We start from the raw sequence: 56165 nt of genomic DNA, 5'->3' as shown, positions 1-56165 counted from the left end.
GAACTAAGAGCTCTGATCGCTAACACGACCTCCGACTACGACCGCGAAAAGCTCCAGGAACGTCTGGCTAAGCTCTCCGGTGGTGTCGCCGTCCTCTACGTCGGTGCTCCCAGCGAAGTCGAGATGAAGGAGAAGAAGGACCGCGTCGACGATGCCCTCAGCGCTACGCGTGCTGCCGTCGAAGAAGGTACCGTCCCTGGTGGTGGTACGGCGCTCCTGCGTGCTGTCCGCGCTCTTGACGGCTTCGTCGGGGAGAACGAAGACGAGACGACTGGTATCGAGATCATCCGCCGTGCTGTCGAAGAGCCCCTGCGTCAGATCGTCGCCAACGCTGGTAAGGAAGGTGCTGTCATCGTACAGCGCGTCAAGGATGGCGAAGGTGACTTCGGCTACAACGCTCGCCTTGATCAGTTCGAGAACCTCTATGCTTCGGGCGTCATCGACCCTGCAAAGGTCACGCGTGTAGCGCTGGAGAACGCCGCTTCGATCGCAGGTATGTTCCTCACGACCGAGTGCGTCATCGCCGACAAGAAGGAGGATGCTCCCGCTATGCCCGCCATGAACCCCGGTATGGGTGGTATGGGCGGCATGATGTAAGCCGTCCGCTTTAGGATTAAGAGAGCCCCCGCAGTGAAAGATTCTTTCGCTGCGGGGGCTCTCTTTTTTCCACACTTCACACAGGGGTCTGCCGAGAATAAGGAGAGACTTATACGTAATCTCTTGTCTGCACGTTCCAAAACAGATACCTTTGCTCTGATGCTAGCCTCTCATTCATTACCTCCCTAATACATCTTCCTATCTATGAGTCGCACCTGGATTTCATTCTTAGCATGGGTAAAAGACATGCACCAAGCGTGGTCAAAGCATATCATCCCCGTAGTCGTCGTAGCCGTGGCCTTCGGTATGCTCCAGAAGCCCCTCTTGGCACTACTAACCTTCATTGAGTCGCTTTGCTTAGCCCCTCTATCGCCAAATTGGTTCGGTGCATTCGTTTTCTTCTTTGCCTGCTACCTGTTTAAGCGGGAATGGGATTATAGGAAGATCTATGTGCCTCGCCCCGTCTCCTTATGGCTCATCCTCTTGCTTGGGATCTATCTTTACTATAGGTATCGGGAAGGCTCTTTCTCGTTTTGGGAGATCCCTTACTTAGGGAAGCTGGCTTGGTCGGATCTCTTGCTTATCCCTTGGGTCGGAGCTGTAGCTATTGCCCTTCGATCAAGGGAGAAGGAAGATCCTTTCTTTCATCGCTTAGTTCTGCTGGTTCTTTGTGTCGTTCTTTATTTCGTACCTCAAGCACATGGGAAGCCTTCCTTAGTGTGGGCTCTCTTGAGCCTTAGTGTGGCTGTAGCTGCTTGCCTATTGGGGTACTTTATCTTCCGGTGGAGCTACAGGGCACAGTCTAAGACTCAAGAGGAGGAGACAAAGAAGACGAAGATGGGGGCTATGTCTCTTGAAAGAGATGATGCCATAGAAGATGAGAAGGAGGACTGGTTGTGCTTCTCTGTGATGGCTAAGGTTGTACGCAAAAACCTGAAAGCACTAGACCTAAGTAAGGGGGCTTTGACGGTAGGAGTTATGGCTCCTTGGGGTAGGGGGAAGAGCTCGTTTATTAACCTCTTGAGGAAACGACTAGAGGGGGATGATGGGATCATTATTAGCTTTAACCCTCGTGGCTCAAAGTCAGTCTCCGCTATTCAAGAAGATTTCTTTGATGCTTTTTCGAAGGAGCTGTCCCAACACTATTTAGGCTTTGGACTCTTGCTCGCTCGCTATACCAAACATATAGGACTACTGAACCAATATGAATGGACTCGTCCTCTCGGTTCGCTCCTCACTCTACTTCTTCCAGGGAAAGAGCAAGAGGCGGTCAATCGTACCCTTAGAGAGCTCGGTAAGCAGGTGTATGTACTCCTGGATGATCTAGATCGCCTCTCGGCGGAAGAAATACTAGAAGTCCTTAAGCTTATTGACCGCAACGCCTCCTTTTCGAATACGGTCTTCATTACAGCTTATGACAAGGACTATGTAAACAACGTGTTGAAGAAGCACCTGGATCATGGGCTTAATCATTCCTTCATTGATAAGTATATCTCCTGGGAGATACCCTTGCCAGTGCCAGATAAGAAAATACTAAGGCAACTTATGAGGATAGAATTGCCGATGAAGGTGAAGGATGATTATTCTGAGGTATATGAAGAAATCCAAAGGGCCTGGGAGGAGGTTGGTAGTATAGTCGTAGAATCCTTGGACTCAGTGCGAGATCTCAAGCGTTATCTCAATCTGATGATTCCTCGCTATAACGTGATGAAAGGTGTGGTACATCCAGATGAATGCTTCTTACTCTATTTACTTTGCTATAAGGATCTCGGAGTTTATACCGCTTTGAATTCAGGGCGATTGTTGCAATTAGATGTTCATAGCCAAACCTATGTGCTTGCTCCTAATTATGAAGAAGAGTTGGGACTGCTCTCTCATTGGGACGGAACGAAAGGTATACTAGAAAGGTTGTTCCCTTCAAGGATAGGAGAGGGTAGCGAGAGTGTTGCTGCTTTTTCTCTATGCAAAAAGGCGTTGTTTGACATTTACTTCGGATATCTCAAGAGCGAGGAAAGTATGCCCTATGGAGATGTCGTGTCTAAAATTATACAGTGCCAATATGATCAAGCTCCCTGTGAAGCTATTGATAAAATGATGGAACGGCAGGGGGAGAATCGGGTTGTCTCAGCCTTCCTATATCTCATCCAGCTACCTTGTAGACAAGGTGAAGATAGATCGTTGACAATAGAGCTTATGGCATATATAGCCTTTAAGGATAACCTGCCAGAGGCAAGGAAGTCTGCTCTGCAATATGAGCTGGGGGAATTCTTTTCCCGGGATAGGTTTGAGGAGTATCAAGAGCTTAGGATTGCCTTTGCCCCTGATTCCTATAAACAGATCTTGAGCAAAACGCTTTCTTTTGTTGTCAATGCGCATCCTAAATGGATGTCAGACTTAATTGATGAGATTGCTCCGAAAGAGGAAGGCTCTTCCTCAACGTGTGTCTACTCAACTGAGGAGCTTGCTAAGATATTGCTGGAGTGTCAGAGGGTTTACTATGGACAGTGGAAGCCTACTGATGATGTCTCAGCTGTTCGAGGCTTCCTCTCTAAGGGGTATATGAATAGACATCCTTCATACACTAAGCAGGCCCTTCAGGCTCTAGTCTCCTTGATAAAGAAGTATCCGGATGCGTGTGTATGGGTGGTCTTATATCGGTCAAATAATAATGCTACCTCTAGTATACCCTATTTTGAGGATCCTGTTAATAAGCCTCAGTCTCTAGATAGAGGCTGGCTTGAGCTTTCCAAAGATAAGGCTCTGTTAGAGAGTCTAGAGAAGCAAGGGCTCTCCCTTGTTGCCTGGCTAGACTTGATAAAAGATCCAAGGATGCGATATATCTTGAGCTATGCATGGAGTACCCCTAGTACAGAGTCTTTTTTGCGCATTGCTCACTTGCCTGGTGAAAAGGCAGATTGGGATAGCATCGACTATATCTATCGAGCGGTCTTAGCCCAAAAGGAACGGGATCGTCAGCGGGCTAGCTCTGAGGGATAAGGCTATGGCGCTACGGCGAGGATGATGGGGCTCCCTCCTTCCACTTGCTCGAAAAAAAACACTACCGGCCAGCTCGCAGATGCGGGCTGGCCGGTAGTGTATATGGGAGGGGGCTTGTGCTTCTTACATCTTCACCATGCCGCTGAAGCCCATGAAGGCCATAGCAAGGATGCCGGCGGAGATGAGGGCGATGGGAATGCCCTTCATCGAGGCGGGGAGCTCGGTGCGAGAGAGTTGCTCACGGATGCCAGCGAAGACCACGAGGGCGAGCGTGAAGCCGATAGCGATGGAAATCGCGTAGACGACGCTCTCCAACAGCGTGTATTCCTTCTGGATGACGAGGATGGCGACCCCGAGGACGCAGCAGTTCGTCGTGATGAGCGGGAGGAAGACGCCGAGGGCTTGGTAGAGAGCAGGCGATACCTTCTTCAGGATGATCTCGACCATTTGCACGAGGGCGGCGATGACGAGGATGAAGGAGATGGTCTGCATATAGACCATGTCGAAGGGCTCGAGGACGAACTTCTGCAGGAGGAAGGTGCACATCGTCGAGAGCGCGAGGACGAAGGTCACGGCAGCGCCCATGCCGATAGCCGTGTCTACCTTCTTCGAGACGCCGAGGAAGGGACAGATACCGAGGAACTGCGAGAGGACGACATTGTTGACGAATACCGCCGCAACGAAGAGGAGGAGATAGTGAGTCATGAGATTTACTTCTTTGCGCTCAGCTTATTCTTCAGAGCAATGAGATAACCCAAGACGAGGAACGCCCCAGGAGCGAGGACGAAGAGCAGGGCGCCGTACTGCTTGGGCAGGACTTGGAGGGTGAAGATAGAGCCGCTACCGAGGAACTCACGGACGAAGCCCAGCAGCGTCAGCGAGAGGGTGAAGCCGAGGCCAATACCCACGCCGTCGAGTGCGCTGTGGAGTACGCCCTGCTTAGCAGCTACGGCTTCGGCACGCCCGAGGACGATACAGTTCACCACGATCAGCGGGATGAAGAGGCCAAGGGAAGCGTAGAGCGAGGGGACGAAGGCCTGCATAAGCATCTGCACGATGGTCACGAAGCCAGCGATGACGACGATGAAGCTCGGGATACGCACGGCGTCGGGGACGAGGTGCTTGATGAGCGAGATAGCGGTATTGGAGCAGATGAGCACGAACATCGTGGCCAGACCCATCGCCAGCCCGTTGAGCGCGGAGGTCGTGGTCGCCAGCGTGGGGCACATCCCCAGGAGGAGTACGAAGGTCGGGTTCTCCGTCGCGATCCCGTTGCGAATGATATCGAGTGGTTTCATAGGTGGGACTATTCTTGAGAGTTCGTAGCGGGTGCTGTGGCGGCGCCTTCGAGGGAGGAGAAGGTGCGCCAAGCGCGGTTCACGGCGTCGAGGAAGGCGCGGCTACTGATGGTGGCAGCGGTGATGGCATCTACCTTCCCGCCGTCCTTCGAGACGGTGAGCGGAGTCGAGGCCTTCATATCAAGGCCACGCACGTCACGTATACCACCCGTCTCGCTCTTCTCGTGGTACCACTCGGGGATACGTGAGCCGAGGCCTGGGCTCTCGGAGTGCTGGAGGACCGAGAAGTCTACGAGGCGTCCCTCGGCATCGAAGCCGACCATCACGCGGATGAGGCCGCTGAAGCCCTTCTGCGTGTAGCTCTCGATAGCGAAGCCGACGAGTGCGCTGCCCTTCTTAGCGGGGTAGACGGTGAGGCTGTCGGTCTCGCCTTCGGGCAGGACCATGAGCTTCTCAGCGAAGGGATTGTTGTCGAAGGCTGGTGCCACGGCACGTATTGCCTCGACCTTCGCCCGCATCTCTGCCTCGGCGATAGGTGCGGTCGTGACCTTGTTGACTACGGCGAGGATCCCAGAGACCAGGACGCAGATGCCCCCGAGCGAGAGGAGCATGTTGGGGAGTGTCGAACTGAGCTTCTTCATAGCATTAGCGCCCGCCGAAGTGCTTCGGACGGATATACATATTGATCAGAGGAGTGAAGCTATTCATGATGAGGATGGCGAAAGACATCCCCTCGGGATAGCTACCGAAGAGTCGGATGAGGATCGTCAGGAGCCCGATGAGCGCACCGTAGAGGAGCTGACCGCGGGCGCTCATGGGGCTGGTCACGTAGTCCGTAGCCATGAAGATCGCCCCGAGCATCATCCCCCCCGTGAGGAGCTGGAAGAGCGGTGCGGGGTAGAGAGCGGGGTTGACGAGGTGCATGATACCGCCGAAGACGAAGGCCGTAGCGAGGATTGATACGGGGATATGCCAAGTGATGACGCGGCGGTAGAGCAGGAAGCCGAGACCGAGGAGCAGTGCCAGCGCACTGACTTCGCCGAGGCTACCTCCGTGGATGCCGAAGAGCAGGTCAGAGGTCGCAGGTATCTGATCCCAGCTCATGCCAGGCGTGCCAGCCTGTATTCCCTTGGCGATGCCGAGGGGCGTGGCGCTTGTGACGGCGTCGGTATAGCTGAAGTACTGCCCAGCCTTGGGCCACAGCGTCATCTGTGCGGGATAGGCGATGAGGAGGAAGACACGGCCTACGAGTGCGGGGTTGAAGATGTTCCCACCGAGCCCACCGAAGCTCATCTTACCCACGCCGATAGCGACGATGGCACCGATGACGATGATCCACCAGGGGAGGCTCGAGGGGAGGTTCATCCCGAGGAGAAGCCCCGTGAGGATGGCCGAGCCGTCACCGATGGTGGAGGGCTGCTTGTAGAGGTACTTCGTGATGACCCATTCGGTGAGGACGCAGGCCAGCACGCTCACGGCGAGCACGATGAAGGCGCCGAGGCCGAAGGTCACCAGCGAGACGAGGCACGCTGGAGCAAGTGCGATGAGCACAGCGTACATGTTGCGCTCGACGCTGTCACCGCTGTGGATGTGGGGGGAAGGGGATATAATGAGGCGATCCATAGGGCAGTGTTAGCTTTTGCGTGCACGGATGAGGGCGGATACCTTCTGCTTGCCGGTACGGATGTAGTCGAGCAGGGGGCGGTTGGCAGGGCAGGTGTAGCTGCAGGATCCGCACTCGATACAGTCGACGATGTAGCCCTTCTCGGTAGCATCCCAGTCGGCATACTGGACGTCGCGCATGAGGAAGGCGGGGTTCAGCCCCATGGGACAAACGGTGACGCACTTAGCGCAGCGGATACAGTTGCGCATGGGGCGGCGGGTCGACTCCTCACGTGGGAGGATGAGGATGCCCGACGTGCCCTTGGTCACGGGGATGTCCGTGGAGAGAAGTGCCTTACCCATCATGGGACCACCACCGATGATCTTACCCGTGTCCTCGGGTAGGCCGCCTGAGGCGGTGATGAGGTGGCCAATAGGCGTACCGATACGGGCGCGGTAGTTCGAGGGGGTCTCGAGGTGCTTACCCGTGACGGTCGTGATACGCTCGACGAGGGGCTTATTCTTCTGTACAGCTTCGTAGACAGCGAAGACGGTACCTACATTCTGTACGACAGCGCCAGCGGAGATCGGTAGGGCACCGCTCTTGACCTGCTTGCGTAGGACAGCATCGATGAGCTGCTTCTCACCGCCCTGAGGGTACTGCACCTTGAGGGGCATTACCTCGGTGCCAGGGTAGTCTATGGCGATCTGCGAGAGGCGAAGGATGGCGTCCTTCTTATTGTTCTCCACACCGATGACGGCACGGCTCACGCCGAGGGCACGCTTGAGGATCTCGACGCCGATGAGGATCTCGTCGGACTTGCTCATCATCAGGGCGTGGTCGCTGGTGAGGTAAGGCTCACACTCGACGGCATTGATGATGAGGACCTCAGCCTTCGCCCCTGGGGGAGGGGAGAGCTTGACGTGCGTGGGGAAGGTCGCACCGCCGAGGCCTACGATACCTGCGGCGCTGATGCGGTCGATGATCTCCTTGGGCTCGAGGGTGCACTCCTTGACGAGGGTCGTGGAGCGGTCGATGCCCTCTTCCCACTGCTCCTCTTCACCCTGTGTGACGGCGATGACGATGGCGGGGCGCTTGTAGCCGCCCGCATCGAAGAAGCTATCGATCTTCGTGACCTTGCCTGTGACGGAGGAGTGGATGTTCGCCGATACGAAGCCAGACGTCTTGGCGATGACCGTACCTACCTTGACGAGGTCGCCCTTCTGTACGGTTGGGGTGGCAGGTGCGCCGATGTGCTGGCCGATGGGTATGATGACCTCACGAGGCAGTGGGAGCTCCTCGATGGGGCGCTTAGCTGAGAGCTTGTTTTCGGGTGGGTGGATCCCCCCGAGTCGGAATGTGCGAAGCATAAACGTGTATGGCTGAGGTCTACGATTGGGCGGGAGTGGGGGTCTCTGTAGGCGTAGGTGCTGCAGGCGCCGGAGTAGGTGTGGGGGCTTCGGCCTCCTTCTTGGGAGCCTCTTCCTTAGGCTTGGGAGGGGGGAAGCCGATCTCATGGATAGCGTTCGTCGGGCAGACGGAGACGCACTTACGGCAGAGGCGGCACTTGGTGTGGTCGATGTAGGAGAGGTTGTCGGCTATGGTGATAGCCTCGAACTTACACTCCTTGAAGCAGAGCGAGCAGCCGATACAGGCATTGCCGCAGGCCTTCTTAGCTACCCCACCCTTGTCCTTGTTGACGCAGCTGACGAAGATGCGACGGCTCTTGGGACCCTTCTTACGCAGCTCGATGATGTACTTCGGACAAGCCTTGACGCAGGCACCACAGGCTACGCACTTGTCCTCGAGGATGACCGGCAGGCGCGTCTCGGGGTCCATGTACATAGCGTCGAAGTTACACGAGTGGACGCAGTCCGCCAGTCCCAGACAACCCCAGCTACAGTCGGTGTCGCCCTTGTAGAGCGCGGCGGCGATGGTACAGCTGCTAGCACCGTCATAGATGTTCGTACGTGGGCGCGCGTCGCAGGTACCATTACAGCGCACGACAGCGACCAGCGGATCCTGCTTCTGGGCGGCGACACCGAGGATGCCTCCGACCTTCTCCATGACGGGTGTACCTCCGACGGGGCAGAAGAGCCCTTCGAGGGTCTTACTCTTACAGCAGGCGCCAGCGAAGGCGGCGCATCCAGGGAAGCCACAGCCCCCGCAGTTGGCCTGGGGGAGGACTTCAGCGACCTCCGCGATGCGGGGGTCTTCCTTGACCTCGAACTTGCGTGATACGACGTACAGCAAGCCGGCGCCGATCACACCGATGAGGGTCAGGACGATGATCGTGATATACATAGGGGTAGGGTGCTATTCGTGGTGTGGGGTGATGGGCTCCACCATGAGGACGAGACGTCCCTCGAGGCGACGGCGCTGGGTGTAGAGCACGAGGTAGTAGAGGCTGAGTAGGCCGATAGCGACGAGCACAGCCACAGCCTCGCTAAGGGCGAGGAGCGTCTGTGCGATACTCAGCGTAAGGATGAGGAGGAGGAGGGGCAGGACGAAGGCCAGGAGGACTGCCAGGCGTCCTACGCTCCGGCGGGCCACGACGATGACCTGCTCTCCGATAGAGAAGTGCTGTCCGTAGGTCTTCAGCTGGAGCAGATGCTCACGGCACTCCGAGCTCACGCACAGGTCGCGTGCGTGGCAGCCGCTGCAGGCGCTCTGCTGCTGGATCTGGACGGTCACGATGTCGGGGGATATAGCTGTGACGATCCCCGGGCGCTGCTCCGTCCCGTTAATAGTTCCGTTCATGTGGTGAAGTCTTGATGGGTGAGGGGTCGTAGTTATCGGCCCAAATTCCTCGGTGGCTTCCCCCTGTCGCGTGCATCTGTATAAGGCGCAGGGAGTGTGGCTTCCGAGCCATTCCTATTCACTGAAACAAATGTATGTAATCACGGACAAAAGTGCAAACGAGACTATATCCGTGCGCGCGTATGCTGTATGCTTAATATGCACGCTGTGAGTGGGGTAGGGGGTGCATGCTCTCCAGGGTAAAGGTAAAAAGCCTCGCTCCACGGCAGGGGATCCTACCGTGGAGCGAGGCTTAAATATTTTAGGAAGGTCGGAGCTGTGCGCTACGACTATTCTTCGATGAGGGCTACATCCGAGGCGACGAGCTGATTCTTCTCGCTGCGGCTGAGGCGTGCCTCTACGATATCCCCGACGAGGAGGTCGTTGAAGTTGATGCCGTTCAGGCTCTTGTAGTGGAAGAAGGCGTTTTCCTTCACACCGACATCGATGAAGCCAAAGCCTGCCTTGAGGGCGTTGATCTGCCCGCGGACGAGGCCATCATGAAGCTCTTCGCCGAGGACGAGGGCGGGCTTGTGCTCGGGTAGGTCGATATGACCGATGACCTTCACCTCGGGCGTCTCCAGGGAGTCTTGTACGCTCAGCGTGATCTCGGGCTCGGGGCCTGTGGCGAGCTGTATGGTCTCGGTGGCCTCGGCAGTAGGGGTATCAGCCTCTGCCTTCGCGAGGGCTGTGGGCTCCTCGGCGCTCTTTACCGTGGCGGGGTCAATGGGGCGTGTGCGAGCCTGTGGGGCTTGGTAGGGGCGACCCTTGACCTCACGATTGCGCTCCTCGCTCTGGCCCTTGTTCACAAAGAGACCATTGACGATGGGGTCGCTACGGAAGGCACGGCTATCGATCAGCTCATTCATCATCACGGGGTAGGTAGCTTCCTCGAGGAGCTCGTAGGACGTGTAGGTCGTCGTGTTGTCTCGGCGCCCGTCACCTTCGTGCTCGAGATCCCAGCCGAGGATCATCACACGGGTACCGAGGGCATGGAGCTTGCGTACCAAGGGGATATAGTCTCCATCGGCGGCGATGAGTACGACGACGTCAAACTGATTCTGCAATGCTCGTTCGTAAGCCTCCAGAGCAAAGAGCACATCGACGCCCTTCTCCTTCTTCTTATTGCCCTTGCCCGTGCGAGAGAGGGGCAGGTGGTGCATCATCACACCCTCCGAATTCAGGACATCGTCAAAGAGGCGCTCATAGAAGAGTACATCGCCCGAAGCCTTCGCGGCCTCGGCTGCTGACAGGCGTCCACGGAAGTAATGCGCGTCTACGATCTTGCATAGCTCGGGAGAAGTCCCCTCGAGTTGGGCGATCTGATACTTCAGGAAGCGGTGTAGGCCCCCGACGCTCAGACGGCTTTTTCGTTCGTGGAACTGATAATAGAAGGTACTGACGTGCCAAAAATAGTTGCCGTCATAGAATATCCCGATGCGGGTGAGATGTGGATTTTTTTCTTTTGGTGCCATGATAATTTATATAATTTAAAAAATGAAGCGAATTAATGTGCGAAGTTACCATTTTTCTCTGGAATAATAACATAGCTCTCAGCAATATGTTCGCTTTTTAAGCGACTTTATTCCGCTGATTTTGCGAATGTACTTCCTGTGATTATCATTGTGATCCTCCCGTTGGCCCACAAAGTGGGGATTTTTACCTCAGGAGGAGGGAGGGGGTGACAGCGCTGTAAACTATTGAATGATCGCTCTATATGGGTTAGTGTGTTTTGTTTGAATAAGGTTTAATCTTATGGCTCTCTCGGGTGTCATTCTATAGGGGAAGCATTTTTATCACGTGCGAGAAGGCTTACGTTTATCTAAGGAAATGACTGGTGAAGGAGTATGGATTTTAATAAGTCTACGTGCGTGGTCTTAAAATCCACGTACGAGGATTCTAAAATCTACGTGCCTGGATCTAAAGACTACGTACGTGGACGAAGGTTTTGCGCTACGGGATCGGGATTTTTCTCCGTGTAGCTCTGGAGTTATTCTTGTATTGCTTTCGTGGATAAGCGGTGGTGGAGTGGGGTTCTCCTCATAGTGTGAGGAGTCGTATAGCTCGGAGAGGACGCGGCCCCCTATTATAGTGGTGTCTCTCGGTGCATCGTAGCAGGTGTAGTTTCTCCGGTGGGTACGAAGGTGGGGAAGTGGTGCGTTTTAGTGGAGCTTGTGGCACGCGATTTTGGGGGAATGTACTGCCGATATGACGAAGGTATGCGCTTATTTGTGAAATAATCTTACCTTTGCTTGGACGCTATGTTCATATTTGTTCACAATTCGGACTTGCTATGATGGTCGATTTAAGCACTTCGTTTGCTGGGCTCACACTGCAGAGCCCCCTTATCCTTGGGAGCTCTGGGCTTACCCGCAATGTAGATCGTACGTGCGCCTTGGTAGAGGCTGGCGTGGGTGCAGTCATCCTCAAGTCGCTCTTCGAAGAGCAGATCTTGATGCAGACAGGGCACCTCGTCGCTAAGAACGACTACCCCGAGGCTAACGACTATATCTCCTCCTATGTGCGGGGCGAAGCTATCGAGGACTATATACGTATCGTGCGCGAGGCGAAGGCTAAGCTCACTGTGCCGGTCATCGCCAGTATCAACTGCACCGAGGCAGGTAGCTGGGTCGAATTTGCAGAGCGTCTTCGCGATGCTGGGGCAGATGCCCTGGAGGTCAATGTGATGCGCCTCGAGACGGAGCTCTTCGCAGATCCAGCCGAGATCGAGGCTTACTACGTCTCCATCGTCACGGCACTCGCGGGCAAGGGACTTCCGATCATCGTGAAGCTCTCGCGCTACCACACGAATCTGCCGATGCTCGTCGACAAGCTCCGTGCTGCAGGTGCTGCCGCTGTGACGCTCTTCAACCGCTCTTACCAGATCGACATCGATCTGAATCGTGAGCAGCTCATCGGTGGTGAGGTCTTCTCTCACGAGGGTGACTTTACCGAGACGCTCCGCTTCACGGGCGTGATCCGTGGCTGCGTCCCCAATGTGGGTATCTCCGCTTCGACGGGGATCTATACTTGGGAGGAGCTGACGAAGGTGCTGCTGGCAGGTGCCGATACGGCACAGATGTGTACGGCGGTCTATAAGCAGGGCGCCACTGCTATCGCAGAGGCGCTGAAGGGTCTTCGCCACTGGATGATCGAGCACGGCTATCAGAGTCTCTCGGAGCTACGTGGTCGTCTGAGCTACGGAGCCGTAGCTGACCCAAGTCTTTTTGAGCGAATTCAGTTTATGAAGTATTTCAATGCCCGCGCCGCTCAGGACTAAGAGCAAAGGTGTCGGTCAGCGAAACAGAATTAAATTAATAAGTAGTATATAATTATGAAGAAGCAATCTCTCGCGGCAGCCTTCCTGGCTGGCGCACTCGTCCTCTCAAGCTGTGGTGCAAGCAACGCTGTCAAGGGTGCCGCTGGTGGTGCCGCTGGTGGTGCTGCTATCGGTGCTGGTATCGGTCGTGTACTTGGTAATACTGCTGTCGGTGCTGTCATCGGTGGCGTCGTAGGTGGTACGGCTGGTACGCTCATCGGTGAGAAGATGGACAAGCAGAAGAAGGAACTGGAGCGCGACGTCAAGGACGCTAAGATCGAGTCTGTCAACGACGGTCAGGCTATCCGCGTCACCTTCGATAGCGGTATCCTCTTCGCTACGGGTTCGGCTACGCTGAGCTCTACGTCACAGGCTACCCTGCGTAAGTTCGCTGCTAACCTCTCTGAGCACAGCGATACGGACCTGATGATCATCGGTCACACCGACAACACGGGTACGGACCGCGTGAACAACCCCCTCTCTTACAACCGCGCTGCAAGCGTCCGCTCTTTCCTCGCTGGTCAGGGTGTCTCTTCTTCGCGTATGAAGGTCGAGGGTAAGGGTAGCTACGAGCCTGTCGCTGACAACTCTACCGCTGCTGGCCGTCGCGAAAACCGCCGTGTCGAAGTCTACATCCTCCCCAGCAAGGCGATGGTGAAGGCTGCTCAGGACGGTACGCTCCGCTAAGCACAAGCTTAATCATAGCTGAAGGCCTCCGCTGGTCTTCGCTTTCCCTGCCGAGGGACTTCAGGTGAATTTGCCTGAAGTCCCTCGGCCTTTTCTACTCAAGCTATAGCTGCGTATCTCTACGGGCTTCCTCCACAAAATCAATTGTATAGTATTGTATATTCGCAGATTATGTGTACCTTTGTGCACCCGTGGTATATGCCTGTGGTGTGTACTGCGACTACTAAAGAGTAGATAAGTTATTCAAACATAAGTAGAAACGAAATGCCAACTATTCAACAATTGGTTAGAAAGGGACGTGAGTCACTCGTCGAGAAGGGTAAGAGCCCTGCTCTGGACTCCTGCCCCCAACGCCGAGGCGTCTGTGTGCGTGTGTACACGACGACCCCTAAGAAGCCAAACTCTGCGATGCGTAAGGTCGCTCGTGTCCGCCTGACGAATGGTAAGGAAGTCAATGCCTACATCCCAGGTGAAGGTCACAACCTGCAGGAGCACAGCATCGTGCTGGTACGTGGTGGTCGTGTAAAGGACCTCCCAGGGGTACGTTATCACATTGTACGTGGTTCGCTCGATACAGCTGGTGTCAATGGCCGTCTGCAGCGTCGCTCCAAGTATGGTGCTAAGCGTCCTAAGCCCGGTCAGGCAGCTGCTCCAGCAAAGGGTAAGAAGTAATTCTCCCTCCGGCGAAAAATCCTAACCCCCGAGAGCTCGTGCAGCTCTCACCTGGTGAGCCCGCCACATATATATAATGTATAGGGCCGCCAAGCTAAGAGTCAATAGAACCAAGTTTCTTGAGTTCGTTGGATAGGCTATCAAGGTTGAGTAAATGCTCCAGCGGGAGCGTTGAAGTAAGATCACAGCACAACCAATCGACAGAAACGCAATTTACATTAAGCAATGAGAAAAGCTAAACCCAAAAAGAGACAGGTACTCCCTGATCCCGTATTTGGTGACGTTAAGGTGACGAAGTTCGTTAATCACCTGATGTACGACGGTAAGAAGAGCATCGCCTTCGATATCTTCTACACCGCGCTCGAGATTGTAGGCAAGAAGATCCAGCAGGAAGACAAGTCTGCCCTAGAGATCTGGAAGGCTGCCCTCGACAACATCACTCCTCAGGTAGAAGTCAAGAGCCGCCGTATCGGTGGTGCTACCTTCCAGGTGCCTACCGAAATCCGCGCCGAGCGTAAGGAATCTATCTCCATGAAGAACCTCATCCTCTTTGCTCGCAAGCGTGGTGGTAAGACCATGGCAGATAAGCTTGCTGCAGAGATCGTGGATGCATTCAATAGCCAAGGTGCCGCCTTCAAGCGCAAGGAAGATATGCACCGTATGGCAGAAGCCAACCGCGCATTTGCTCACTTCCGATTCTAAGAATAGCAAAAGACAATGGCTGACAACAAACACTTAGAGCTCACGAGAAATATCGGCATCATGGCCCACATCGATGCCGGTAAGACGACTACGTCTGAGCGTATCCTCTTTTATACGGGTCTGACCCACAAGATCGGTGAAGTACACGATGGTGGTGCTACGATGGACTGGATGGAGCAGGAGCAGGAGCGTGGTATCACGATTACCTCCGCTGCTACGACTACCTTCTGGAACTACGACAACACCAAGTACAAGATCAACCTCATCGACACCCCAGGGCACGTTGACTTCACCGTCGAAGTAGAGCGCTCGCTCCGTATCCTCGATGGTGCTGTCGCTACGTTCTGTGCTGTCGGTGGTGTACAGCCCCAGAGTGAGACCGTATGGCGTCAGGCTGACAAGTACCGCGTACCCCGCGTGTGCTACGTCAACAAGATGGACCGCTCCGGTGCTAACTTCTTTGAAGTAGTACGTCAGATCAAGGCCGTCCTCGGTGCTACCCCTTGCCCCATTCAGATCCCCGTCGGTCAGGAAGAAACTTTCCGCGGTGTCGTTGACCTCGTCACGATGAAGGCTCTTGTATGGGATGACGAGACGATGGGTGCTCACTACGACACGATCGACATCCCTGCTGAACTGCAGGCTGAAGCCGAAGAATGGCGTGATAAGATGCTCGAGACGCTCGCTGACTGCGATGACGTCCTCATGGAGAAGTACTTCGACGATCCCTCTACGATCACCGAACACGAGATCCGCGCTGCCCTGCGTAAGGGTACGCTCGCGATGAAGATCAACCCCATGCTCTGCGGTTCTTCATTCAAGAACAAGGGGGTCCAGACCCTCCTTGACGCTGTCGCAGCTTACCTGCCCAGCCCTATGGATACCCCCGAAGTCATCGGTACCGACCCCGATGATCCTGAAAAGGAAATCATCCGTAAGGTAGACCCCAGCTCGCCTCTGACGGCTCTGGCATTCAAGATCGCTACGGACCCCTATGTAGGTCGCCTCTGCTTCTTCCGCGTATACGCTGGTGAGCTGCCTGCAGGCTCCTACGTCTACAACTCCCGCTCGGGCAAGAAGGAGCGTATCTCACGCCTCTTCCAGATGCACTCCAACAAGCAGAACCCCATGGAAGTCATCGGCTGCGGTGACATCGGTGCTGGTGTAGGCTTCAAGGATATCCGTACGGGTGACACGCTCTGCTCCGAAGAAGCTCCTATCATCCTCGAGTCTATCGACTTCCCCGAGCCCGTTATCGGTATCGCTGTCGAGCCTAAGACGCAGAAGGATATGGATAAGATGGGTGTCGGTCTAGCTAAGCTCGCCGAAGAAGACCCCACCTTCCGTGTGCAGACCAACGAAGAGACCGGTCAGACCGTCATCAGCGGTATGGGTGAGCTCCACCTGGAGATCATTATCGACCGTCTGAAGCGCGAATTCAAGGTCGAAGCTAACCAGGGTAAGCCCCAGGTATCTTATAAGGAAGCTATCACGAAGCCCGTTGAGCTCCGTGAAGTCTACAAGAAGCAGACGGGTGGTCGCGGTAAGTTCGCTGACATCATCGTCCGTGTAGAGCCCGCCGACGAAGGCTTCGAAGGCGATCTGCAGTTCGTAGACGAAGTCAAGGGCGGTAACGTGCCTAAGGAATTCATCCCCTCTGTACAGAAGGGCTTCCAGAAGGCTATGACCAACGGTGTCCTCGCAGGCTATGCGCTGGATAAGCTGAAGGTAACGCTCCTCGACGGTTCGTTCCACCCCGTGGACTCTGACCAGCTCTCCTTCGAGATCTGTGCTATCCAGGCATTCAAGAACGCTTCTGCTCAGGCAGGTCCCGTTCTCCTCGAGCCTATCATGAGACTCGAAGTCGATACGCCTGAAGAAAACATGGGTGACGTGATCGGTGACCTCAACAAGCGCCGCGGTCAGGTAGAAGGTATGGACACCACTCCTTCGGGTGCACGCCTTGTGAAGGCTAAGGTGCCTCTGGCAGAGATGTTCGGTTACGTGACGAGCCTCCGTACGATCACTTCCGGTCGTGCTACCTCGTCGATGACCTTCTCTCACTACGAAGCAGTATCCTCTTCTATCGCTCGCCAGGTCCTCGAGGAAGTAGGCGGCCGTGTAGATCTCATCAAGTAAATAGTACTATAACAGAGATATGAGCCAAAAGATTAGAATTAAGTTGAAGTCGTACGATCACACCCTGCTCGACAAGTCGGCAGAGAAGATCGTCAAGACCGTCAAGGCCTCTGGTGCTGTAGTCAGCGGACCAATTCCCCTGCCCACGCACAAGCGTATCTTCACGGTGAACCGCTCGACCTTCGTCAACAAGAAGAGCCGCGAGCAGTTCGAGCTTAGCTCCTACAAGCGACTCATCGACATCTACAACTCCACGGCTGAGACGATCGATGCTCTCATGAAGCTCGAGCTCCCCAGCGGTGTAGAAGTAGAAATCAAGGTGTGATTATTAATACGAAACTGAAATGCCAGGTTTATTAGGAAAGAAAATCGGAATGACATCCGTGTTCAGTGCCGAGGGGAAGAACATCCCATGCACTGTTATTGAAGTAGGTCCTTGCGTGGTGACGCAGATCAAGTCTCTGGAAAAGGATGGCTATGAAGCACTTCAGCTTGGGTTCGTTGATGCTAAGGAAAAGCACACGTCCAAGCCTCTTCAGGGTCACTTCCAGAAGGCTGGCGTTGCTCCCAAGCGACACTTGGCCGAGTTCAAGGGGTTCGATTGCAGCCAGTATAATCTGGGTGATGTGATCGACGTGAATTTCTTCGAAGGGACGGTATTCGTCGACGTCGTCGGTACCTCCAAGGGTAAGGGATTCCAGGGTGTAGTCAAGCGTCACGGCTTCGGCGGTGTCGGCCAGGCTACGCACGGTCAGCACAACCGTCTTCGTGCTCCCGGGTCTGTAGGTGCGTGTTCGTATCCTGCTAAGGTCTTCAAGGGTACGCGTATGGCGGGCCAGACGGGTAATGAGCGTGTAACCGTTCAGAACCTCGAAGTGATCAAGGTAATGCCCGAGCACAACCTCCTTCTCCTCAAGGGTAGCGTGCCAGGTGCTAAAGGTTCAATCGTTGTAATCGAAAAGTAAATGGAACTGAGTGTATATAACATCAAGGGAGAAGATACCGGTCGTAAGATCACGCTCGATGATGCTATCTTCGCTATCGAGCCTAACGACCACGCCATCTACTTAGACGTAAAGCAATTTTTGGCCAACCAGCGCCAGGGTACGCACAAGTCTAAGGAGCGTAGCGAAATCTCGGGTAGTACCCGCAAGCTCATCCGCCAGAAGGGCGGTGGCGGTGCTCGCCGTGGGGATATCAACTCTCCCGTACTCGTCGGTGGTGCTCGCGTCTTCGGGCCTACCCCACGTGACTATGGCTTCAAGCTCAACAAGAAGGTAAAGGCTCTGGCTCGCCGCTCGGCTCTGACCTACAAGGCTCAGAAGCAGGAAATCGTCGTAGTCGAAAACTTCGAGCTCGCTGCCCCCAAGACTAAGGACTTCGTCGCTCTGTCGAAGGCGCTTCAGGTCGCTGACAAGAAGGCCCTCTTCGTCGTCGAAGCTCTCTCGGACAACCTCGTCCTCTCTTCACGCAACCTCCGCACGGCTCGCGTGATGAACGCCTTCCAGCTGAACACCTACTCGGTGCTCGACTGCAAGAAGCTCATCCTCACCGAGGCTGCTGTTGCTGTGATCAACGAACAGTTTAAGGCATAATTAATAGGAGAAACGAATCATGGGAATTATCATCAAGCCGGTTATCACCGAGAAGACAACTGCCCTGACAGAGAAGACTGCTGAACGCTACGTCTTCCGTGTCTCTCCTGATGCCAACAAGATCGAGATCAAGAAGGCCATCGAGGCGCTGTATAATGTAAAGGTCGAGAGTGTAAACACCGTGAATTATAGCGGTAAGCGCAAGGCTCGCTATACGAAGAGTGGACTCATCCGCGGCAAGGTCGCTGCGTTTAAGAAGGCTGTCGTTACGCTCGAGAAGGGTCAGACCATCGACTTTTACGCTAACATCTAAGTTCAACAATGGCAATACGTAAACTCAAGCCCACAACGCCGGGGCAAAGACATAAGGTTATTGGTGCGTTCGATAACATCACTGCCAGCGCACCAGAGAAGTCCCTTGTCGTAGGTAAGAAGAAGTCCGGTGGTCGTAACAACACCGGTAAGATGACCATGCGCTACATCGGTGGTGGTCACAAGCAGAAGCTTCGTCTCATCGACTTCAAGAGAAATAAGGACGGTATCCCTGCTACGGTCAAGAGCATCGAGTACGATCCCAATCGTACAGCTCGCATCGCTCTGCTGTACTACGCTGATGGTGCGAAGGCTTATATCCTCGCTCCCAACGGCCTGCAGGTAGGTCAGAAAGTGATGTCAGGTGCAGAAGCTGCGCCTGAGGTAGGGAACAGCCTCCCACTGGCTAACATCCCTGTCGGTACGATCATTCACAACATCGAGCTTCGTCCAGGTCAGGGCGCTAAGATGGTCCGCTCTGCCGGCGTCTTCGCTCAGCTTACTTCTCGCGAAGGTCTCTACGCCGTCATCAAGATGCCTTCGGGCGAGACGCGCCGTATCCTCTCCGCTTGTAAGGCTACCATCGGTGCCGTAGGCAACTCCGACCACGCTCTCGAGCGCTCCGGTAAGGCCGGTCGCAGCCGCTGGCTCGGCCGTCGTCCTCACAACCGTGGTGTCGTCATGAACCCTGTCGATCACCCAATGGGTGGTGGTGAAGGCCGCGCTTCTGGTGGTCACCCACGCTCACGTACGGGTCTCTACGCTAAGGGTCTCAAGACTCGTGCTCCTAAGAAGCACTCGTCTAAGTACATCATCGAGAGACGTAAGAAGTAACTGATTAATCAAAAAGAATTATGAGTCGTTCATTAAAGAAAGGTCCATATATCAACCTGAAGCTCGAGAAGAAGGTCTTGGCGATGAATGAATCTGGCAAGAAGGTCGTCATCAAGACTTGGGCTCGCGCCTCGATGATCAGCCCTGACTTCGTCGGTCATACGATTGCCGTACACAACGGGAATAAGTTCATCCCCGTCTTCATCACCGAAAACATGGTAGGTCACAAGCTCGGGGAGTTCTCTCCCACGCGTACCTTCCGTGGTCACGGCGGTAATAAGAAGAAGTAATTCGGCTGGAAGTAATTCAGACCTTTAAGTAAGAAAAGAAACAATGGGTGCAAGAAAGAAAATATCAGCCGAAGAAAGAAAGCAAGCCCTGAAGTCTACGTACTTCGCCGCGCTCCGCAACGTCCCTACGTCGCCTCGTAAGATGCGCCTCGTAGCTGACCTCGTGCGTGGCATGGAAGTAGGTCGTGCTCTTGGGGTACTCAAGTTCTCTAACAAGGAAGCCGCTGCTCGCGTGGAGAAGCTCCTCCGCTCAGCTATCGCTAACTGGGAAGAGAAGAACGGACGCAAGGCCGAAGACGGTGAGCTCTATATCTCCCGCATCTTCGTCGATGGTGCTGCTACGCTCAAGCGTATGCGCCCCGCCCCTCAGGGTCGTGGCTACCGTATCCGTAAGCGTTCGAACCACGTCACGATCTTTGTCGATTCAATAACCAATAAAGAGAACTAAACCAGATGGGACAAAAGATTAATCCTATAAGCAATCGTTTGGGATACATCCGTGGATGGGATTCCAACTGGTATGGCGGTCGTAAGTACGGTGACAAGCTTCTTGAAGATAGCCGTCTGCGTCGCTACCTGAGCGTCCGTCTGGCTAAGGCAAGTGTCTCTCGTATCGTCATCGAGCGTGCTCTCAAGCACGTCACTATCACGATCTGCACGGCTCGCCCCGGTATCGTGATCGGTAAGGGCGGTCAGGATGTAGACACGCTTAAGGAAGAGCTCAAGAAGATCACCAACAAGGATGTTCAGATCAACATCTTTGAAGTTCGTCGTCCAGATATCGATGCTGCGATTGTCGCTGACAACATCGCTCGTCAGCTCGAAGGGAAGATTGCTTACCGTCGCGCAGTCAAGGGTGCCATTGGCGCTGCTATGCGTGGTGGGGCAGAAGGGATCAAGGTACAGATCTCTGGTCGTCTGAATGGTGCAGAAATCGCTCGCTCCGAGATGTACAAGGAAGGCCGTACGCCTCTGCACACGCTTCGTGCAGACATTGACTACGCTCAGGCTGAAGCTCTGACGAAGGTCGGTATCCTTGGTATCAAGGTGTGGATCTGCAAGGGTGAAGTCTACGGCAAGCGTGACCTCGCTCCTTCGTTCACCAACCCTCAGCCAGGACATGGTGGTCGCCGTGAAGGCGGTCGCGAACGTCGTGATGGCCGTCGTGATGCTCGTGGTGGCAGACGTGGGGGTAATCGCTAACGTATAAGAACAGAAGACAGCAATGTTACAACCTAAGAAAACTAAGTTTAGAAGAGTCCAGAAGGGTCGCGCTAAGGGTAACGCCCAGCGTGGCAACCAGCTCGCCTTCGGTTCTTTCGGGATCAAGTCTCTGGGTACGCGCTGGATCACCGGTCGTCAGATCGAGGCCGCTCGTATCGCTGTGACTCGCTATATGCAGCGTCAGGGTCAGGTATGGGTACGTATCTTCCCCGATAAGCCTATCACCAAGAAGCCTGCCGACGTCCGAATGGGTAAGGGTAAGGGTTCGCCCGAAGGCTTCGTGGCTAACGTAACTCCAGGCCGTATGCTCTTCGAAATCGAAGGGGTATCCTTCGAGATCGCTAAGGAAGCTCTCCGCCTGGCTGCACAGAAGCTCCCCGTGACGACGAAGTTCGTCGTCCGCCGCGACTACGATATGTCTAACACTAACCTGTAATAGAAGAGATGAAATTAGCAGAGATCAAGGCGCTCACTACGCCTGAGCTACAGGAGCGTGTAGTAGCCGAAGAGGCAGCTTACAACAAGAAGTGCATCGACCATGCAGTGACCCCCGCAGACAACCCTGCTGAGATCCGCCGCATGCGCCGCACGATCGCTCAGATGAAGACCATCCTTCGTGAGCGCGAACTCAACAACAATTAATGTGTCCTCCCGATGGAACAGAGAAGATTAAGAAAAGAACGTGTAGGCGTCGTTTCTTCCAATAAGATGGACAAGACCATTACGGTCGCTGTCAAGTGGAAGGAAAAGCACCCTATCTATGGTAAGTTCGTCAACAAGACGAAGAAGTACCATGCTCACGACGAGAAGAACGAGTGCAACATCGGTGATACGGTCCGTATCATGGAGACTCGCCCTTTGAGCCGTACCAAGAGATGGAGATTAGTCAATATTATCGAAAGAGCTAAGTAGTATATGATCCAGCAAGAATCAAGACTCGTAGTAGCAGACAATAGCGGTGCAAAGGAAGCCCTCTGTATCCGCGTCCTCGGCGGTACGCGCCGTCGCTATGCCTCTGTCGGTGATATCATCGTCGTTGCTGTCAAGAGCGTCATCCCCTCTTCTGACCTGAAGAAGGGTGTCGTATCTAAGGCAATCATCGTCCGCACGAAGAAGGAAGTTCGTCGTCCCGACGGCTCCTACATCCGCTTCGATGACAACGCTTGCGTCCTGCTCAATGCTGCTGGCGATATGCGTGGTAGCCGTATCTTCGGCCCTGTAGCTCGTGAGCTGCGTGCCGTGAATATGAAGATCGTTTCTCTCGCGCCTGAAGTCCTCTAACCCTTAAAGACGAAAGAAGAAATGAGTAAGTTACATATCAAGAAGGGCGACCAGGTCGTCGTCCTCAGCGGTGTAGATAAGGGGAAGACGGGCCGTGTGCTTGAAGTCCTCGTAGACAAGCAGCGCGCTATCGTCGAAGGCGTAGCCATCGTCGCTAAGCACGCTAAGCCCAGCGCAAAGAACCCTCAGGGAGGGATCGAGAAGAAGGAAGCTCCTATCCATATCGCTAAGCTCAACCTCGTCGATCCTAAGACGGGTAAGGCTACGCGTGTCGGTCGTCGTCTCAACGACGAAGGGAAGCTCGTACGTTATTCCAAAAAGTCAGGAGAGGAGATTAAGTAATGAGCAATACTGCAAGTCTTAAGAACGAATATAAGGAACGCATCGTTCCCGCCCTCATCGAGCAGTTCGGTTATCAGTCTCGCATGCAGGTGCCCGTCCTGAAGAAGATCGTCATCAACCAGGGCCTCGGTATGGCTACGGCTGATAAGAAGATCATCGACGTAGCTATCGCAGAACTCTCTGCCATCACCGGTCAGAAGGCTGTTGCTACGGTTTCGAAGAAGGACATCTCTAACTTCAAGCTTCGTAAGAAGATGCCTATCGGTGTTATGGTTACCCTGCGCCGCGAGCAGATGTACGAGTTCCTCGAGCGTCTGATCCGTATCGCGCTGCCCCGTATCCGTGACTTCAAGGGGATCGAAAGCAAGTTTGATGGCCGTGGTAACTATACCCTCGGTATCAGCGAGCAGATCATCTTCCCTGAGATCAACCTCGACGGCATCACCAAGATCCTCGGTATGAACATCACGTTCGTTACCTCGGCTCAGACTGACGAAGAAGGTTACGCACTCCTCAAGGAGTTCGGCCTCCCATTCAAGAACGCTAAGAAAGGCAACTAAATACTATGGCAAAGGAATCAATGAAGGCACGCGAAGTAAAGCGTGCAAAGCTCGTCGCTAAGTATGCTGCCAAGCGTGCTCAGCTCAAGGCCGAAGGGAACTACGAAGCACTTCAGGCTCTGCCTAAGAACGCTTCTCCCGTACGTCTGCACAACCGCTGCAGCATGACGGGTCGTCCCAAGGGCTATATGCGCCAGTTCGGCATCTCTCGTATCCAGTTCCGTGAGATGGCTTCTGCCGGTCTCATCCCTGGGGTGAAGAAGGCCAGCTGGTAAGCACTTAGCTATCCAACCCTAAGGAAGGAGACTGTACCACCATCCCGTGGTATAGTCTCCTTCTTCTCTTTTCCCGAAACCCTTTCTCCGCTTCTCTGTGGCATCACCATGGGCGTGGTGCCTCAGAAGTACTACTGCATAGTGGAATGAAGCTATATAGCTTCGTCGTCGGACCACTATTGGTTCATCTTCGGAGCAGTATTGGTTCACGCTCGTTTCTATATAGGAATGCCCAGTGACCAGTATAGCTTTCCTCTCCCCACACTATAGCTCCGCCTCCTGGGGCTATAGTGCTTAGCCCTACTCCTCTTTATGAATCGTCGATTACTCCTCTCTCTATTCACCTTCTCCCTCCTTGCTGCTTCGTCTCTCTCCTGCACCTCTTCGCATGCTACCGAAGGCGGTCGCTGCACGGGTAAGAAGTACTGTACCGCTTGTAAGAATTGCCGTTACTGCCAGCATTGTGCCAAGGGCGGCGGTCGCTGTGGTGTCTGCACCCCCTCCCGGCGCTAAACCTTCCGCCTTCATTAGCCTTGGGATCGCTTGGCTTGTCGTCAAGCTACAGGATCTCATCGGCTACCACGTGCTGAAGTAAGCCGGACGCCTGTCGTTGAAGGCAAAAAAGCAGCGGCCCCCACCTCACGATTGAGGTGGGGGCCGCTGCTTTTATAATAGGTGTGTGCTTTAAGCGAAGAGGGTAGCTTCGACCTGCTCGATGCGCTCCTTGAGAGCGGGCTCGAGGGAGAGGCGGCCTTCGATAGCCTTGCAGCCGTGCATGATCGTCGTGTGGTCGTTGCGGTTCAGTAGCTGGGCGATCGTATTGTAGGACGCGCTGGTGTGCTTCTTCACGAGGTACATCGTGACCTGGCGGGGCAGGGCAAGGACGGCCTTACGTGAGGGTGTGCGGAGCTGTGCCTTCTCGACGCCGAAGACGGAGCAGACGGTATCGAGGATGGACTCGGGTGTCACCTCACGGCGCTCGATGGAGACGGTACCCCCGACGATACGGCGCGTGGCCTCGAGGTCTACTGCACCATGATCGGAGAACTGCGAGTGCGTGATGATCGTACGGATAGCCCCCTCGAGCTGACGGACGTTGTCCTGCATGCTCTCGGCGATGAACTCCACGCACTCTTCTCCGAGCTCGACTCCGCTGTCGGCGACACGGCGCTGGAGGATCTTGCGGCGAAGCTCTAGGTCGGGGCGGTCAATGCGTAGCATCATCGCGCTCTGGATACGCGTCATGATACGCGTCTCCATCCCCTTGAGGTCCACAGGAGGGACGTCGCAGGTGACGATGATCTGCTTGCCGAGGAGGTAGAGGTGATTGAAGATATCGAAGAACGCCTGCTGTGTCTTAGTCTTACCGATGAGCCCCTGGATATCGTCAATGATGAGCATATCCATCTGCTGGTAGAAGTCTACGAACATACCACGCTCGGGACCGCGCATCAGGCTGTCACGGACGAACTGCGCTTCGAACTTCGAGCTTGACACGTAGCAGACACGCATCGTGGGGTGGAGCTCCATAGCGCGCTGCCCAATAGCCTGCGAGAGGTGGGTCTTCCCTACGCCACTGGGGCCATAGATGAAGATGAAGTTCAGCGGAGCCTGCCCAGGGCGTGCGGCCGTAGCTTCAGCGATGCGCAGGGCCTCGCGGTTACAAGCACTCTCGTAGAAGGTCTCAAAGCGGAGGTCGGCACTGAGGTGAGACGTATAGTCTTGTGTGCGCGCCAGCTTAGGCTGAGGTGCAGGCTGAGCCGTCTGAGCGGGGGTGAGGTAGATCTCGAGGCCCTGAGGAGAGAGGATCTCGCTCTGAGCTCGTACGAGTAGGGTCTCATAGGTGCGTACGAGTTCCTCGTAGAATGCCTTCGAAGGGACCTCGAGCACGAGCGCTTCGAAACGCCCCTGCTCATCCTCGCGCGTCTCGATGCCGAGCGGGCGGATGGGGGCGAACCAGCGCTGGAGCGTCTGGGGGTCACAGGAGCCGGCTATGATCTGGAGGCATTGCTTCCAGAGCTGCTCCCCTGAAGAAGGAGGAGTTGTCGTTTGCATGAGGGGTTGCCTTGCGTAGTCGTGGACCAAGGGCATTACTATATTTAGGAGCCAAGCGGGGGCATCGGGCGCGGTGATAGGCGCTCGTGCTGCTGAGCCTCAGTTGCTATGGGGTAAGGAGGTTATCCACAAGGTGGTTTTACCCTTAATGTGCTATACATTAGCCGTATAGTGTGGTATAGGGGGTGTCTTGTGTGACCTCTTATCTGGTGCAAAGTTTGGCAAAAGTGCGGAGAAAAAAAAACGGCCTTGAGTCTTGCTTTTCTCATACTAATTCTATGGGTTTTGTTCTCAAGCGATTACCACCTTCCCGCAGAAGGAGCTTCTGCGATGTCCTCCTAAGCGCTTATAAATCAAGCCTTCTCTTCGCTATGCACAGAGCTACTCACAGAGTTATCCACACGATGTTGTCGGGGTAAGATGTTGAGGATAAGTCTTCTTCTTCTTTTGGAACAAAAGATTTCCACAGGTGGGTTACTGCTTGCTTTAGGCGGGGGAGTGCAAACTTTTCCGCGGAAGAGGGCGCGGAGGGTGCGCAGAGGAGGAGTGGGAAGGAGTGTAGAAGGATGGCTGCGAGGTGCTGAGGATGGGGTGAGTGCGTGCGCGAAGAGGGTGGGAAGTTGTGTGCGGAAGGGTGGCAGAGAGGTGCTGAGGATGGGATCACAATGTGCGGTAGGAGGCGGGTGAGAGGTGCATATATAGAGGTCGAGTGTGGAGGGGAGGAGGTAGGGCGTGGTGAGGTGCGTATGTAGCGGTCGAGTATGTCGATCCGGTAGAGCGTGGTGAGCGGGTAGCGTATGCTGGGGAGGAGGGGAGAGGTGATGCGGGTGGTATGGCGATGGGGAGGGTGCGGTGCAGGGTGACGCAGGTGGCGAGGCGCGGGCATCGACTACCGCCGGTAGTGGTAGTCGATGCCGAAGAGAGCGCCGGCGAAGGTCATCACTTCGCCATAGGCAATGAGGACGCTGGAGTGAATCTCCCCAGGTGGGGCGGTGACGAAGGCTGCACCGAGGAGGAGCATGCCGAAGAGGCTGAGCAGGGTGGCGATGACGAGCTGGAGTGTCGCCTTGGATTTATTCGGTTGCATGGCTTATTGGGCTGATGGAGATGTCGTGGTATTCCCTCTGGGCATCGAAGCAGGGGCATAGCTTGATCCATTCGTCGGGCGTGATACGGCCGTCGCCGTTGCGGTCGGGGCTGAGGTCACGATGGCCGAGGATGGTAGCTTGTGGGGCGAGTGTGTGGAGGTGCTCAAGGAGCTGACGGAGGGCCGTACGCTGCTCGGCGGTGCGGGTATCGGCAGGACGGCCCGCCTCATCTAAGCCACCCTCGTAGCAGACGCCGTAGCTTGAGCGGTTGTAGCCTCGTGCGTGGGCACCTATCTGCTCAAGCGGGCGCAGAGGAATGATAGCACCCGAGCGACGGATGTAGAAGTGATAGCCTGCCGAGCGGAAGCCACGGGCACGATGGTCACGCTCCAGGGCTTCGGGCGAATAGGATTGGCTGGCGCGCGTGGCACTGCAGTGCACGACGATGTAGCGGATGTCGGTGGGTCTCATCGCTTGGTCCTCCTATAAGTAAGGTAGATGGCTCCGAGAAGGAGAGGGAGGGTGACGCCGAGGGCGAAGGGGCGTAAGGGGCTCGCTGGTGCCTTGTACGACGTGATGGTCTTTCCGCTCGCCTGGGTCGTGGAGTGAAGGCTATCTGCCTCCCGTAGAGCGCCCGTGGTAGTCGCCTGATGCCGCCCGATCTGTCGGAGGTGATAGTGCGCTATCCAGCCTGCGCCCTTCGCCTTGGAGGAGGCGGTAGTATCAGTGTGCGGAGGGAGGAGCTGCACAACCTCGGTGAGGTCCAGCGTGAGGGTATCGAGGGCGTGCTCCTGCTGGGTGGTGTGCAGGGTGCGCTGTAGGTCGCTCGTGGTGTGGCCCTCGGTCGTGCTCTCGCGTGTCGTGCGGTGGTGTGAAGCACAGCCGTAGAGCCCGATGAGGAGGGCTAAGGTGAGGAGTCCCGGCTGCGGAATGGTGGTGTACATAAGTCAATCAATAAAGAGGAATACAGCCCCTCTCAGGGGGCGCTCCGCCTACCTTGGGGGAGCGATACAAAGGTAGTAGGGCGTGGTAGGGGTGGCGGTCTTTATTGGTCGTCTTCGTCGGTGATGGCTCGTACCTGCGTTCTCCCTCGGTGGTGTGCGTGGCGGATGAGGGCGAGAGAGGCGGTGCATCGCCTGACTCTGGTAGGATGGTGAGTGGCGTGTGCGTGGTGTGCAGTCCCTATGAAGGCACTCAGTCGTGCTGGGAAGGTAGCGGAGGGAGCCGTGAAGGGGTGTGCAGGAGGGTATAGTATATATTAAGGTTACGCGCGCGCGAAAGGGCGTGGCTTTATGGTAGGGAGATATAAGACTCGGGGGCTACACCATCAGCTAAGTGCTGGGTGTAGCCCCCGAGAGGAGTGGTTGCCCTATGGGCGGTGTCGCTTACTTCTTAGCGCGGCGAGCACGGATGACGTGGCGAACTTCCTCGAGCTGCTCTACGCGACGCAGACGTTCGGGTTCGCTCTCTACGAAGAGCTCTTCCTTCTCAGCGGGGCGGACGTAAGCGAGGGCTTCACCCTTGCGGATGTTAGCACCCTGAGCAGCGACCTCAGCGAGGCGGCCGGTGAAGTTCGAGATGACGGGCTCGAAGTAGCCTGCAGCCGTCTGGATGTAGCAGAGAGGCTCACCCGTCTTGATGAAGGTACCGAGGGCAGGAGCCGTAGAGTAGTCTTCGGGGTCTACCTCCCAGATGATCTGACCAGAGGCAGGAGCTTCGATAGGCTCGGTGCCCTGGCGCTTGATCTTCTGTGCATCTTCGGCGCTGTAGCCCTTCTTGACGAGGGCGTCGGTCTTGGCCTTGTCGAGCTCAGCCTGGAAGCGCTCCTTAGCTGCACCGCTCTTGTAGTCGCGGTACTGAGCTTCGTGCATAGCGAATTCGAAGAGTTCTTCGTCGTCTTCGCCGAGCTCCCAGCCGTTCTCCTTCATCTCAGCGCGGAACTTATCCAGCGCATCGGGGTAGTTGAGCTGAGGATCTTCGGTGGTGAACTCGAAGCCCTTTTCCTTCGCCAGGTCGATGATCTCCTGATCGAGCTTGCCGGGCAGACGGCCAGACTTCCCGAGGATCATACCCCACGTGTTGTTGTCGATAGCCTCCCAGCGGCCCTTGCCGATGGTGAGGTTGTAGACGTTCATCAGAGCGACGTTCTTGACGTACTGGCTGAATGGCGTGACGAGTGGGGGATAGCCGAGGCGAGGCCATACGTAGGCCACTTCGTCGAAGAGGCGGACGAGGAGGTCGTCGACGCTCAGCTCGGGTTCGCCCTTCTTACGCAGGTGCATGTTGATACCAGCGTGTACGCCCTTGAGGTCAGCCATCATCGAGCCCATCATACCACCAGGCAGACCGCAGCCTACGAGGAGCGAAGAGGTCAGCATGTTGGAGGGATTGATGAAGTAGCCGAGGAAGTCATCGATGAACTCCTGCGTGAGGGCGCGAGCCTTCATGTAGGCGTCCATGTTGATGTCAGCGACCTTGTAGCCAGCGTCGATGAGCATCTCGCGGATGGTGATGACGTCTGGGTGGATCTTACCCCAAGAGAGGGGCTCCATAGCTACGTCGATGACGTCGGCGCCGTTGTCACAGACCTCGAGCATGGAGGCTACGGAGAAGCCAGGACCCGAGTGACCGTGGTATTCGATGATGACCTCGGGGTGCTTGGTCTTGATAGCCTTCACCAGACGGCCGAGGAAGCGAGGACGGCCGATACCAGCCATGTCCTTGAGGCAGATCTCGGGGGCACCAGCTGCGATGAACTGGTCCGCCAGGTCAGCGTAGTACTCGACGGTGTGGACGGGGGAGTGGGTGATACAGAGCGTAGCCTGTGGGATCATCCCAGCTTCCTTCGCGTAGTGGATGGAGGGGATGACGTTGCGGGGGTCGTTGAGCCCGTCGAAGATACGGGTGATATCGACACCCTGGGCCTTCTTGACCTTGTACATCAGGCGACGTACGTCAGCAGGGACGGGGAACATGCGCAGGCCGTTGAGACCACGGTCCAGCATGTGCGTCTGGATGCCAGCATCGTTGAGGGGCTTAGTGAAGGCGCGGACGGCCTTGTTGGGGTTCTCCCCGTAGAGGAGGTTGACCTGTTCGAAGGCCCCCCCGTTGGTTTCGACGCGTGCGAAGCAACCCATCTCGACTAAGACGGGGGCGATACGCTCGAGCTGGTCCTTGCGGGGCTGGTACTTCCCTGAGGACTGCCACATGTCACGGTAGACCAGGCTAAGTTTGATTTCTCTCTGTGCCATAAGGGTGAGTTAGTGATAAGGGATTATTTCGTGTATTATTTCTCGTGTGTCGTGGGCCTACGGTGGCTGGTCATATCGAGTGTGTGTAGCCATTGCAGGGCGATGAGGCTGGCAGTCTCGGTGCGCAGGCGGCTCGCTCCGAGGGTGATGGGCTGGCACCCGCGGCGGGTAGCCTCCTCGATCTCCTCGACGGAGAAGTCTCCTTCGGGTCCGACCATCAGGAGCGTCTTCGCCTCGGGGCGGAAGAAGTGATCGATGGTGCGGCGCTCGGGGCCGACGGTGCTACGGCAGTGGGCCATAAGCCGAAGGTCATAGTCCGCTGTCATCTCGAGGAGCTGGGCAAAGGGCACGTCGGGGATGAGGCGAGGAAGGAGGGCCTTGTGGGACTGCTTCATCGCGCTCTGGATGATGCGCTCCAGACGCTCGGCGCTGGTATGCTTGCGCTCGGAGTGCTGGGTGCGGATGAGGTAGACTTCATCCAGACCTACCTCGACCATCTTCTCGAGCGTCCACTCGAGGCGGTCGATGTTCTTCGTGGGAGCGACGGCTACGGCCCAGTGGCCTCTCCAGTACTTCTGCCAGGGCTCCTCGCGCTCTATCGAGAGGAGGCAGTGACGGCGGTCTACGCCTGAGACGCGGGTCTCGAAGAGGGTGCCACAGCCATCGGTGACGAGGAACTCATCGCCTACCTTCGCGCGCAGCACACGGATCGCATGCTGGGCTTCTCCCTCGGGGAGCTGGAGCTCCTCACGTAGGGCTGGGGCATAGAAGAGCGGTAGGTCTTTCATCTTTGTGCTCATTGATTTCCTCGTACCAAAGTTACGCTTTTTACCGCGGAATAAAGAAAGAAAAAGGCAATTGCACACTATTCATTTTAGTGTGCTAAAGTATCGCACGCTCAGCTCCCCGATATACCTCTCCGAAGCGACACGCAAGCCCTTCGTCTTATTGCGAGTATTTCTCTTATCCAGCGGAGGAAAAAGCATCGTTCTCGCGAAGAAAAAAGTGCCTTCCCGTAGTGGTTTTCCTCTATCTACGCACGTAGTCTTAAAGACCAGGTACGTCAGTCCTAATATCCACGTGCGTAGCTATTAGATCCACGTACGTAGATCAAGCTTATCATCCACTCGTCCACAACTTTTATCCCTACGCGGAGCAACAAACTAATAGGAGGTCACTTAACAAAGCTATATAGCTTCCTTCGTCATCCTATATAGGTCGTCATCGCGACCTATATAGCTTCGTCGTCGGACCAGTATAGGCCAGCCCGCCGACCAGTATAGGTCGCAAAGCAATACTTGTACAACGAGCTTCTACGAGCGGCCGGTCTTATCAGTGAATGGGGCGGAAACTCTGGTGTTTGTGAGTTGATGTAGAATTGATTAAAATTGCATTGAATTCATAACGATTCAACAGTCTTTATATCTATGAAAACAATCTCCCGTCTGATGATGCTATGGCTGATAGCCGTAGTGTGTTGCGCTTGTCACAAGGATACCCCTCGCCGTGTCACGGGGATGGATGAGCCGTATCGACATCGCCCCGTAAAGAGTGATGTCCATATCCTCGTCGTCAATGAGCAGCAGCAGGATATTACTGCAGAGGTGTACCAGAAGCATCTCTTAGGCTTTGTCGATGGGAAGACGAATGGGCTACTTAAAGATAGCTTGGATGTGACGGACAATTCAATTGTGATCATAGCCCCACGCCCCGATTTCTACCCTCTTGAGGGGAAGATTGACCGCTCGTTTGTGCGCGTGCTGAGTGCCAATGGGGGGGTAGAGCTGGAGTGTGAGTTTCTTCCTCCTGTGATTAATAATTCGACTTGGCTTGTCAATGGGACAGAGACGATCCTCTCCTTGGTGGGGATCTATAACGCGGGTAAGCCTATTCATCAGTTCTCATCGCCGAACAAGGAGGTGTTGGTTTGGGTGAAGCTTCAGCTCTCCGATGGCGTCGTCACACCTCTCAAGTGGAAGGGTGAGTAAGCTGTAGGATATGTAAATGATAGGCGCTTATCCAAGCGCTGTAATGTGTGATGCGAGGGGGCTCTCTTAGAGACCTCCTCGCATTTCGCTATCTTTGCACCTTATAATAAGGTATATAATCAATACGCATAATGGCCCTACAATGTGGTATCGTAGGCTTGCCCAACGTCGGTAAGTCCACCCTCTTCAACTGCCTGTCCAACGCGAAGGCGCAGTCCGCTAACTTCCCCTTCTGCACCATCGAGCCCAACGTCGGGGTCATCACCGTCCCCGATGAGCGCCTGACGAAGCTGGCTGAGATCGTCCAGCCCCAGCGCATCGTCCCCACGACCGTCGAGATCGTCGACATCGCTGGTCTGGTGAAGGGTGCGAGCAAGGGCGAAGGGCTGGGGAATAAGTTCCTCGCCAACATCCGTGAGACGGATGCTATCCTGCACGTGCTGCGCTGCTTCGATGATGACAACATCACCCACGTCGACGGCAGCGTCGACCCTCTGCGTGACAAGTCCATTATCGACACCGAGCTACAGCTCAAGGACCTCGAGACGGTCGAAGCACGCCTGCAGAAGGTCTACAAGCAGGCACAGACAGGTGGTGACAAGCAAGCTAAGCTCGCCTGCGACGTACTGATGCGCTACAAGGAAGCCCTCGAGCAGGGACTCAACGCCCGCACCGTCTCCTTCGAGACCAAGGACGAGCAGAAGGTCGCTCGTGAGCTCTACCTCCTGACCAGCAAGCCCGTGCTCTACGTCTGCAATGTCGATGAGGCCTCCGCTGTCTCGGGCAACGAATATGTAGAGCGTGTCCGCGAAGCTGTCGCCAGCGAAGGGGCCGAACTCCTTGTCGTCGCTGCGAAGATCGAGAGTGAGATCGCCGAGCTGGAGACCTACGAGGAGCGTCAGATGTTCCTCGCTGAGATCGGTCTCGAGGAGTCGGGCGTGGCGCGTCTGATCAAGGCCGCTTACAAGCTCCTCGATCTGGAGACTTACTTCACCGCTGGGGTGCAGGAGGTACGTGCCTGGACCTACACCAAGGGCAGCAAGGCGCCCCGTGCCGCTGCCGCTATCCACACCGACTTCGAGAAGGGCTTCATCCGTGCCGAGGTCATCAAGTACGAGGACTTCCTCCACTATGGCAGCGAGTCGGCTGTCAAGGAGGCCGGGAAGATGGCTGTCGAAGGCAAGGATTACGTCGTGCAGGATGGGGACATCATGCACTTCCGCTTCAACGTCTGATGCCCCACTACGACATCATCGTCATCGGGGCTGGCCATGCCGGCTGTGAGGCTGCCGCTGCTGCGGCACGCCTCGGCTCTCATACGCTCCTTATCACGCCCGATATGAATAAGATCGGGCAGATGAGCTGCAACCCCGCTGTGGGCGGTATCGCCAAGGGACAGATCGTCCGCGAGATCGATGCCCTCGGGGGGCGCATGGGGCTTATCACCGACCGCACCTCCATCCAGTTCCGCATGCTCAATCGCAGCAAGGGCCCCGCTATGTGGAGCCCTCGCGCACAGAGTGACCGCATGCGCTTCATGGAGGCTTGGCGTGAGGAGCTGGATAGTGAGCCGCTACTCGATCTGTGGCAGGATACCGTCACGCGCCTCACCCTCGAGGAGGGTCGTGTGCGTGGCGTAGAGACCCAGCTGGGCGTGCACTTCTCTGCCGATGCCGTCATCTTGACCGCGGGGACCTTCCTCTCGGGGCTGATGCACTTCGGCGAGCTGCAGATCACGGGTGGTCGTATCTCCGAGCCAGCTACCTACGGCATCTCCGAGCAGCTGCAGGAGGCGGGTATCCGCACCGACCGCATGAAGACGGGTACCCCCCCACGTATCGATGCCCGTAGCCTGCACTTCGATGAGATGGGCGTGCAGGAGGGCGAGGACGATCATCATAAGTTCTCCTACCTCGATACGCCTACCCGCTCGACGCTGCGCCAGCTCCCCTGCTATACGCTCTATACCAATGAGGCCTGCCACGCCGTCCTGCGTGAGGCCCTCGACCGCTCGCCGCTGTACAATGGCCAGATCCAGAGTATCGGCCCCCGCTACTGCCCGAGCATCGAGACGAAGATCGTCACCTTCGCCGACAAGGACCGTCATCAGCTCTTCCTCGAGCCCGAGGGCGAGCGCACGAACGAGTACTACATCAATGGCTTCTCCTCCTCACTGCCCTTAGAGGTGCAGCTCGAGGCCCTGCGACAGATCCCCGCACTGCGTGATGTGCGCCTCTATCGCCCAGGCTACGCCATCGAGTACGACTTCTTCGACCCCACACAGCTGCACCATACGCTCGAGAGCAAGGTCATCGCAGGCCTCTTCCTCGCTGGTCAGGTCAACGGGACCACCGGCTACGAAGAAGCAGCAGGCCAGGGGCTCATCGCGGGTATTAATGCTCACCAGCAGGTGCACGACCTCCCTCCCTTCACACTCAGCCGCTCCGAGGCGTATATCGGGGTGCTCATCGACGACCTCGTCACGAAGGGCGTGGACGAACCCTACCGTATGTTCACCTCGCGCGCCGAGTACCGCATCCTCCTACGACAGGATGATGCAGACGTGCGCCTCACGCCCCGTGCTGCCGAGATCGGCTTGGCTACGGAGGAGCGTGTGCGCCTTCTCGAGGAGAAGATCCGTCTGCGCGACGAACTCATCGCCTTCATCTCGGGCTACTCCATCCGCCCCGACAAGATCAATCCTCAGCTCGAGGCACGTGGGCTCGCTCCGCTTCGTCAGGGCTGTAAGCTCATTGATCTCGTCCTGCGCCCCCAGCTGACGCTCTCCGACCTCAGCGAGATGGTCCCCGCCCTCCGACGTGCCATCGAAGCCATCCCTTCGCGTCGCGAGGAGATCGCCGAGTGTGCTGAGATCCTCATCAAGTACAGCGGCTATATCCAGCGTGAGCGTGAGCAGGCCGAGAAGCTCGAGCGTCTGGAGTACGTCTTCATCCCCGAGGGACTCGACTATGCCGAGATACAAGCGCTGAGCACGGAGGCACGGCAGAAGCTCGACCGTATCCGTCCCCGCACCATCGGCCAAGCAGCGCGCATCCCGGGTATCTCGCCCCACGATGTGAGCGTCCTGCTCGTCCTCTCGGGCCGCTGACCCACCCAACGACACCGCTACTCCACAGGGAGGAAGAGACTGCGAAATAGCCTCACATAAACGACAATTGGGGGATAGAACCAAGCGTTCTATCCCCCAATTGCTATTTAATCAGGTGAGTGCTCCTTGCTTAGATGCTGTATTTCTGGATAAAGCTCCTGACGGTGCAGCATTCAGTCTCGTCCAAATACGTCCACGCTTGTTCTTTGATTGGCTCAGGGATGCCGTAGAGAGCTTCGGCGATACCTCCGGCGATGCAGCCGATGGTGTCACTATCTCCACCGATACTAATCGCATTGCGAATGGCATCCTCAAAGTCCTTAGCTTGGAGCACACAAATGATGGCCTGCGGTACACTATCTTGGCAAATACCGCCATCCCCCTTCCCATCGATGCCCTGCCACGAATAGCGTCGTTGCAGTTCTTCGACGGACATCGAGAGGTCGTAACCGAAGTCTCGCTCTATCCGTGCTCGAATGTCCGAAGCCGTATGCCCCTGCCGCGCCAAAAAGATACACAGAGCCGTCGCCTGCGCCCCCTTGATACCCTCTGGATGATTATGCGTACAGCTCGCCGAGACTTCGGCTGCCGCTAAGACCTCACGCTCGGTCTCAAAAGCCCAGCCCACGGGAGCAATGCGCATCGCACTTCCATTGCCACAGCTATTATACGGCTTATGGATGCCTTGGCGTGCGACCTTGCTGCTCCATGCCTTAAACATACCACCGTAGCCTCCCATCGGATAGGGGTACTCCAGGGCATAGCGACTATAATAATGGCTCACCTCCCCTCCGTGCAAGAGCCAATCAGCAGTAGCGATACACAGGATGGAGTCGTCTGTACGCTCCATCTCTGGCTGAAAGAACTCAAAGTCCTTCGTCTTGATGTTATCAAACTCGTAGATGCTTCCTACGATGTCTCCAATAATTGCTCCTAACATAGCTGTAGCCTTGCGTGATTTGTGTGAGGTGTTGTTGATACTTTGGGCGTAGCCTCAGCCCCCTTGCCTGAGAGGTTCTCCGAGGTAGATGTATTTGATGACAGAGGTTTATCCATATGTCGCTCTATGCAAAGTTAGCGAGTTCTTCTCTTAGTCCTTACCCCTTGGAGCTTCGGCTTAGAGCTTCGCAGTCGTCCTGCCTTCGGCTTTTTGCCCTAATTTTGTAGTGCTGGTCCTCCACGTGGATGCCTCAGCATCCCGATGATACCGACACCTATAATATATATGTGTATGAGACGAACCGATACATCTGCTGCGCTCTTCGAGCGCGCCTCGCAGTATATCCCTGGCGGGGTCAATAGCCCCGTGCGTGCCTTCCGCTCGGTAGGCCTCACCCCCCTCTATATCGATCACGGCAAGGGCGCCCACGTCTTTGACGTCGATGGCAACGAATACATCGACTACATCAGCTCCTGGGGACCCCTACTCCTCGGGCACGCTTACCCTCCCATCCAGGAGGCTATCCGCCGTGAGCTGGAGAAGGGAACAAGCTACGGGGCGTGCAATGCGCGTGAGGTCGAGATGGCTGAGCTTATTTGCACGAAGTTCTTCCCCTCGGTAGAGCGTGTGCGCATGGTGAACTCGGGGACGGAGGCGACGATGAGTGCCGTCCGTCTGGCACGTGGCTTCACGGGTCGCGACAAGATCATCAAGTTCGAGGGCTGCTACCACGGCCATGCCGATACCTTCCTCATCTCGGCAGGCTCGGGGCTGGCTACCTTTGGTCAGACATCGAGCGCTGGTGTGACGAAGCACATCATCGAGGACACGCTGGTAGCTACCTACAATGATATCGAGAGCGTGCGCCGCACCCTCGAGGCGCATCGTGGGAAGGTCGCTGCTATCATCCTCGAGCCGATCATGGGCAATATGGGGCTCATCCCTCCCGCACCAGGCTTCCTCGAGGAGCTGCGCCGTGTGACGGAGGAAGAGGGCGTGCTGCTCATCTTCGACGAAGTCATCAGCGGCTTCCGTGCTGCCCGTGGTGGTGCGCAGGAACTCTATGGTATTCGTCCTGATCTCACCTGCCTCGGGAAGATCATCGGTGGGGGCCTCCCCGTCGGGGCCTTCGGTGGTCGTGCCGACATCATGGATCGCTTGGCGCCGCTCGGCGATGTCTATCAGGCAGGGACGCTCTCGGGCAATCCGCTCGCTCTGGCAGCAGGTATCACGATGCTCCAGACGCTCGCCGAGCCGGACTTCTATACCCGTCTTGAGGAGAAGGGGCAGGCCTTCGAAGCAACGATCCGTCCTATCCTCGACCGCTATACCGACCGCCTCTCATACAATCGTGTGGGCTCGCTCTCGACGATCTTCTTCACACCCGGTGGCGTGCACTCGAATGCCGATGCTAAGCGCTCCGACACGGAGGCCTATGCCCGCTACTTCCGTGGCATGATCGAGCGTGGGATCTACCTGCCTCCCTCACAGTTTGAGTGTATCTTCCTCTCGATGGCTCACAGCCGTGAGGACTTCGACCGCACCGCTACCGCTATGGATGAGGTGCTTCGTGAGGTCTTAGGCTAACGGCTCTCCCGCTTATTCATCCCTATCTATCCCTATGCAATACCTACAGCTGACTATCAGCTACCACTACGATAGCGCCGCCACGTCTCTCCGTGATGAGGATCTTAGCGACTGGCTCATCGCCGAGCTGGGGCCCTTGGGCTTCGATAGCTTCGAGCAAGATGCCTACGAGCTGAAGGCCTTCATCCCTACGGAGCAGTACGATGCCGATGCGACCCGCGAGCTCCTCGATGGCTTTCCCGTCGCAGGCTTCTCCTATACGCTTACAGCGGAGGAGCTGCCCGACATCAACTGGAATGAGGAGTGGGAGAAGAATTACTTCCAGCCCATCCTCCTCGGCGATGGCGCGTGCCTAATCCGTGCGCCCTTCCATGATCCATGTCCCGAGGTGCCTCTGGAGATCATCATCAATCCCAAGATGGCCTTCGGTACGGGCAATCACGAGACGACCTCCCTCGTCGGGGAATGGATCCTCTCGCACGACGTCTCGGGACAGCGCGTCCTCGACATGGGCTGCGGTACGGGTATCCTTGGCCTCATCGCCCTCAAGCGTGGCGCGCGTCACCTCACGGCTATTGATATCGACCCTTGGGCTTATGCCAATGTGCAGGAGAATGCCACACTCTCAGGCGTCACCATCGACGAAATGCTCTGCGGAGATGCAGCCCTCCTCGAGGGACGCGAAGGCTACGACCTCATCTTGGCGAACATCACGCGTAATATTCTGCTCGAGGACATGCCCCGCTACCGCAAGGTGATGCTCCCTGGCGCACGTCTCATCCTCAGCGGCTTCTACGAGGAGGATATACCCCTCCTGCGTGCTCGAGGCGAAGAGCTTGGCCTCACCTTCGTCAGTAGCGAAGTGCGCCAGCGCTGGAGCCGTGTCGAGCTACTCCTCCCTGCTTAGCCCACGAAAGACGACTATTCACACCCTACATTATGATACATAAGAACCTCTTTGGCGCCCTCGCCTTGACCGCGCTCACGCTTGCGCCCGTGGCAGCGAAGGCCGCTCCGCAGCACAACCGCCCCCGCATCGTCGTCACGATGATGGTCGACCAGATGACGTGGGACTACCTCTACCGCTATCAGGCTCGCTTCGTCGAGGGTGGCTTCAAGCGCCTCCTCACGCAGGGCTTCAACTGCGAGAATACCCGCATCAACTACCTCCCTGCCTATACCGCTATCGGGCACAGCTCCGTCCACACCGGTAGTGTCCCCTCGATCCACGGTATCGCAGGGAATGACTTCTTCAAGGATGGCAACCCCATCTACTGCACACAGGACACGACGGTAAGCTCGGTAGGTGTACCTAACGGCGTCAGCGGGCAGATGTCTCCCCGCAACCTCCTCACGACGACCATCTCCGATGAGCTGCGTATCGCTACGAACTTCCGCTCGAAGACCATCGGCGTAGCTATCAAGGACCGCGCCTCCATCCTCCCCGCAGGCCACACGGCTAACGGTGCTTACTGGCTGGACGACAAGACGGGCAACTTCATCACCAGCACCTACTACATGCAGGACCTGCCTGAGTGGGTGAAGAAGTTCAACGCTCGCGGTCGTGTCGCTGAGCTCCTCAAGGACGGCTGGAATACGCTCTATCCTATCAATACCTATCGTGAGAGCACGGCCGACGCTGTGCCTTACGAGCAGCCTTGGGATAAGGACGGCAAGTTCCCCGCTACACTCCCTCTCAACACCGCCGAGCTGGCGAAGACCAAGGGGCCTGGCGTCATCCGCACCACGCCTATGGGGAATACGCTGACCTTCGAGATGGCTAAGGCTGCTATCGAAGGGGAGAGTCTCGGCTCGCGTGCCGACGAGACGGACTTCCTCGCCATGAGCCATTCGGCTACCGACTATGTGGGGCACCGCTACGGTACCTTCGCTGTCGAGACCGAGGATACCTACCTCCGTCTGGACAAGGATCTCGCCGACTTCTTCGGCTACCTCGATGGGCGCTTCGGTCGTGACGGCTACCTCTTCATCCTCACTGCCGACCACGCTGCTGCGCACAACCTCACCTTCGACCGCGATCACAAGATCCCTGGGCAGGCCTTCCGTAGCGACTTGGCTCGCCGCATCGCTGACTCCGCAGCCTGTGCTTATATCGGCCGTGATGCTCAGATCATCCGTGGGTATATGAACTATCAGGTCTTCTTCCGTCAGGACCTCATTGACTCGCTCGGCGTCAATCGCCACGGTCTCTATCAGGCCATTTGCAAGGCGCTCAAGGATAAGCTCCCTGGTGTAGCCTATGCTGTGCCTGCCGAAGAAGTGGCTATGGCTGCGATCCCCGATGCGATCAAGACGCGTATCATCAATGGCTACCGCAAGGGGCGCAGTGGTGATATCTTCATCGTACCCGATCCAGGGTGGTACTCGAAGTCTGGCACTTCGCTCCCTCAGGGTACGACGCACGGCGTGTGGTCTCCCTACGACACGCACATCCCCCTCATCTTCATGGGGCATGGCGTCCGTGCAGGCCATCTCTATCGTGAGACGTATATCACGGATATCGCTGCTACGCTGGCTGCTCTCCTGAAGACGCAGTATCCCTCGGGTTGCATCGGGCATCCTATCACCGAAGCCTTCGCGCCCGCCGCGACTTCGGCTGCCCCCGCTGCCTCCACGACGCGCCGCAGATAGCCTCTTTCCTCCGGAATAACCACCTTACATCCGCGCCCGATACCCCAGTTGGTGTCGGGCGCGGATGCTTTGTATAGGGGTGCTGATAGACTTTCTCTATGGAGGTGGGAAGTTCGTGGAGCTATATTGAGCTATCTTTGCACTCCATATCTCTATTTATCACAAATGAACAGGAAAGATTACGAAATCATGGCACCCGTGGGCTCCTATGAGTCGCTCATGGCGGCTATCAACGCGGGTGCTGACTCCATATACTTCGGTATCGAAGGCCTCAACATGCGCTCGAAGAGTGCGAATAACTTCACCACCGAAGACCTCTATAAGATCGCGGCGATCTGCCGTGAGCATGACGTCAAGAGCTATCTCACCGTCAATACGATCATCTACGACGAAGACCTTGAGCTCATGCGCAAGATCATCGACTCGGCGAAGGATGCTGATGTGTCGGCTATCATCGCTGCCGATGTCGCACCCATGCTCTACGCGCGTAGTATCGGTGTCGAAGTCCACCTCTCCACCCAGCTCAATATCACCAACGTCGAGGCGCTACGCTTCTATGCGCAGTTTGCTGACGTCGTGGTCTTGGCGCGTGAGCTGAATATGGATCAGGTCGCTGCCATCCATAAGGCGATCATCGAGGAGCCCATTGTCGGCCCTGCTGGTGAGCCCATTCGCATCGAGATGTTTGCCCACGGCGCCCTCTGCATGGCCGTCTCGGGTAAGTGCTACCTCAGCCTGCACGAGCAGGGTAAGAGCGCTAACCGTGGCTCTTGCTCGCAGATCTGCCGCCGCTCCTACGAGGTGAAGGATAAGGAGACGGGTATTGAGCTGGAGATCGACAACCAGTACATCATGTCGCCCAAGGATCTGAAAACGATCCACTTCCTCAATAAGATGCTCGATGCTGGTGTACGCGTCCTCAAGATCGAGGGCCGTGCGCGTGGCCCCGAGTATGTCGATACCGTCGTGCGTGCTTACCGCGAGGCTGTCGATACCTATTGCGCGGGGAACTTCACCACGGACAACGTCGAGAAGTGGGACAACCACCTCGGGCAGGTCTTCAACCGCGGCTTCTGGGACGGCTATTATCTCGGTCAGCGCCTCGGCGAATGGACATCGAGCTACGGCTCTTCGGCTACGAAGCAGAAGGTCTACGTCGCCAAGACGACCAAGTACTTCGGTAAGGTCGGTGTCGGGGAGTTTGCCGTTGAGAGTGGCGAGCTGAAGGTCGGTGATGAGATCATCATCACGGGCCCGACGACGGGGCTTGTGCGCTTTGTCGTTGAAGAGATCCGCGTGGATATGGAGCCCGTAGAGAAGGCCGTCAAGGGTCAGCTCTGCTCGATCGCTGTGCCTGAGAAGGTGCGCCCAGGCGACCGTCTCTATCTCTTCACCGATCGCAAGGTCATGCAGTAGTCGCTGCCCATCGCTTCATCTCCCGCCCGTATCCGGCGGGCTAATGACCCATCCCCCACGGAGTAGCTCCGTGGGGGATGGGTCGTATATGGAGTGGGGGAGTGGAGCGGGAGGATATGGCTCTCTTCGGGGGAGTGATGTGAACCTATATTGGTCAGCGGGCGAAACCGTATAGCTGCGTGTGATGACCAATATTAGGTTGTTGCTTCGCGTCGGGATAAAAGTTGTGGACGAGTAGCAGATAAGTTTGGACTACGTACGTGGCTCTAATATCTACGTACGTGGATATTTGGATAGACGTACCAGGTCTTTAAGACTACGTGCGTAGACAGAAGGAACCCACTACGTGAAGGCGCTTTTTCTTCGCGAGAACGATGCTTTTTCCTCCGCTGGATAAGCGGGATACACGTGATAAGGCTAAGGGCTTGCCTGATCACTTCAGAGAGGCGTATCGGGGAGCTGGGCGTGCGACACCTTAGCAGAACAAATAGAGAACAGGACGCTCGGCAACCAGTACTGCTCGCTCCACTGATCAGACTGACCAGTACTGGTTGCTTTTTGCTCCCTCAAAGGTGCTTATATCTTAGTGCCTTGCACGGGGGGATTTCTCCCCCTGCTTCGGGTACTTCACCCGTCCGCTATACCTTGCTACCCGATCTACACGAATGGTCTTCCTCGCAGCTATGGTGCGGAGAATATCCGGCTATACCGCTTGGGAAGCGTAGTCAAGTAGCCTATATGTACATAGGTAAGGGCGACGAATTTGCTCGGGGTGTTTGGTGGATAAATAATTTGTTATACCTTTGCACTCGCAACTGAATGCTACTCGTGTGGTAGGCGGTTGACATTGGGAGGCCCATTCGTCTATCGGTTAGGACGCAAGATTTTCATTCTTGAAAGGGGGGTTCGATTCCCCCATGGGCTACGATAACAACAAAAAGAAAAGATACAAATGGCAAATCATAAGTCATCCATCAAGAGAATCCGTCAGACCAACGCTCGTCGTCTGCACAACCGCTACTACGCCAAGACGGCTCGTAACGCTGTGCGTCGCTTCCGTGCGCTGACCGATGCTGCTGAAGCTCGCGCTGCTCTTCCTCAGCTCAGCTCGATGCTCGACCGCCTCGCTGGCAAGAAGGTCATCCACAAGAACAAGGCTGCAAACCTCAAGAGCAAGCTCGCTAAGCAGGTAGCACGCCTCGGCTAAGAGTAGCCACCTCCCCATCTGCTGTCAAGCATCTCCCTTCGGGAAGGTGTGAGACAGAATTCAGGCGGCCCCTTCGTCTATCGGTTAGGACGCAAGATTTTCATTCTTGAAAGGGGGGTTCGATTCCCCCAGGGGCTACCAAGCAAGAAGCACCGACATCCTCCTCGTGAGGTATGTCGGTGCTTCGCTTTTATATACCATGATATGGGCACGATGTGCTTGTGATGCAGAAGGTGTGTGACCTCGATAGGGGCGAGAAGCCCTGCTGTAAAGGGAGTAACCCCCTACATAGCAGGCGGTAAGAGTGCGCTCCGAGGGAATTTCCGTATATTTGTAGAAGCTCTATGCCGCATAAACGGCGGGGGCTACTACGGCGCCCCCTCGGGGGCTGCATCAAAAAGTATAATCGATAGACGAATGAAATCAAGACGAATATTGTATATCTCGCAGGAGATCTTCCCTTACCTCCCCGAATCCGATATCGCGACGACGGCACGTCAGCTGCCGCAGGGGATTCAGGAGCTGGGCAATGATATCCGCATCTTCATGCCCCGCTTCGGTGTCATCAACGAGCGCCGCAATCAGCTGCATGAAGTCATCCGCCTCTCGGGGATCAACATGATCATCAATAACAATGACCATCCGCTGATCATCAAGGTCGCTTCACTGCCGACCGCCCGCCTGCAGGTATACTTCATTGACAACGATGATTTCTTCAAGCGTAAGACCGTCTTCGACGTTGATCCCAAGGTGGGCAACGACAATGACGAGCGCTCGATCTTCTTCGTGCGTGGTGCCCTCGAAGCCATCAAGAAGCTCCGTTGGATCCCCGACATCATCCACTGCCACGGTACCTTCACCGCGCTGGGGATGCTCTATCTGAAGAAGTACTACCACGATGACCCTTGCCTGAAGAAGGCCAAGATCATCTACTCGCTCTACGATGAGCCCGCTCCCGTAGAGATCCCCGACACGCTCTTTGAGTGCCTGAAGTTCGACAAGATCAAGCCCGCAGCACTCTCCGTACTCGATGGCAAGACCGACTACGAGGCACTGAACCGCCTGGCCATCCACTACGCCAACGGGGTCGTACAGGGTAGTGCCGAGATCTCGCCCAGCCTCAAGCAGTACATCGACGAGAGTGGGGTGCACTTCCTCCCCTATACTCCTGTCGAAGGGTGTGCCGAGGTGTATAATGAATTCTATAAGAAGATCCTCCCATGATGAAGCTTGCTTCAGCTCTATATGTAGGCCTCCTCTCGCTGAGCCTTGTGACGCTCTCCTCCTCCTGCGCCGAGGACAACCTCTCGGGTATCGGTGAGAGCATCCAGCCTAACCGCGACAAGGTCACTGGGCGTGCGACGACGATTACCTTCGACGCCACCACGGTAGCCACCCCTACACTCTATACCGATGGTACGACTTCGCTCCTCGGTACGCTCATCGACGAGACGGGCTCGACCGTCACGGGTGAGTTCATCAAGCAGATCCGTACTGCCGAAGGGGTTGCCTTCGAGGAAGCTGACAATGCCCAGCTGACCATTGACTCGGTCTACTTCCGTATCTATTCGGACCGCACCGAGGGGAATGCCGATGCCCAGATCAAGGTCAATGTCTACAAGCTCGCTCAGCCCGTCACCACGGCTGGTACCTCGAGCCAGACGCTCGGCCAGTACCGCACGGACGCGACGCTCTTGGGCTCTGCTACCATCCAGCCCAGCGCTGGGACGCTCATCCAGCAGAACTCCACGATGCGCTACTTCACCATCCCTCTGGATGTGAGCCTCGGGAAGCACTTCTTTGATGCGACGCGCTCGTCGACGCTGAAGAGTGCCTTCAACTCGCAGTCGCGCTTTGACCGCGAGATCTTCCCTGGCTTCTACGTAGCACCTGTCACGGGTCGTGGCTTCCTCCTGGAGGTCACGGAGGTCGCTCTCATGATCCACTACAGTGTGCCCAACAAGGAGAAGCCCGCCGAGCGCGTGAAGTACGTGAAGACCTTCGTCGATACGAAGCTTACCTCACGCCTGAACGCTCTGAGCAGCGGCGACATCTCGAGCCTTACGGCTCCGTCTACGGAGTACAGCTATGTCAAGGGCCCTGCTGGCGTGACGACGAAGTACACGCTCTCGGTGAGCGAGCTGCAGAAGCTCCTCGCTTCCGCGCCTAAGCCCACCACGACGCCTGTGCCCAGCGACTTCATCGGCCGCGCTTGGATGCTCGCTGATGCGAACTTCTCCGTCAAGGTCAATAGCCCTGAAGGGCAGCGCACGAACCAGCCCGACTACCTCCTGCTCCTCCCCTCAGACAAGGTGACGGAGTTCTTCTCGGCTGATGTGCAGGCCGTCCAGTCGGGTAAGTCGTACCTCTCGAAGAAGTATGCCGCCAGCGACAAGGCGTATAAATTCAACAACATCGCCCGCATCGTCACCGAGCATCTGGCGAAGTACGCCACCTACTCCGCCGCTACGGGCTGGACGATCTCCACGCCACTGGAGCTGAGCCTCGTACCCGTATCGGTGACGTCATCGCGCTCCAACGGCTCTCCAAGCATCGCTGAGCTCATCCGTCCGAGCTTCCTCCGACTCTCGAAGGCTACCACGGACCTTCAGGTGAGCTTCGTGAGCGTACAGCTCCAGCAGCAGTAAACCCCTATCTGACGCCCACAGAGAACAGGCCTCGTCACCCCGAGAATCCCCTGCTCTCTGTGGGCGTCACTCTATACACTACCTAAGTACCTATACGACTACGTCTATGCAGTCCTCCATCAAGCTCCGCCTGACCGTGATGAACTTCCTCCAGTTTGCAGTCTGGGGGGCCTACCTTACTTCTATGGGGCGCTACCTCGGTACCGCAGGCTTCGGCTCCGAGATCGGGAACTTCTATGCCATGCAAGGTCTCGTGTCGCTCTTCATACCTGCTCTCATGGGTATCGTCGCAGACCGCTGGATCCCAGCACAGCGCCTCTTAGGGCTCTGCCATACCTTAGCTGGGATGCTGATGCTCGGCGTCTTCCTCTACACGCAGACCGACACGCCCTCTTATCCCACCCTCTTTGCGCTCTACTCGCTGAGTGTCGCCTTCTACATGCCGACGCTGGCACTGAGCAACTCCGTGGCCTACACCTCGCTCGACCAGGCAGGGCTGGATCTGGTGAAGAGCTTCCCTCCGATCCGTGTCTTCGGTACGGTGGGCTTCATCTGCACGATGATCATGGTGAGCCTGCTCGGTCTCGAAGCTACGAGCGGGCAGTTCGCTGTCTCGGCTATCATCAGCCTCGTCCTGGCGCTCTACGCGCAGACGCTACCCAACTGCCCCACGGCTCCCAAGGGGCAGAGCAAGAGCCTCGTCGAAGCCCTCGGTCTTCGTGCTTTCGTGCTCTTCAAGCAGCGTAAGATGGCGCTCTTCTTCATCTTCTCGATGCTCCTCGGCGTCAGCCTGCAGATCACCAATGGCTTTGCTAACCCCTTCATCAGCACCTTCGGCGAGATTCCTGCTTACGCTGATACCTTCGGCGTGAAGTACGCGAATATCCTCATCTCCCTCTCGCAGCTCTCCGAGACGCTCTGTATCCTGCTCATCCCCTTCGCGCTGCGTCGCTTCGGTATCCGCCGTGTGATGCTCATCGCTATGGTGGCGTGGGTCCTGCGCTTTGCCCTCCTCGGTCTTGGTAACCCAGGTAGCGGCGTATGGCTCTTCCTGCTGAGTATGATCGTCTACGGGGTGGCCTTCGACTTCTTCAATGTGTCGGGCTCGCTCTTCGTGGACAAGGAGACTGACCCCTCGATTCGCTCCAGTGCGCAGGGGCTCTTCATGATCATGACCAATGGTATCGGTGCGACGCTCGGCTCGCTCGGTGCGCAGGCGGTGATCAATCGCTTCGTCTACTCTCAGAGTGAGGCGACGGCGATCCTCGCAGGCTGGAGTATGAGCTGGTACATCTTCGCTGGCTATGCTGCTGTCGTAGCCGTGCTCTTCGCGCTGCTCTTCCGCTACAATACCGCCACCGAGGCGAAGTAGTGCACCCGTCCTCGTCCCTTATCCCTCTTGTAGCCTCACTGAGCCGATGAATATCGCCTTCGATGCCAAGCGCATTACACACAATGCTACCGGCCTCGGGAACTACAGTCGCTTCGTGCTCGACACGCTCACGGAGTTCCGCCCAGAGAACCGCTATCTGCTCTTCTCGCCCTCCACGGGTGACCCCTCGCTTTACAAGCGCTTGCTGTCCAATCGCTCGGTGCGGCTCATCACGCCCCATCGTGCACTGGCCTTCGCAGGGGGCAATCTCTGGCGCAACTTCTCCGTGGCCTCGCGCTGTCGTACGGAGCATGTCGACCTCTTCCACGGGCTGACCAATGAGCTCCCCATCGGGCTGTACAACGCCCAGCGCATAGGTACGGTCGTCACCATGCACGACTTGGCCTTCATCCGCTACCCGCAGTTCTACAAGCCCATTGACCGCCTGCTCTACCGCAAGAAGTACGGCGCGTCGGCTCGTCATGCCGACCACGTCATCACCGTGAGCGACCAGACGCGCCGTGATGTCATCGATATCTTCGGCATTGAGGAGGAGCGTGTGACGACCGTCTATCAGGGTTGCTCCGAAGCCTTCGCGGCGGTGACGCCCGAGGATGTCGTAGTGGCACGTCAGGCACTGAACCTCCCCGAGCGCTATATCCTCTTCGTCGGGAGTATCGAGGAGCGTAAGAATCTCGCTCTCATCGTCGAGGCACTCGCCCAGCTTCAGGACAAGGACGTCCACCTCGTGGCTGTCGGTCGTAAGACTCCCTATGTAAATACTGTCGTCGACAGCGCCCGCCGCTTGGGCGTCCTCTCCCGCCTGCACATCAAGCATGGCGTCGGCTCGGCGCTGCTCCCTGGTGTCTATGCCGGGGCGAAGGTCTTCGTCTACCCCTCGCGCTTCGAGGGCTTTGGTATCCCGCTCATCGAAGCTCTGAATGCTGGTGTGCCTGTCATAGGTGCTACAGGCTCTTGTCTGGAGGAAGCTGGTGGCCCCAGCAGCCTCTACACCGACCCCAGTGACGCCACGATGCTCGCCAGCATGATCGACCGCGTCCTCATCGACATCTCCCTGCGTCAGAAGATGATCACCGATGGCCGTGAGTACGTGGAGCGCTTCACGCCGAAGCGCCTTGCTCGCGACCTCTCTGCCGTGTATGAGAACGTCCTCCTCACCTACGAATAATTATCCCTCTCAATGAAATACCTCATCGTAGGCCTCGGCAATATCGGGGCTGAATACGATATGACCCGCCACAACATCGGCTTCCGTGTAGCCGACGCCATCGCTGCCCGTCTGGGTGTGCGCTTTGAGACGAAGCGCTATGGCGATGTCGCTATGGGTCGTGCTAAGAGTGCGCAGATCGTCCTGCTCAAGCCCTCTACCTATATGAACCTCAGTGGCGAAGCTGTCCGCTACTGGATGAGCACGGAGAAGATCCCCATCGAGCGCGTGCTGGTCATCGTCGACGACCTCGCTCTGCCCTTCGGTGCGCTCCGTCTCAAGGGCAAGGGAAGTGATGCGGGTCACAACGGGCTGAAGAATATCGCCCAGCTCCTCGGCTCGCAGTCCTATGCCCGTCTGCGCTTCGGTATCGGGAATGACTTCCCACAGGGCGCACAAATAGACTACGTCCTCGGGCGTTTCTCCCCTGAGGAAGAGGCACAGATGCCCGAGCGTCTGGAGACCTTCGTTGACGCCTCCATCGCCTTCTGCCTGGAGGGCGTCGCCTCTACGATGAACCGCTTCAACGCGAAGTAATCGCCCCCGTCGTCCAACTATTCATCACCTAAATACAACCTCTTACTCATGAAGCAAGTCATTGCCACCACCAAGGCACCAGCCGCTATCGGCCCTTACAGTCAGGCTATCCGCGTCGGAGATATGCTCTTCGCATCGGGTCAGCTCGGTATTGATCCCGCTACGGGCGAGTTCCCCGAAGGCATCACCGCTCAGACCGAGCAGGTCTTCCGCAATATCCACGCGATCCTCGCTGAAGCTGGCTTCACCATCGATCAGGTCGTCAAGACCACGTGCTTCCTCGCTGATATGGGCAACTTCGCTGCTATGAACGCTGTCTATGAGAAGCAGTTCACGGGCACCTTCCCCGCACGCTCTGCCGTAGCTGTGAAGACGCTGCCTAAGAACGGCCTCGTAGAGATCGAGATCATCGCACACCGCGGCTAAGCCTCCCGGTAAGGTCACACACCACACACCAGCCCCACGGCTTCCCTCACGAAGGGAGGCCGTGGGGCTTCTCTTTTCCCTCCACTCCACACGCCCTCTGAATGCGACTGTTGCTGCGAGTCCTGTCCTCTATATTTAGAGTGCTAAGGCATCGCACGCCCAGCTCCCTGCTGTGCCCCTCCGTAGTGATACGTAAGCCCTTCGCCTTATCGCGCGTATTCCTCTTATCCAGCCGAGGGGAAAGTGTCCTTATCGTGAAGAAAAAAGCGCCTTCACGTAGTGCTTTCCCCCTATCTATGTACGTAGTCTTAAAGACCAGGTACATCAATCCAAATATCCACGTACGTAGATATTAGATCCACGTACGTAGCCCAAACTTATCTGCCACTCATCCGCAACTTTTATCCCTACGCGGAGCAACAACCTGCTATAGGTCACGTCACCAAGCTATATAGCTTTCTTCGCCATCCAATATAGGTCGATACCACCCCCTCGTAGTGTGGAGGGTGCTGAGGAACGGATGATAGTCCGACGGAGGCGCCGTATAGCCCTGCTTATTTCGATTGCAGCGAAGCTCGTGACCAGCCGTGTTTGCTGAGACATCGATCATGCGGGGAGATGTGCAAGTCGCTAAGTTCTTGTTCGTTTGTCTCAGGTCAATGTCGTATCTTTATGGCTATCAAGCCTGAGTTATGAAGCTGATTGATAACATACATACGACACTGGCCGAAGATTTGCGCACTACTCTCACTTCTGGAAGTCGTCTATCTCTTGCGGCGTCTTGCTTTTCGATCTATGCCTATCAAAAGCGTGCGCTGAGCAAGCAGATGCTATTTGCCGATCAGATTAAGAAGCTGAAGGCTTTACTTACAGCAAGAGGTTGAAGATGGACAGACAAGACGTTATCTCGCAACTCGCTCTGAGGGAGCGAATCAATTTTGAGGTAAAAAAGGCTGAGAATAGTATCCCCAAGTCTGTATGGGAGACTTATTCGGCCTTTGCTAATACCATTGGTGGCTACATCCTTCTGGGAATAGCAGAGAAGAAAGAGGAAGAAGGTGACTCTCCCTACCTAATAACGGGGGTAAACGATCCCACAAAACTAAAGAAGGAGCTTTTTGATAGTTTAAATAGCGATAAGGTCAGCGCCAATATCCTGACTGATGACGATGTGGAGGTCATCGAATATGAGGAGAAGCTTCTTGTGTCCATACATGTCCCTCAGGCTAATTATAGACAGCGTCCCGTATACATAAATGGAAATCTGAATAAAGGAACTTATAAGCGAAATCATGAAGGTGATTATCATTGCACCGAAGAGGAGGTAAAGGCAATGATACGTGACTCCAATGATGCGGGCAACGACGGGGTGCTCATAGAGCACTATGATATGGAGGATATAGATATGCTTACGCTACGTGCTTTCCGCAATAGGTTTCGCTCTACCAATCCGGAGCATTTATTCAATGATTATGACGATAAGGAGTTTCTCCGCAATTTAGGAGGATACACTAAAGACAGAGCTACAGGACGAGAGGGGCTGACCTTGGCTGGTCTGCTGATGTTTGGCAAGGGATTGGCGATAAGAGAGCGCTTTGATAATATTCGCTTGGATTATCTGGATCAGACTAATCTACAGCCGGGGGAGCGCTGGAGCGATCGGCTTACCTATGATGGTAGCTGGGAGAATAATCTCTATAACTTCTTTACGCGTGTATTAGCTCGGTTAGTGCAGGACATCAGGCGCCCCTTTGTCCTCAAGGGATACGAGCGAGAAGACGATACCCCGATGCATAAAGCCATCCGCGAAGCTTTGACCAACTTGGTGATTCATGCTGATTATATGATGACTGGTGTGCTCAGGGTGGAGAAGCATGATGATCGCTTCTTCTTCTCTAATCCAGGCACCCTCAAGCTGCCCATTGCGGAGATATATAAAGGGGGCAACTCCAAAGCGCGTAACCCACATATCCAATCCATGCTACGTATGCTGGGGTATGGTGATAATATCGGATCTGGATTCCCTACTATTGTAGACGCTTGTAAGAAAGAAAACTGGCAGAAGCCTTTACTCTGTGAGTCGAACGAATTACATACCGTCGAGCTGACTATTTCTATGAAGTCAGTCATAGCAGAAGAATGTATCCAGCACTTACGGAAGATCCTGGGAGAGCAAGTGGTACGCCAGCTTGACAGCGAAGAAATCTTCATCCTCTCCGTGGCGTGGATGGATGGCTCTGTGACGAATAGTGTGATACAAACACTCTTAGATAAGAATGCCCTACAAGTGGGCAAGCTCTTGTACTCTTTAGCTGAACGCAAGCTTCTGACCGCACAAAACAAAGGCCGCTGGACTTCGTATGTCCTCAATCGAAACTTGGAAGAAAACTCAAGGAGTAAAAGTCAAGGAGTAAGCACCGAAAACTCAAGGAGTAAAACTCAAGGAGTAGACACCAAAAAGTCAAGGAGTAAAAGCCGGAAAGAAAAGCAAAGGCTGATCCTGGACTTTTGTCAAACGCCACGAACACTCTTGGAAATAGCACAAGAACTGAACGTGAACGATCGCTATTATATGAAGCGAACCTACATAGATCCCTTGTTAAGCCAAGGACGACTGAGTGCACAGCAGGAAAGTAAAACCGCTCCGACACAGAAATATATCACCATTAAAGCAGTAAATAAGTAAGGTCAAGCCACCGAACACATCTCTTGGGATAGCCAGCATGTACATCCACTGACCTTGCCTTCTCCTGCCACTCTGCCGCCCTCATCTACGGCATCAGCCCCACGGCTTCCCTCTCCCTGAGGGATGCCGTGGGGCTATTCGTATGTTCCTACTTTGCGCCGTCTTCTTCCATCCCTCGTGCTAAGGTTGCTCTGACCAATATAGGCTTATACGGTGTGGGGAGAAGGCGGAGGGAACAGTCTATTATCCGAGCGAGCGGGATTAGCGGGGCAAGCCGTACCTTTGTGACAAATAGAAATAGATCTACTCGTCGCACGATGCGCTCACGAATCCTTTACCTCCTCCGCTTCGCCCTCGTGGTGCTGCTGAGCTTCCTCGTCCTCAAGGGCTGCTTCCTTCTGCTCGTCCCAGCCGAAGGGACACTGAGTATGGGGGACATCTTCGCTGTACTCTATCACGGGCTGAGCTTGGACTTCTCCGTGCTGGGCTACCTGCTCGTCATACCCCTCTTGACGACGGCAGTGAGCTGCTTCTTCCGCACCTTCCCCGCGCGTCGCGTCCTCCGACCTTATCACATCCTCACGGCTGCCCTCATCAGCATCGTGGGCATCACCGATGTGCGGCTCTATCCCTTCTGGGGCTTCAAGCTCGATGCTTCGATCTTCCTCTATTTGGATCAGCCAGGCGAAGCCTTCGCGAGTGTCAGCCTTCCCTTCATCCTCCTCTCAATCCTTCTTGTGCTCGTCATCGGCCTATCCGTCGGCTTCGCACTCGACCGCACGACGAAGGTGCGCTGGCCCCAGCTTCGCCGTGGCGGACTCTACGCCCTGCCCTTCGTCCTCCTCTTAGGCCCGACCTTCCTCATGATCCGTGGTGGCGTGAGTCAAGCTACCGCGAATGTCGGGCAGGTCTACTTCAGTGACCGCCAGGACCTCAATCACGCTGCCGTCAATCCGCTCTTCAGCCTCTTCTCCTCGCTGGGGAAGGCAGAGGACTACGATGCCGAGTACAATGCCTACGATGAGAAGACGCTCGGTGAGCTGACCAAAGACCTCTTCCCCGCCGAGTCCCTTGAGGGCGATACGCTCCTCACGACTCGCAGGCCGAATATCGTCCTGCTCGTCCTCGAGAGCTACGGTGCTCGCTATACGGGTGTCTTGGGTGAGAATCCCGAGGTCAGCCCGCACTTCGATAGCCTGGCTCGTGAGGGTGTCCTCTTCTCGCGCTGCTATGCCAATAGCTACCGCACCGACCGCGGGCTCATCTCGATCCTCAGCGGCTACACGAGCTTCCCCACGCACTCGGTGATGAAGCTCCCACCGAAGAGCCGTACCCTGCCCTCCATCGCGGGGAGCCTGCGTGAGGCGGGCTATGTGACGAGCTTCCTCTACGGGGGCGATGCGAACTTCACTGGTATGAAGGGCTACCTCCTCGGCTCGGGCTATCAGCAGGTCACCGACGACCACACGCTCCCTCGTAGCCTCCCGCGGACGAACTGGGGTGTGCCCGACGGCCCTGCCTTCGACGTCCTCTATGATGAGATCGTCCGTATGCCTGCGGACCGCCCGTGGTACAAGACGATGCTCACGCTCAGCAGTCACGAGCCGTTTGACGTGCCGTACAAGCGCCTGCCCTCGCCCGTGTCGAATGCCTTTGCCTACCTTGATGAGTCGCTGGGACGCTTCGTTGCTCGTCTCAAGGCGACCCCGCAGTGGAAGGACCTCCTCATCATCTGTGTGGCGGATCACGGCTATTCGGAGTTCGGTTCGGACGATCGCAATAGCACGGCTGTGCACCACATCCCGCTGCTCTGGATCGGTGGTGCGGTGCGCTCGCCCCGTGTCGTCGATGCGCTGATGACGCAGTCCGACCTCTCGGCGACGCTCCTGGCGCAGCTCGGGCTCAGCTACCGCTCGTTCACCTTTGCCCGCAATGTCCTTGCACCGAACTATACCTATCCCTTCGCCTACTACACGTTCAATGATGGCTTTGGCTTCATCGACAGCACGGGCGTCACGGTGATGGACAATGTCAGCGGCCGTGGTATCGAGGTGACTCCCGCGCCCTCGGAGCACCGCACAGCCCTCGGTCGTGTGCTCCTCCAGCTGACGCACGACGACCTCGCCCGCAGGTAAAGGCATCTCCTTCACGAGGTGGATAGGTTAACGAAATGCCGTTTTCGTTAACCTATCGTGGCGGATATGTTAAGCAAATCGGCATATCGTTAACCTATCCCCTCCATAAAGCAGCCCGCCCCCGTCCACTACTTATGCTGGACGGGGGCGGGCTGCGCTTTGTGGAGCTGGGCTTACTTCTTCTTGCGCTCGCGCCAGCTCTTGATGATGGGATAGAAGACCGTGACGCCCGAGCAGACGAGCATGAGGATCGTCAAGCCATCGAGGCGCAGGCCAGAGGAGATGATCCAGATGACCAGCGCCAGCCAGAGGATGGTGATGACGACCATCTGCGTCGGGGTCAGGGGACGACGGTAGGCCATAGCGATCAGCTCTTAGCGGCGAAGGAGCTCTGCAGCTTCGCGGGCGAAGTAGGTGAGGATGAGGTCGGCACCAGCGCGCTTGATCGAGAGCAGGCTCTCCATCATGATGCGCTCGCGGTCGATCCAGCCATTGAGACCAGCGGCCTGGATCATGGCATATTCGCCACTGACCTGATAGGCAGCCAAGGGTAGGTCGTAGCGGTCGCGTGCCCAGCGGATGACGTCGAGGTAGGGCAGGGCGGGCTTGACCATGACGATGTCAGCACCTTCGGCGATATCGCCTTCGATCTCACGCATGGCCTCACGGATGTTCGCTGGATCCATCTGGTAGCTACGGCGGTCACCGAAGCTGGGGGCGGAGTCGGCAGCATCACGGAAGGGACCGTAGAAGGCGGAGCTGAACTTCGCAGCGTACGACATGATGGGGAGTTGCTCGTAGCCAGCTTCGTCGAGAGCCTGACGCATGGCGGCGATACGGCCGTCCATCATATCGGAGGGCGCGACGATGTCGGCACCAGCCTCGGCGAAGGAGACAGCCTGACGGCAGAGATAGGGGAGCGTGGCATCATTGTCCACGGTGTAGTGGTCGTGGAGGATACCGCAGTGGCCGTGGTCGGTGTACTCGCACATACAGATATCTGCGATGACGATGAGGTCGGGCAGAGCGGCCTTGAGGGCGCGGATACCCTGCTGTACGATGCCGTTGTGTGAATAGGCTTCGCTACCGGTGTGGTCCTTGTGCTCGGGGATACCGAAGAGCATCACCGAGAGTACGCCTACACTGTAGAGGCCTTCGCACTCCTTGACGAGCTCATCGACCGAGAGGCGGTACTGCCCAGGCATGGTCTTGATCTCCTCGCGGATGCCACTGCCGTGGACGACGAAGAGGGGAGCGATGAAGTCAGCAGGCTCGAGAGCGGTCTCACGAACGAGCGCACGGAGGTTGGGGGTCATGCGTAGGCGACGCAGACGACTGATTGGATACATAGGGCTTATGGTTGATTAGGAATACTATCTGTGGTGTGTGCTGCCGTGCCATCCACGAAGTAGGGGCTGAGGCGGATGCTATCCTCGCGGGAGAAAGGCCCCGTAGAGCGCAGGACTGCCCAGCTAAGATGCTTGCCGTGGCGTAGGATGAGCTTGCGCAGGGTGGCACTCTGCTCTCGGGAGAGGTAGGGATGCCAGGGGAGGGAGTCGGCACGGAGCTGGGGGAGGGCGAAGCGCTTCGGCGGTGTCTTGATGACGAACCACGGACGCAGGGCGAGGAACTTATCCTCATCCATACCGTAGACCTCCTGTAGCTGTAAGACGGTGTAGTAGCCACCGAGTCGCTCACGTAGAGCGAGGATGCGATGGGCGTAGGCAGGGCCGATGCCTGGGATACGCAGGAGCGTCAGCGAGTCGATGCGGTTGAGGTCAAGGCTGACGTAGTGGGCGAACTTCTCCCCTCGTGCTGTAGCTCCTGCTGGCGGGCCTACATAGTGCGGGTCACGTATGAGGCTATCGTGGTGGGGCTGCTGCCCTTCGGGTGTGCTGCTCTGGAGCTTGCTCCCCGCTTCGGTCGCCTGCATAGGCTGTGGGGCGGGCGAGCTGTGCGGGGCGAAGGCATAGAGTGCCAGCCCCGAGAGGGTGATGAGCGAGAGGATGAGTAAGAATAGGCGCTCACTGCGGCTCGTGGTGGTCTTCCTCTGACGCATCGCTGGGGTGGCTTAGCCGACGTGCTCCTCGGTGGGGGCTTCGGTGCGGGTGTGTATGGCCTCGATACGGCCGTCACGCAGCACGATCATACGGTCGGCTTGGGCGGCAAAGTCGGGGTCGTGGGTGACGATGACGAAGGTCTGGCCGAGTTCGTCGCGCAGATCGAAGAAGAGCTGGTGAAGGCTCTGCTTATTCGCCGTGTCAAGGCTCCCCGATGGTTCGTCGGCGAAGATGACCGCAGGCGAATTGATGAG

General features: G+C 56.3%; 59 protein-coding genes and 2 tRNA genes (2 of these 61 running past the window's edge). 42 read left to right on the top strand and 19 right to left on the bottom strand.

The genetic code is table 11. The features are described 5' to 3' along the window. On the top strand, positions 1–597 hold the final stretch of the coding sequence (gene groL / locus HMPREF1121_RS04420; protein WP_044114930.1) for a chaperonin GroEL. Its footprint begins 1041 nt before the window's first position; only the last 597 of its 1638 coding nucleotides appear in the window; its start codon lies beyond the left edge, outside the window; its stop codon occupies positions 595–597. A 204-nt stretch (positions 598–801) separates the two neighbouring features. Next, on the top strand, positions 802–3594 hold the full coding sequence (locus HMPREF1121_RS04415) for a P-loop NTPase fold protein (protein ID WP_044114928.1): 2793 nt from the start codon (positions 802–804) through the stop codon (positions 3592–3594). Between the two features lie 123 nt (positions 3595–3717). On the opposite strand, the gene rsxA is transcribed toward HMPREF1121_RS04415, so the two are convergent. The 8 genes from rsxA to HMPREF1121_RS04375 all read right to left on the bottom strand — a co-directional run bounded on the left by rsxA (position 3718) and on the right by HMPREF1121_RS04375 (position 10769). Further along, a complete protein-coding gene (gene rsxA, locus HMPREF1121_RS04410; protein ID WP_009432238.1) occupies positions 3718–4299 on the bottom strand; it encodes an electron transport complex subunit RsxA in 582 nt (193 codons plus the stop codon). A 5-nt stretch (positions 4300–4304) separates the two neighbouring features. Then, complete coding sequence (locus HMPREF1121_RS04405; RefSeq protein WP_009432252.1) at positions 4305–4892, bottom strand: RnfABCDGE type electron transport complex subunit E; 588 nt, start codon at positions 4890–4892, stop codon at positions 4305–4307. Between the two features lie 8 nt (positions 4893–4900). Beyond that, entirely contained in the window at positions 4901–5533 is a 633-nt protein-coding gene (locus HMPREF1121_RS04400) for an RnfABCDGE type electron transport complex subunit G (protein ID WP_044114926.1), read from the bottom strand. A gap of 4 nt (positions 5534–5537) precedes the next feature. Then, positions 5538–6515 (bottom strand): RnfABCDGE type electron transport complex subunit D, encoded by a 978-nt coding sequence (locus tag HMPREF1121_RS04395; RefSeq protein WP_044114925.1) that lies wholly within the window; start codon positions 6513–6515, stop codon positions 5538–5540. Positions 6516–6524: 9 nt separating this feature from the next. Then, the gene (rsxC, locus tag HMPREF1121_RS04390) at positions 6525–7865 is read right to left on the bottom strand and encodes an electron transport complex subunit RsxC (protein ID WP_044114924.1); all 1341 of its coding nucleotides are present in this window, start codon (positions 7863–7865) and stop codon (positions 6525–6527) included. A gap of 19 nt (positions 7866–7884) precedes the next feature. Beyond that, complete coding sequence (locus tag HMPREF1121_RS04385) at positions 7885–8799, bottom strand: Fe-S cluster domain-containing protein (RefSeq protein WP_044114923.1); 915 nt, start codon at positions 8797–8799, stop codon at positions 7885–7887. A 12-nt stretch (positions 8800–8811) separates the two neighbouring features. Next, positions 8812–9255, bottom strand: a complete 444-nt coding sequence (locus tag HMPREF1121_RS04380; protein WP_044114922.1) for a SoxR reducing system RseC family protein — start codon at positions 9253–9255, stop codon at positions 8812–8814. A 329-nt stretch (positions 9256–9584) separates the two neighbouring features. Further along, positions 9585–10769: an NYN domain-containing protein gene (locus HMPREF1121_RS04375; protein ID WP_044114920.1), complete on the bottom strand. Its 1185-nt coding sequence runs from the start codon at positions 10767–10769 to the stop codon at positions 9585–9587. Between the two features lie 818 nt (positions 10770–11587). On the opposite strand from HMPREF1121_RS04375, the gene HMPREF1121_RS04370 reads away from it, so the two are divergent. The 21 genes from HMPREF1121_RS04370 to HMPREF1121_RS08805 all read left to right on the top strand — a co-directional run bounded on the left by HMPREF1121_RS04370 (position 11588) and on the right by HMPREF1121_RS08805 (position 24039). Next, entirely contained in the window at positions 11588–12574 is a 987-nt protein-coding gene (locus HMPREF1121_RS04370) for a dihydroorotate dehydrogenase-like protein (RefSeq protein ID WP_232223733.1), read from the top strand. Positions 12575–12628: 54 nt separating this feature from the next. Then, positions 12629–13300: a YiaD family glycine zipper/OmpA-like lipoprotein gene (locus HMPREF1121_RS04365; RefSeq protein ID WP_044114919.1), complete on the top strand. Its 672-nt coding sequence runs from the start codon at positions 12629–12631 to the stop codon at positions 13298–13300. A 264-nt stretch (positions 13301–13564) separates the two neighbouring features. Further along, a complete protein-coding gene (gene rpsL / locus HMPREF1121_RS04360; protein WP_044114917.1) occupies positions 13565–13972 on the top strand; it encodes a 30S ribosomal protein S12 in 408 nt (135 codons plus the stop codon). A 225-nt stretch (positions 13973–14197) separates the two neighbouring features. Further along, on the top strand, positions 14198–14674 hold the full coding sequence (rpsG, locus tag HMPREF1121_RS04355) for a 30S ribosomal protein S7 (RefSeq protein WP_044114916.1): 477 nt from the start codon (positions 14198–14200) through the stop codon (positions 14672–14674). Between the two features lie 15 nt (positions 14675–14689). Further along, positions 14690–16813 (top strand): elongation factor G, encoded by a 2124-nt coding sequence (gene fusA, locus HMPREF1121_RS04350; RefSeq protein WP_044114915.1) that lies wholly within the window; start codon positions 14690–14692, stop codon positions 16811–16813. Between the two features lie 19 nt (positions 16814–16832). Beyond that, a complete protein-coding gene (gene rpsJ / locus HMPREF1121_RS04345) occupies positions 16833–17138 on the top strand; it encodes a 30S ribosomal protein S10 (RefSeq protein ID WP_005468099.1) in 306 nt (101 codons plus the stop codon). A 19-nt stretch (positions 17139–17157) separates the two neighbouring features. After that, positions 17158–17778, top strand: coding sequence for a 50S ribosomal protein L3 (gene rplC, locus HMPREF1121_RS04340; RefSeq protein WP_044114914.1), 621 nt, complete (start codon positions 17158–17160; stop codon positions 17776–17778). Next, positions 17779–18408, top strand: coding sequence for a 50S ribosomal protein L4 (gene rplD / locus HMPREF1121_RS04335; RefSeq protein WP_044114913.1), 630 nt, complete (start codon positions 17779–17781; stop codon positions 18406–18408). It abuts the gene before it with no gap. Between the two features lie 19 nt (positions 18409–18427). Beyond that, entirely contained in the window at positions 18428–18721 is a 294-nt protein-coding gene (gene rplW, locus HMPREF1121_RS04330; protein WP_009432241.1) for a 50S ribosomal protein L23, read from the top strand. 8 nt (positions 18722–18729) lie between these two features. Beyond that, positions 18730–19554 carry a 50S ribosomal protein L2 gene (rplB, locus tag HMPREF1121_RS04325; protein WP_044114911.1) on the top strand — a complete coding sequence of 275 codons (825 nt, stop codon included), beginning with the start codon at positions 18730–18732 and terminating at the stop codon, positions 19552–19554. A 20-nt stretch (positions 19555–19574) separates the two neighbouring features. Continuing rightward, a complete protein-coding gene (rpsS, locus tag HMPREF1121_RS04320) occupies positions 19575–19844 on the top strand; it encodes a 30S ribosomal protein S19 (RefSeq protein ID WP_009432244.1) in 270 nt (89 codons plus the stop codon). Between the two features lie 43 nt (positions 19845–19887). Next, a complete protein-coding gene (gene rplV / locus HMPREF1121_RS04315) occupies positions 19888–20292 on the top strand; it encodes a 50S ribosomal protein L22 (RefSeq protein WP_009432229.1) in 405 nt (134 codons plus the stop codon). Between the two features lie 5 nt (positions 20293–20297). Then, complete coding sequence (gene rpsC, locus HMPREF1121_RS04310) at positions 20298–21047, top strand: 30S ribosomal protein S3 (protein WP_009432220.1); 750 nt, start codon at positions 20298–20300, stop codon at positions 21045–21047. A 22-nt stretch (positions 21048–21069) separates the two neighbouring features. Beyond that, positions 21070–21504 carry a 50S ribosomal protein L16 gene (gene rplP, locus HMPREF1121_RS04305; RefSeq protein WP_009432248.1) on the top strand — a complete coding sequence of 145 codons (435 nt, stop codon included), beginning with the start codon at positions 21070–21072 and terminating at the stop codon, positions 21502–21504. A gap of 8 nt (positions 21505–21512) precedes the next feature. Next, positions 21513–21710 carry a 50S ribosomal protein L29 gene (gene rpmC / locus HMPREF1121_RS04300; RefSeq protein ID WP_009432251.1) on the top strand — a complete coding sequence of 66 codons (198 nt, stop codon included), beginning with the start codon at positions 21513–21515 and terminating at the stop codon, positions 21708–21710. A 12-nt stretch (positions 21711–21722) separates the two neighbouring features. Beyond that, a complete protein-coding gene (gene rpsQ / locus HMPREF1121_RS04295; RefSeq protein WP_044114910.1) occupies positions 21723–21980 on the top strand; it encodes a 30S ribosomal protein S17 in 258 nt (85 codons plus the stop codon). A gap of 3 nt (positions 21981–21983) precedes the next feature. After that, on the top strand, positions 21984–22349 hold the full coding sequence (rplN, locus tag HMPREF1121_RS04290; protein ID WP_009432249.1) for a 50S ribosomal protein L14: 366 nt from the start codon (positions 21984–21986) through the stop codon (positions 22347–22349). Between the two features lie 21 nt (positions 22350–22370). Further along, positions 22371–22691, top strand: a complete 321-nt coding sequence (rplX, locus tag HMPREF1121_RS04285; RefSeq protein WP_044114909.1) for a 50S ribosomal protein L24 — start codon at positions 22371–22373, stop codon at positions 22689–22691. Continuing rightward, a complete protein-coding gene (gene rplE / locus HMPREF1121_RS04280; protein WP_044114908.1) occupies positions 22691–23251 on the top strand; it encodes a 50S ribosomal protein L5 in 561 nt (186 codons plus the stop codon). The genes rplX and rplE overlap by 1 nt, the downstream gene beginning before the upstream one ends. A gap of 5 nt (positions 23252–23256) precedes the next feature. Beyond that, positions 23257–23526: a 30S ribosomal protein S14 gene (gene rpsN, locus HMPREF1121_RS04275; protein WP_021667372.1), complete on the top strand. Its 270-nt coding sequence runs from the start codon at positions 23257–23259 to the stop codon at positions 23524–23526. Between the two features lie 312 nt (positions 23527–23838). Then, the gene (locus HMPREF1121_RS08805; protein WP_156946049.1) at positions 23839–24039 is read left to right on the top strand and encodes a hypothetical protein; all 201 of its coding nucleotides are present in this window, start codon (positions 23839–23841) and stop codon (positions 24037–24039) included. 171 nt (positions 24040–24210) lie between these two features. On the opposite strand, the gene dnaA is transcribed toward HMPREF1121_RS08805, so the two are convergent. The 6 genes from dnaA to HMPREF1121_RS04245 form a co-directional block, all read right to left on the bottom strand. Further along, on the bottom strand, positions 24211–25581 hold the full coding sequence (gene dnaA, locus HMPREF1121_RS04270; protein ID WP_044115144.1) for a chromosomal replication initiator protein DnaA: 1371 nt from the start codon (positions 25579–25581) through the stop codon (positions 24211–24213). An 889-nt stretch (positions 25582–26470) separates the two neighbouring features. Continuing rightward, positions 26471–26668: a hypothetical protein gene (locus tag HMPREF1121_RS04265; protein ID WP_009432862.1), complete on the bottom strand. Its 198-nt coding sequence runs from the start codon at positions 26666–26668 to the stop codon at positions 26471–26473. Continuing rightward, positions 26655–27140, bottom strand: coding sequence for an N-acetylmuramoyl-L-alanine amidase (locus HMPREF1121_RS04260; protein ID WP_044114907.1), 486 nt, complete (start codon positions 27138–27140; stop codon positions 26655–26657). Before HMPREF1121_RS04260 ends, HMPREF1121_RS04265 begins: the two co-directional genes overlap by 14 nt. Beyond that, complete coding sequence (locus HMPREF1121_RS04255; protein ID WP_044114906.1) at positions 27137–27613, bottom strand: hypothetical protein; 477 nt, start codon at positions 27611–27613, stop codon at positions 27137–27139. The genes HMPREF1121_RS04260 and HMPREF1121_RS04255 overlap by 4 nt, the downstream gene beginning before the upstream one ends. Positions 27614–28054: 441 nt before the next feature. Further along, positions 28055–29920 (bottom strand): oxaloacetate decarboxylase, encoded by a 1866-nt coding sequence (locus tag HMPREF1121_RS04250; protein WP_044114905.1) that lies wholly within the window; start codon positions 29918–29920, stop codon positions 28055–28057. 35 nt (positions 29921–29955) lie between these two features. Beyond that, positions 29956–30720, bottom strand: a complete 765-nt coding sequence (locus HMPREF1121_RS04245; protein WP_232223732.1) for an RsmE family RNA methyltransferase — start codon at positions 30718–30720, stop codon at positions 29956–29958. 627 nt (positions 30721–31347) lie between these two features. Between HMPREF1121_RS04245 and HMPREF1121_RS04240 the strand changes: the two genes are divergently transcribed. From HMPREF1121_RS04240 to mnmG, 3 genes are all read left to right on the top strand, one after another. Further along, complete coding sequence (locus tag HMPREF1121_RS04240; RefSeq protein ID WP_044114904.1) at positions 31348–31908, top strand: hypothetical protein; 561 nt, start codon at positions 31348–31350, stop codon at positions 31906–31908. Positions 31909–32039: 131 nt separating this feature from the next. Continuing rightward, positions 32040–33143, top strand: coding sequence for a redox-regulated ATPase YchF (gene ychF / locus HMPREF1121_RS04235; RefSeq protein ID WP_009432847.1), 1104 nt, complete (start codon positions 32040–32042; stop codon positions 33141–33143). Further along, entirely contained in the window at positions 33143–35017 is a 1875-nt protein-coding gene (mnmG, locus tag HMPREF1121_RS04230) for a tRNA uridine-5-carboxymethylaminomethyl(34) synthesis enzyme MnmG (protein WP_044114903.1), read from the top strand. The genes ychF and mnmG overlap by 1 nt, the downstream gene beginning before the upstream one ends. Before the next feature lie 130 nt (positions 35018–35147). Here the strand turns inward: mnmG and HMPREF1121_RS04225 are convergent, their stop codons facing one another. Beyond that, positions 35148–35957 carry an ADP-ribosylglycohydrolase family protein gene (locus tag HMPREF1121_RS04225; RefSeq protein ID WP_044114902.1) on the bottom strand — a complete coding sequence of 270 codons (810 nt, stop codon included), beginning with the start codon at positions 35955–35957 and terminating at the stop codon, positions 35148–35150. Between the two features lie 291 nt (positions 35958–36248). Here HMPREF1121_RS04225 and hemL point away from each other — a divergent pair, with 291 nt between their 5' ends. The 16 genes from hemL to HMPREF1121_RS04140 all read left to right on the top strand — a co-directional run bounded on the left by hemL (position 36249) and on the right by HMPREF1121_RS04140 (position 53851). Beyond that, the gene (gene hemL, locus HMPREF1121_RS04220) at positions 36249–37544 is read left to right on the top strand and encodes a glutamate-1-semialdehyde 2,1-aminomutase (protein ID WP_009432854.1); all 1296 of its coding nucleotides are present in this window, start codon (positions 36249–36251) and stop codon (positions 37542–37544) included. 34 nt (positions 37545–37578) lie between these two features. Then, positions 37579–38451 carry a 50S ribosomal protein L11 methyltransferase gene (gene prmA, locus HMPREF1121_RS04215; RefSeq protein WP_044114901.1) on the top strand — a complete coding sequence of 291 codons (873 nt, stop codon included), beginning with the start codon at positions 37579–37581 and terminating at the stop codon, positions 38449–38451. A 32-nt stretch (positions 38452–38483) separates the two neighbouring features. Continuing rightward, positions 38484–40196, top strand: coding sequence for an alkaline phosphatase PafA (gene pafA, locus HMPREF1121_RS04210; protein ID WP_044114900.1), 1713 nt, complete (start codon positions 38484–38486; stop codon positions 40194–40196). Positions 40197–40361: 165 nt separating this feature from the next. Then, complete coding sequence (locus tag HMPREF1121_RS04205) at positions 40362–41612, top strand: U32 family peptidase (protein ID WP_044114898.1); 1251 nt, start codon at positions 40362–40364, stop codon at positions 41610–41612. A gap of 853 nt (positions 41613–42465) precedes the next feature. Further along, positions 42466–42537: transfer RNA gene (locus tag HMPREF1121_RS04200), tRNA-Glu, on the top strand. A 27-nt stretch (positions 42538–42564) separates the two neighbouring features. Beyond that, positions 42565–42819 (top strand): 30S ribosomal protein S20, encoded by a 255-nt coding sequence (gene rpsT / locus HMPREF1121_RS04195; protein ID WP_044114896.1) that lies wholly within the window; start codon positions 42565–42567, stop codon positions 42817–42819. A gap of 66 nt (positions 42820–42885) precedes the next feature. Beyond that, positions 42886–42960: transfer RNA gene (locus HMPREF1121_RS04190), tRNA-Glu, on the top strand. 276 nt (positions 42961–43236) lie between these two features. Beyond that, positions 43237–44043, top strand: a complete 807-nt coding sequence (locus tag HMPREF1121_RS04185) for a glycogen/starch synthase (protein ID WP_044114894.1) — start codon at positions 43237–43239, stop codon at positions 44041–44043. After that, on the top strand, positions 44040–45467 hold the full coding sequence (locus HMPREF1121_RS04180) for a DUF4270 family protein (protein WP_044114893.1): 1428 nt from the start codon (positions 44040–44042) through the stop codon (positions 45465–45467). Before HMPREF1121_RS04185 ends, HMPREF1121_RS04180 begins: the two co-directional genes overlap by 4 nt. Before the next feature lie 106 nt (positions 45468–45573). After that, a complete protein-coding gene (locus tag HMPREF1121_RS04175) occupies positions 45574–46839 on the top strand; it encodes an MFS transporter (protein ID WP_044114891.1) in 1266 nt (421 codons plus the stop codon). Between the two features lie 46 nt (positions 46840–46885). Beyond that, positions 46886–48028 (top strand): glycosyltransferase family 4 protein, encoded by a 1143-nt coding sequence (locus HMPREF1121_RS04170; RefSeq protein ID WP_044114889.1) that lies wholly within the window; start codon positions 46886–46888, stop codon positions 48026–48028. A gap of 12 nt (positions 48029–48040) precedes the next feature. Beyond that, positions 48041–48604, top strand: coding sequence for an aminoacyl-tRNA hydrolase (gene pth, locus HMPREF1121_RS04165; protein ID WP_044114887.1), 564 nt, complete (start codon positions 48041–48043; stop codon positions 48602–48604). A 48-nt stretch (positions 48605–48652) separates the two neighbouring features. After that, on the top strand, positions 48653–49030 hold the full coding sequence (locus HMPREF1121_RS04160) for a RidA family protein (RefSeq protein WP_044114886.1): 378 nt from the start codon (positions 48653–48655) through the stop codon (positions 49028–49030). A 692-nt stretch (positions 49031–49722) separates the two neighbouring features. Beyond that, positions 49723–49914 (top strand): phospholipase D-like domain-containing protein, encoded by a 192-nt coding sequence (locus tag HMPREF1121_RS04150; RefSeq protein ID WP_009432858.1) that lies wholly within the window; start codon positions 49723–49725, stop codon positions 49912–49914. 2 nt (positions 49915–49916) lie between these two features. Further along, positions 49917–51716 (top strand): RNA-binding domain-containing protein, encoded by a 1800-nt coding sequence (locus tag HMPREF1121_RS04145; protein WP_044114883.1) that lies wholly within the window; start codon positions 49917–49919, stop codon positions 51714–51716. A 317-nt stretch (positions 51717–52033) separates the two neighbouring features. Next, positions 52034–53851, top strand: a complete 1818-nt coding sequence (locus HMPREF1121_RS04140) for an LTA synthase family protein (protein WP_044114882.1) — start codon at positions 52034–52036, stop codon at positions 53849–53851. Positions 53852–54024: 173 nt separating this feature from the next. On the opposite strand, the gene HMPREF1121_RS04135 is transcribed toward HMPREF1121_RS04140, so the two are convergent. The 4 genes in view from HMPREF1121_RS04135 to HMPREF1121_RS04120 are tightly spaced (at most 12 nt apart) and all read right to left on the bottom strand, a layout consistent with a single transcriptional unit that may run on beyond the window. After that, positions 54025–54213 carry a hypothetical protein gene (locus HMPREF1121_RS04135; RefSeq protein WP_009432826.1) on the bottom strand — a complete coding sequence of 63 codons (189 nt, stop codon included), beginning with the start codon at positions 54211–54213 and terminating at the stop codon, positions 54025–54027. Positions 54214–54225: 12 nt separating this feature from the next. Further along, positions 54226–55200: a porphobilinogen synthase gene (hemB, locus tag HMPREF1121_RS04130; protein ID WP_044114881.1), complete on the bottom strand. Its 975-nt coding sequence runs from the start codon at positions 55198–55200 to the stop codon at positions 54226–54228. Between the two features lie 5 nt (positions 55201–55205). Next, positions 55206–55910, bottom strand: a complete 705-nt coding sequence (locus HMPREF1121_RS04125; protein ID WP_044114879.1) for a ComEA family DNA-binding protein — start codon at positions 55908–55910, stop codon at positions 55206–55208. Between the two features lie 12 nt (positions 55911–55922). After that, on the bottom strand, positions 55923–56165 hold the end of the coding sequence (locus tag HMPREF1121_RS04120; RefSeq protein ID WP_198019158.1) for an ABC transporter ATP-binding protein. The gene runs 459 nt beyond the window's last position; only the last 243 of its 702 coding nucleotides appear in the window; its start codon lies off the right edge, out of view; it ends in the stop codon at positions 55923–55925.

It is taken from the genome of Porphyromonas sp. KLE 1280, from assembly GCF_000700805.1.
GTDB lineage: Bacteria > Bacteroidota > Bacteroidia > Bacteroidales > Porphyromonadaceae > Porphyromonas > Porphyromonas pasteri.
The sequence above is the reverse complement of the archived record's forward strand: the minus strand, read 5'-3'. Positions and strand labels throughout refer to the sequence as shown.

Bases quoted from the DNA above. Each gene is read 5' to 3' on its own strand.
- rpsN (WP_021667372.1), top strand. From the start codon at position 23,257: ATGGCAAAGGAATCAATGAAGGCACGCGAAGTAAAGCGTGCAAAGCTC.
- dnaA (WP_044115144.1), bottom strand. From the start codon at position 25,581: ATGCAAACGACAACTCCTCCTTCTTCAGGGGAGCAGCTCTGGAAGCAA.
- HMPREF1121_RS04395 (WP_044114925.1), bottom strand. From the start codon at position 6,515: ATGGATCGCCTCATTATATCCCCTTCCCCCCACATCCACAGCGGTGAC.
- HMPREF1121_RS04160 (WP_044114886.1), top strand. From the start codon at position 48,653: ATGAAGCAAGTCATTGCCACCACCAAGGCACCAGCCGCTATCGGCCCT.
- pth (WP_044114887.1), top strand. From the start codon at position 48,041: ATGAAATACCTCATCGTAGGCCTCGGCAATATCGGGGCTGAATACGAT.
- HMPREF1121_RS04205 (WP_044114898.1), top strand. From the start codon at position 40,362: ATGAACAGGAAAGATTACGAAATCATGGCACCCGTGGGCTCCTATGAG.
- rplB (WP_044114911.1), top strand. From the start codon at position 18,730: ATGGCAATACGTAAACTCAAGCCCACAACGCCGGGGCAAAGACATAAG.
- hemL (WP_009432854.1), top strand. From the start codon at position 36,249: ATGAGACGAACCGATACATCTGCTGCGCTCTTCGAGCGCGCCTCGCAG.
- HMPREF1121_RS04185 (WP_044114894.1), top strand. From the start codon at position 43,237: ATGAAATCAAGACGAATATTGTATATCTCGCAGGAGATCTTCCCTTAC.
- HMPREF1121_RS04370 (WP_232223733.1), top strand. From the start codon at position 11,588: ATGATGGTCGATTTAAGCACTTCGTTTGCTGGGCTCACACTGCAGAGC.
- rplN (WP_009432249.1), top strand. From the start codon at position 21,984: ATGATCCAGCAAGAATCAAGACTCGTAGTAGCAGACAATAGCGGTGCA.
- HMPREF1121_RS04175 (WP_044114891.1), top strand. From the start codon at position 45,574: ATGCAGTCCTCCATCAAGCTCCGCCTGACCGTGATGAACTTCCTCCAG.
- rplD (WP_044114913.1), top strand. From the start codon at position 17,779: ATGGAACTGAGTGTATATAACATCAAGGGAGAAGATACCGGTCGTAAG.
- rplC (WP_044114914.1), top strand. From the start codon at position 17,158: ATGCCAGGTTTATTAGGAAAGAAAATCGGAATGACATCCGTGTTCAGT.
- rsxA (WP_009432238.1), bottom strand. From the start codon at position 4,299: ATGACTCACTATCTCCTCCTCTTCGTTGCGGCGGTATTCGTCAACAAT.
- rsxC (WP_044114924.1), bottom strand. From the start codon at position 7,865: ATGCTTCGCACATTCCGACTCGGGGGGATCCACCCACCCGAAAACAAG.
- HMPREF1121_RS04180 (WP_044114893.1), top strand. From the start codon at position 44,040: ATGATGAAGCTTGCTTCAGCTCTATATGTAGGCCTCCTCTCGCTGAGC.
- HMPREF1121_RS04140 (WP_044114882.1), top strand. From the start codon at position 52,034: ATGCGCTCACGAATCCTTTACCTCCTCCGCTTCGCCCTCGTGGTGCTG.
- rplP (WP_009432248.1), top strand. From the start codon at position 21,070: ATGTTACAACCTAAGAAAACTAAGTTTAGAAGAGTCCAGAAGGGTCGC.
- HMPREF1121_RS04415 (WP_044114928.1), top strand. From the start codon at position 802: ATGAGTCGCACCTGGATTTCATTCTTAGCATGGGTAAAAGACATGCAC.
- HMPREF1121_RS04225 (WP_044114902.1), bottom strand. From the start codon at position 35,957: ATGTTAGGAGCAATTATTGGAGACATCGTAGGAAGCATCTACGAGTTT.
- mnmG (WP_044114903.1), top strand. From the start codon at position 33,143: ATGCCCCACTACGACATCATCGTCATCGGGGCTGGCCATGCCGGCTGT.
- HMPREF1121_RS04380 (WP_044114922.1), bottom strand. From the start codon at position 9,255: ATGAACGGAACTATTAACGGGACGGAGCAGCGCCCGGGGATCGTCACA.
- rpsQ (WP_044114910.1), top strand. From the start codon at position 21,723: ATGGAACAGAGAAGATTAAGAAAAGAACGTGTAGGCGTCGTTTCTTCC.
- rpsC (WP_009432220.1), top strand. From the start codon at position 20,298: ATGGGACAAAAGATTAATCCTATAAGCAATCGTTTGGGATACATCCGT.
- HMPREF1121_RS04375 (WP_044114920.1), bottom strand. From the start codon at position 10,769: ATGGCACCAAAAGAAAAAAATCCACATCTCACCCGCATCGGGATATTC.
- rpmC (WP_009432251.1), top strand. From the start codon at position 21,513: ATGAAATTAGCAGAGATCAAGGCGCTCACTACGCCTGAGCTACAGGAG.
- rplV (WP_009432229.1), top strand. From the start codon at position 19,888: ATGGGTGCAAGAAAGAAAATATCAGCCGAAGAAAGAAAGCAAGCCCTG.
- HMPREF1121_RS04385 (WP_044114923.1), bottom strand. From the start codon at position 8,799: ATGTATATCACGATCATCGTCCTGACCCTCATCGGTGTGATCGGCGCC.
- fusA (WP_044114915.1), top strand. From the start codon at position 14,690: ATGGCTGACAACAAACACTTAGAGCTCACGAGAAATATCGGCATCATG.
- rplW (WP_009432241.1), top strand. From the start codon at position 18,428: ATGGGAATTATCATCAAGCCGGTTATCACCGAGAAGACAACTGCCCTG.
- HMPREF1121_RS04245 (WP_232223732.1), bottom strand. From the start codon at position 30,720: ATGAGCACAAAGATGAAAGACCTACCGCTCTTCTATGCCCCAGCCCTA.
- rplX (WP_044114909.1), top strand. From the start codon at position 22,371: ATGAGTAAGTTACATATCAAGAAGGGCGACCAGGTCGTCGTCCTCAGC.
- rpsJ (WP_005468099.1), top strand. From the start codon at position 16,833: ATGAGCCAAAAGATTAGAATTAAGTTGAAGTCGTACGATCACACCCTG.
- rpsT (WP_044114896.1), top strand. From the start codon at position 42,565: ATGGCAAATCATAAGTCATCCATCAAGAGAATCCGTCAGACCAACGCT.
- HMPREF1121_RS04170 (WP_044114889.1), top strand. From the start codon at position 46,886: ATGAATATCGCCTTCGATGCCAAGCGCATTACACACAATGCTACCGGC.
- rpsL (WP_044114917.1), top strand. From the start codon at position 13,565: ATGCCAACTATTCAACAATTGGTTAGAAAGGGACGTGAGTCACTCGTC.
- HMPREF1121_RS04135 (WP_009432826.1), bottom strand. From the start codon at position 54,213: ATGGCCTACCGTCGTCCCCTGACCCCGACGCAGATGGTCGTCATCACC.
- HMPREF1121_RS04365 (WP_044114919.1), top strand. From the start codon at position 12,629: ATGAAGAAGCAATCTCTCGCGGCAGCCTTCCTGGCTGGCGCACTCGTC.
- rpsS (WP_009432244.1), top strand. From the start codon at position 19,575: ATGAGTCGTTCATTAAAGAAAGGTCCATATATCAACCTGAAGCTCGAG.
- HMPREF1121_RS04260 (WP_044114907.1), bottom strand. From the start codon at position 27,140: ATGAGACCCACCGACATCCGCTACATCGTCGTGCACTGCAGTGCCACG.
- prmA (WP_044114901.1), top strand. From the start codon at position 37,579: ATGCAATACCTACAGCTGACTATCAGCTACCACTACGATAGCGCCGCC.
- rplE (WP_044114908.1), top strand. From the start codon at position 22,691: ATGAGCAATACTGCAAGTCTTAAGAACGAATATAAGGAACGCATCGTT.
- HMPREF1121_RS04240 (WP_044114904.1), top strand. From the start codon at position 31,348: ATGAAAACAATCTCCCGTCTGATGATGCTATGGCTGATAGCCGTAGTG.
- ychF (WP_009432847.1), top strand. From the start codon at position 32,040: ATGGCCCTACAATGTGGTATCGTAGGCTTGCCCAACGTCGGTAAGTCC.
- rpsG (WP_044114916.1), top strand. From the start codon at position 14,198: ATGAGAAAAGCTAAACCCAAAAAGAGACAGGTACTCCCTGATCCCGTA.
- pafA (WP_044114900.1), top strand. From the start codon at position 38,484: ATGATACATAAGAACCTCTTTGGCGCCCTCGCCTTGACCGCGCTCACG.
- HMPREF1121_RS04405 (WP_009432252.1), bottom strand. From the start codon at position 4,892: ATGAAACCACTCGATATCATTCGCAACGGGATCGCGACGGAGAACCCG.
- hemB (WP_044114881.1), bottom strand. From the start codon at position 55,200: ATGTATCCAATCAGTCGTCTGCGTCGCCTACGCATGACCCCCAACCTC.
- HMPREF1121_RS04125 (WP_044114879.1), bottom strand. From the start codon at position 55,910: ATGCGTCAGAGGAAGACCACCACGAGCCGCAGTGAGCGCCTATTCTTA.
- HMPREF1121_RS04150 (WP_009432858.1), top strand. From the start codon at position 49,723: ATGAAGCTGATTGATAACATACATACGACACTGGCCGAAGATTTGCGC.
- HMPREF1121_RS04265 (WP_009432862.1), bottom strand. From the start codon at position 26,668: ATGCAACCGAATAAATCCAAGGCGACACTCCAGCTCGTCATCGCCACC.
- HMPREF1121_RS08805 (WP_156946049.1), top strand. From the start codon at position 23,839: ATGAATCGTCGATTACTCCTCTCTCTATTCACCTTCTCCCTCCTTGCT.
- HMPREF1121_RS04255 (WP_044114906.1), bottom strand. From the start codon at position 27,613: ATGTACACCACCATTCCGCAGCCGGGACTCCTCACCTTAGCCCTCCTC.
- HMPREF1121_RS04145 (WP_044114883.1), top strand. From the start codon at position 49,917: ATGGACAGACAAGACGTTATCTCGCAACTCGCTCTGAGGGAGCGAATC.
- HMPREF1121_RS04400 (WP_044114926.1), bottom strand. From the start codon at position 5,533: ATGAAGAAGCTCAGTTCGACACTCCCCAACATGCTCCTCTCGCTCGGG.
- HMPREF1121_RS04250 (WP_044114905.1), bottom strand. From the start codon at position 29,920: ATGGCACAGAGAGAAATCAAACTTAGCCTGGTCTACCGTGACATGTGG.